Origin of the sequence: Flavobacterium tegetincola DSM 22377 (genome assembly GCF_000425485.1) — a bacterium.
GTDB lineage: Bacteria > Bacteroidota > Bacteroidia > Flavobacteriales > Flavobacteriaceae > Flavobacterium > Flavobacterium tegetincola.
Genome location: NZ_KE384388.1, coordinates 137,182 through 194,852, shown reverse-complemented (window position 1 = coordinate 194,852; position 57,671 = coordinate 137,182). Strand labels below are relative to the sequence as shown.

Sequence of the window (57,671 nt, the reverse complement as noted above, 5' to 3'; positions counted from 1 at the left end):
TTCGAGCCCATTGCCTGTCCCGAAAGCTTTCGGGAAGGGGGAGCAAATCAATCCTGATCAGAAATGGTTGGGATTTTTTGTTTTAAAAAATTAGGTTATTTAGCATGCATACCGTTTATATCTTGCACTCAGAAAAATTAAATCGGCATTACATCGGTTACACTTCCAATATCGATGTTAGACTAGATTTCCACTCCAACGACAGCCAAACAAGAAAGTTTACCTATAAAGCCGACGACTGGAAATTATATTTAAGCTTTAATTGCTCTTCTAAGCCTCAGGCATTGGCCATTGAAAAACACATTAAGGCAATGAAAAGCAAAACCTACATTGATAACCTTCAAAAATATCCTGAAATAATTTTAAAACTTTTAGAAAAATACAACTAGCATCTGACTGTGAATCGAGTTCCGATAGCTATCGGAATTGATTCGAGCCCATTGCCTGTCCCGAAAGCTTTCGGGAAGGGGGAGCAATTCAATCCTGATACATTTGTGTCAGACTTTTTTGTTTTATAACTACAAGAGAACCTTAATAGCTACACTTGTACCTTATCCATACTCTTGAAAACCTATTTTCAATCCATAACACATCTTTTAAAACTGCAGCATTTTTTTTAAAAGCATTTTGAATGCAATTAAGAAATACAAATTGCGCAAACAAATACCAAATTTGCTATTTTTACAAGGATAATGTAATTACTCCTTTATGAAATTTTCGCCAGACGTATTTGAATCTTTGCAAAGCAAATTGAAAGTAGGCAATCGCAGAGGCGTTCACCTCAACGCCATTCCAGGGAATTCTAGATATAAATTCGATATTTCAAGACTGTCGGCTATTAAAAAAAGTCTACCAGAATTATTTGTACTCGATTTACTTACGATGCGGGATGTCAAATTTACTTTTTCGACACAGTCCAAAGCAGAGCACGTTGCTGCTAAAGAAAGCATCTATTTGAATGATTATGATGATCACAAAGACGCACCTCCGGAAATTGACGAGGAACGAGAAGTCAGTTTAAAGAAGATTGTTACCAGTATTGAAAATTTGATTTTCCAAAATGAGGTAATAGAATCCGAAAAAGGAATGAATACGTTGGGTTTTGGATTCCCGATTTTAATCCGAAGGGACAGTAACGACAATCAGATTTCTGCTTCGCCCCTATTAATTTGGACCATTCGGATCAAAGCTACTGCTGCAATGAACACTTTTGAAGTGAGCCGTTCGGAAGACGATCCGATTTATTTAAACGAGGTTTTAGTGAATCATTTACAAAGTGATTCCGGCGTATTTTTAGATCCCATTTCCGCAGAAATGCTTGAGGATGGAAAGATTGACAAACCCGAACTACTTTTAATTTGCAAAAATATTTTGGAGCAATTGCAAACCAATCAAGATTTGGACTTCTTATTGGATAATTATGCACCAATTCCTGTCATAAAAACAAAAGCTACTTATGAGAAGTTACTGCCTAAAAAAGGCGATACTTTAATTGAAAAAAGCGGCATCTTCTCGCTTTTTGAAGTACAGAAACAAAATATCATAAATGATTATGCAGATTTAATTACTTCTTACAAATTAAATGAGACGGTTCCGGATGGTTTGTTTCAATCCATTACTTCCATAGAAACCGATCCTTCACAGCAAAATATTTTAGAATCGCTGAAAACCAATTCTAAAATTGTAATTCAAGGTCCTCCAGGAACGGGAAAAAGCCAAACCTTAACGGCGTTGCTCATAAACGCTTTAGAGAACCATCAGAAAACAATTGTAGTCTGTGAGAAACAAACGGCTTTAGAAGTCCTCCAAAATGCGCTACAGCAAAGAGGTTTGGGCGATTTCTGCACCATGATAAAAGATAGTGTTGCCGACAGACGCGGATTAGTGGATCGCGTGCGTACAAAAATTGACGCACCCACTTTTAAGCAGCACAAGGAAGTCTATCCCAGAAGCGTGGTCCAGGAATTATTGAACGGTATTCACCAAAATAAAAACAGCATCAATCAAGTCCACCATAAGCTGAATGAAGAAGTCATCAATGAGCAAGATTGGGCAGAAATTATTGGTCGAATTTTGGCTTTACAAGCGGAGAAACAAGAGCTAGATCTTGCAAATCTTTCGTTTCAATTTACGACTTCCGAACTGGATGCATTTCTTACAGTTATTGAAAAGGGCGAAACTCTATTTGAAAATTTCAAGCCTTTCAAGGAACAATCTTTCTTTACTGCTCAAAAAATTATTGCCTCCAATCGGTTTGAAATAGAACAAAATCTGAAAACGTCTTTTCAAGAATATGCCGATAAGCTGCATGGTATTGCGAATAAAGTTTTGGACTACCGCAGCTTTTATTTTACAAAAAGAAAAGAAGAGTTTGCCGCACAATTGACCGATTTAGAAAAAGCCATTCATGCAATCATCGTTACCACTTCAACCTTAGATAAAAATGCTGATGTTTTTAATAGTGAAAAAACAGATGGATTGCTGTACCGATTTCTAGCGTTCTTCTCTTCGGCAAAAAAGAAAGTTTTGAGTGCACAGCATAATTTACAATCCAATACTTCCACTATTAAAAGTATTTCGTTACATCCCAATTTTCCCGAAATTAGCTTGTCGACCGATTTATGGCAAAATGTGAAAAATGCTGAAAATTATGTTTCCCAAATCCATTTGGCGAAAGCCGAATTTGCAACTAAAATCGAAGAGGATTTTGCGCAACTCGATTTATTACATTTCTATGATGCCAATTATCAAACAGAGGATTTAAAAGTAATTGTTGAGCAAACACAAAACCTAAAACAGCAGATTAATCAAGAAAATTGGACTTCTAAAAATATAACTACCGACGGTTTTCCACAAATTATTCAGGAAGCCGATCAACTGATTTCTGAATTTAAAACGGCTTCGCAACAACCTTTTGTGGCAAGTTATGATTGGCATTTGTTCTATTATTCGCTTTCGGAAAAGGAACAAGAATTTGTCCAATTGTTGTATCCAATTTCCAAATGGCAAAGTTCCTTTTTATACAGTTATTACAATTTAATTCTGCTAAAAAACACCGATGGAACCTTGCACGTCAACGAGGAGAACTACGCAAATTTTGCAAAGAAAATAAAGAGTTTTGAATCGACTCAAAAAAGTTATATCGAAAGTTATTGGAACAACCAGCAATTGCTTTCGGCTCAAAAATTTGAAAAGAATCATCCTGAAATATCGGTTGCCAATTTATTCAACAAGCGAAAAAGCACCAAGTTCAATCGGTTGACCTTACGGCAAATTGCCAATAAAGACACTGATCTGTTTACAACTTTCTTCCCTATTTTATTGACCACACCGGATGCTTGCTCGAATTTATTTCAAGGTAAAAACTTCTATTTTGACAATGTGGTTTTTGACGAGGCCAGCCAACTAAAATTAGAAGACAATCTTCCTGCGATGTTAAAAGGAAAAAACATTATCATTGCCGGAGACGAACACCAGATGCCGCCTTCCAATTATTTTAGCAAAGTTTTTGACGGCGCTTTAGAAGAGGAAGACGAGTCGGAAGAAGAAAGTGAAAGCATCAATCAGAAGAATGCTATTTTGGGCATCGAATCACTGCTGGATTTTGCAATGGAATTTAAATTCGATAAAAATTACCTTGACTTTCATTACCGATCCAAACATCCGTACTTAATTGACTTTTCCAACCATGCCTTTTACGGTTCGCGATTAAAGCCGCTTCCATCGTCCAATCAGGCGAAACCTATTGAATTTTATGAAGTGGACGGTGTTTTTAATGACTACATCAACGAGGCAGAGGCTGATAAAATCATTGAAGTTTTAAACCAAATAGAAGCTTTGCCAAACGGAAAATATCCTTCTGTGGGAATTGCTACTTTCAACATTACGCAACGAAATTTCATTAAAAGAAAGATCATCCAAAAGCAAAATGATCCAGACCAAACCGCTTTTAATGAAAAAATACTAGCGCTTGAACAAGCCGGATTGTTCATCAAGAACTTGGAAAACATTCAGGGTGATGAACGCGACATGATTATTATTTCCACGACGTATGGCAAGAAAAAAGACGGTAAATTCATTCAAGCTTTTGGTCCCATAAATCAATCCAAAGGGTACAAGTTATTAAACGTAATTATTACAAGAGCCAAAGAAAAAATCGTGGTCATTACTTCCATCCCGACGGACTATTTTGGCAATTATAAAGAAGCTTTAGAAAAAGAAGGTGCTAATAATCGCCGTGCGGTTTTCTATGCCTATTTGAATTATTGCAAAGCCGTTAGTGACGAAAATGAGGCCAAAAGAAAAGAGATTTTGAGGGATTTAATCACCTTTAGCCATTCAAAACCAACGGAAGAAAAAGAGTCGAAAAAACTTTTTAAAGAACAGATTTTTAATCAATTTAAAGTTAAATTTCTAGACTATGATTTTGAATTGAATCATCCTTTTGGCGGCTATACGATTGACATTTTAATTAAGATACCGAACGGCAAATCCATCGCTTTAGAATGTTTGAGTAAGGAAACTTATCAAGGCGAATTGGCTTATTTAGAAGATTTGCACAAAGAGAAAATCCTCAAAAATTCTGGTTTTGAATATGCACGAATTTGGAGTCAGAATTGGTGGCAAAATTCGGAAAGAGAAATTAAAAAGTGGGAAGATACATATATCAGGTAATTTTTATATTTTAGTCTTTTTCCTTTTTGAAAATCGAATCAATAAACCTCAACCTTTTCCTCCTTATGAAGCATCACCTCAAGTTCATCGACGCTACTTCTGATAAATTTTGGCAAATTGAAGTTGTAGAAAATCAGTTTACCACGACGTATGGCAAAAACGGCACTTCAGGTGTTTCAAAAAGTAAGTCGTTTGATTCTGACGAAGAATGTTTAAAAGCCGCGGAAAAACTTTTGAATGAAAAAATTAAAAAAGGGTATTCAGAAAGTGGTGCCGTGACTCTACCAAATTTGGCGGAAGCCACTAAGGGAAAAAGCACAATTAGAAAGAAAGAAGTGTCTGACATGGTTGCAATTTTAGCTGAATACGATGCTATTATTAAGCAAAAAGATGCCACACTTGTACTTCCTTTTCTGCTCAAATATGCGAAAGGCAATTTAGCACCCATTCGGAAACATATTAAAAATAAGAAGAAGTATTGGATGGATTTTGTGGATTTATCTCTTGAATCGGATTATAAAAAACGGAACGACAGCAATTGGAGTTGGGGCACTCGAGGCGATACTAAAATTAGAGAAATTATTACGTTAAGTGCTTTGGCAACGTTTGACAAAACAGATATTCTTTCTATTGATGACGTAAGTGGATTATTAAAACACGCGGAAAAACCAGTTGTTTTTGACATTCTAAATTGGGCAAAACCCAAAGGGATTGAATTTTACTTCTTGGACAAATTTAGAAAACAAGACTGGTTTTACTTCGAATATAAAGCACTCCGATTTTTAGAGAAAAATGATTTTATAGCATTCAATCCAGAACTTATGGCCTTTGCCATCTCGAGATACCACAGTTGGAACGCAACCTTAAAACCTCGGGAATTTATAGCGTTTATTACGAACGATGAAGTAGCTTACAGTCGCGATATTCCGTTACTCTTTGAGTATGAAACCAATATTCAAGGCAGTAATTTTGTTGAAGCGAAAGACAAAGATGAGAAACATTTTCATATATGGACGTTGATTTTTAAGCAATTGATTGTTGAAGAAAAGTTGCTGCGAACTACATTTATAGAAAATGCATTATTGATTCAAACCAAAGAATGGAACAACAATCTGAAAGGCTTTTTCAGAAAATTTATAGCTACAATTGAACCTACGATTGATGAATTAATTGCAAATCAAGAATCGATTTTTGCTTATTTTAATTATTCAAATCCAACCGTTGTAAATTATGGTTCAGAGCTGATTAAGAAAATATACGTACATCCGAAATTTAAAAACCACTCGTATTTAGAATGGATTGAAGGTGTGATGATGCGAAGCGATTGCAAATTGGCCGTAAAAAACACGTTAATGTCTTTTGAAAAAATAGGCAAAACACAGCCGAAATTCAACGCTCAAATTGCCTTGTTGATTGCAGATGTTTACATTATTTCTGATTTAAATTTACAAGAAAGAGCAACCAAATTATTGCTAAAAATTGGCAATGAAAAGGACAATACTTTAGTTGAAAAACTAACTTCTTGTGTATCGTACATGCAAGGAACGATAAAGCCCAGTTTAAGTACTTTCTTGAGCGAAGAGGTTTTACTTTCGGAAGATTCCAATCTAGAAACCTACCACTTTAGTCCTCAAAAAGTGAAAGTTTTAATGGATAAAGTAGAAATTCCGAAGGATTGGAACGACATTGTATTTTTGATTGGAAGGTTTATCGCTTCTGAAGAAATTTTGGATGCCGAACTTATTTTAAATACCATAATCTCGCAACGTCATTTGTTTCCAGCGGATTACACGAGTCAGTTGCAGCCGTATTCAAAACAGTTGGAAAACACCTATTTTGACAGTGTAGTAAAGAATTTTATTAAGAATTTACTCATCAATAAAATTGAAGATAAAGATAGACATTACAAAGTAAACGACGCCGAATATGCCGCTTTAAGTACGTTGAAACTGATAAAGCCGCTTTCGCAAAAAGTGTTGCAAAAGAATACTGAAGGTTCTGTTTTGCCACTGCTTTCGTTTCCAACGCACAAGCCGTATTGGGTTGAACCCAAAGTTTTGTTGGAACGCATGATTGAATACCAAGATGCAAAAGAGGATATAGACAAAGTAGATTTAAGCATTGCCATCAGCCGCATGCCTCGTGAAAATTTGGAAGATGCGATTCCTCTTTTAAATGATTTGGAACCCGAGACGCAGGATTTGATGCGGTATTGTTTTGGCTTGACCAATGAACTAAAAATTACACCCACTTCCGTCCTATCCAAACTATTCCAGAAAGTTATTGGTCCGAATCAGAGTGCAGAAAAAATAGCTTTGTGGGCAACTGCCGCGCGAACGTTTCATCCACATGATCGGTTTGCTGATTTTGAAAAAACGAGCTTGAATGACATTCCATTTGTCACAGAACCTTTTGTTCCAAAATTGACATTCACCAAAAATTGGAACTCGTGGGAGAAAGATTTACCCATCGAAAAACGCACCACTTGGATGGAATTGCATTTTCCTTTGCCGGTTGATAAAAAAGTGCCGCAAAATTTAATTTACAGTTTGGATTTGCACCCCAAAAAAGAGAAATATACGTGGCATTCTGAATACCAGTTGCATAATGAAAATAATGTCTATTATTGGAACAGTTTGATGCCCCAAAACAACGAGCCGCTTGCGCTTTTGTTATTATCCAAAAATTGCAAAACCAGTGATGGAACCAATCATGAATTAAAAGGTTTTGCGACTGTTGTCAATCAACGTTGGTTTCAGTTTTCAGATACTTCTTTGCTTGTTTTTGCTTGTTGTTTCTTTCAAGAAAAGAAAGAAATTCGACTTTTAGCCTCCGAAGTTTTGATTAATTTAGTGGAAATCAAATCGATTGACATTTTAGGTTTTTCACAGCAATTGGCGTACTTAATTTCAAATAAATACGGCCCTTTATTGCGAATGGTAGAAAGCGTAGTTGTTTTAAAAGACATTTCGCCTTTGCATAATTCAGCATTATTTTTCTTGTTAGACGGTATCTTTGCCACTGTAAAATTAGACAAAAAGCTACCTACTAACTTCAAGAAGTTGGTTGAAAACTTCGTGGATGTTGGAACAAAGACGCATCACAAACCGTCTTCAAAAACGCTAGCACTTTTAGACAATTACAAAGATAATACGTCGCTAAAAACATTAATTAAACAAATAGCCAACCTGTAAAATGAACGATTTACTTTATAATTACCAAGACGTTTCAACGCTCAACAAGACCAAAGGAATCAATAATTTGGTTATGGCACATCAAACTGAAATTGCCGAAGTGAACAACATTCCGTGTTTTTTCTGGGGAAGTTTGACTGATCCATTTGTGACGGCTAAATGTTGGAGTACGATTGCCAAAGTTGTGCGTTCCAGTTTTGGACCAATTCCTCCGAGTTTACGCGACCCCATTGTTACTGCAGGTTCCGAACGAATGCGGTTTGAAGGATTCTCTTCTTGCAATGGCGTTTACGTACGATTGGACATGAAACCCGAATCCATTGACGGCGAATTTATCGCCAGCGGAACGACCAATGTGGACTTCAATGATCCGATGTTGAATGCGTTAAATGCCATTCAGAAAAATGAAAAAGTCACACTTGCAGTTGGTCAGCATGATGTGCAAGTCATTACCACAAAAGCGAAAGTCGTTGAGAAAAAAGTAACACTGCCGCCGCGTTGGATTAAAGGATTGACGAGCGTTCAACTGTATTTGGCTGATATGGAACAAAAGTTTGAACTCAACAAAATGCAAACGATTCAACTGTTTCAAAATTTGCCAAAAGGAAATGTGAAAGGCGAATTTTACATTACCAAACGCGTTGGGAAATTTATGTTTTCAACTTTGCAAACGGCAGATAGTGTCCGGATTGGCGGCATTCATCGGTTGCGGTTGTTGGAAGGAATTCTATCTTTGGTAGACAAAATGCAGATTTACGAATCGTCTGACAAAGAAACCTGTGCGATTGTGTGCGAATTTGGCAAAATGCAACTGCTGATGGCATTTTCTCCAGACGCGTACCGTGGTTTTTCGGGCGAAGGAAAAGCATTAGAAAACATGACTGAAAATGTGCCAATGGAATGGGTTTATGGATTGAACAGTTTGCTCAAAGCCAATGAATCCTTCGATCCAACGATGTTGTCCATTGAAAATGATATCGATTTTGGAACGATGGAACAATTAACGTCAAGCCTTTCATCAATGGGATTATTGGGTTTTGATTTGGAAAACAGAAGTCACTTTTACCGCAGATTACCCTTTAAAACCGAACGCATTTTAAGTTTAAATCCAAGGTTGAAAAATGCACAGAAATTAATTCAAAATGAGGAAATCCAAATTGTAACCCAAAGGCCAAACTACATTGAAGCCCAAGTTAAAGGAACGGGTGTAACCCATCGCGTAGTTATTGACGGCGAAAAGAATCACTGTACTTGCAATTGGTTCACAAATTACCAAGGTAAAAGAGGAATTTGCAAACACGTTTTAGGCGTGAAAATTTTGATGGAGAAGTAAAATCGATTGTTATTTTTTGCTGTACATACTTTCAGATTCTATTTTTAATATGCCCGATAAATTAACTTGAAACACTAACATCCCACGAGAGTTTAGTTGGCGTTGCATAGTATTGTGCTGAATTACAAAAAAAACATGTACTTACTAAATATTTAATTTGTGCAATAACAGTATCTATTTAACTTGGGGATTTTTAGATTGAAACCCTACAAAAAACCACGAACTCATAAAGTCCGTGGCTGTTTATTACTTCACAAATATTTCCTTCAATTGACTGATGACGTTTCCGCTTCCGGAGATGGTAATTTCACCAATCTTATCGGCAATTTTCTCCACATATTCCATCTCTTTCAACTTCCACAACATCTCGTTTTCCTCCATCAATTTGGCAGTATTCAACAAACTTCTCGTAGAAGCCGTTTCCTCTCGTCTCATAATACTGTTGGCTTGAGCCTTTTTCTCCGCCACCAAAACCTGGTTCATAATTTCTTTCATATCGCCAGGCAAAATGACATCTCTAATTCCCGCATCAGAAACGACCAAGCCCAAGGCACTGATTTTTGCTTGAACGTTTTCCAAAATCTCTTGTGCAATCGCGTCTTTTCTGTTCAATAATTCGTCCAAAGTCAAACCACCTACAAAAGCCCGTAAAGCCAATTGCATCAACACATACAACTGCTTTTCAAAATCTTTATTTTCAGTTAAGGCTTTGAAAATATCGGTAATTTGGTACCGTACAAAAAAGTTGATTCGCAAACCCGCTTTGTCCTTTGTCAATAATTCCTGACCTGAGATTTCCAATTGCTGTTGCCTCACGTCCACCGATTTTACCTCTACCGATGTCGCATTGTTCCAAAAGTAGTACGTACCAGCAGATAATTCCTTTTCAAAAACACCGTTGACAAACAACAAGCCTTTTTCAAAATTAGCCACTTGAAACCGTCTGACAAACATTTTTACTTTGGCATGTTCCAATAAAGCAGTCGGAACAGCCTCGGTGATAAACACCTTAGACAAATCGGCTTTTATAAAGGAGTTTTCAACATAACCTTTCCAAAAAGCATAGCGTCCCGTAGTCATTACTTCTTTGAAAATCCCGTTCACAAAGTACAAGGCCAACTCATTATCGGCAACTTCAACGACTTCCAACAAAGTGCCCAACTTTTCGTTTTGCAACAAGATATTCAATTCAATTGGCGTCACGAACGATTGTTTTTTCTCATAAACAAACACTTCTTTGTTGCCAAACAACCAGAAACTTCCCGCTTCTAAAACCTGTACCAATTCTTTATTCTCGAAAACCAAACCTACTTGGTAGGCATTAATGTGTACTTTTTTAATCATTATTTCTTTTTTTTTAAGTGTTATTTTTAATAAGAAATCGAAACGGATTCGTCCTTTTTCAAAAACGGAAGACGAGGTAGTGTCAAGTGTTGCGGTTCTTGTTTTTAACCATTTTCAGATGGAATTTGTAGTACATTACATCTGTCAAGTCAAAAAGAACAACCGTTCTTGCTCAATACGAATCCCAACTTTCAAGTCTTCTCAAAAGTGCGGTTTACAAACCTAAATCTGAAACCACTGACGGAGTCCGCTTCTTTTTCTCTGGTACATTGTTTTAAAGAGTTATGCTACTCTTGCACAGTAATTAAAGCTGTGAGACTGACGGCCACTGTCAAACCGAAATAAATCGGTGTAGGATTCGAACCTACGTTGAAAACCTATTGTTCTAACCAACTGAACTATCCGCCGAAACGGAGTGGGAATCGAACCCACGACCTATAGAGGAGAATGGTATTTTGGCAACCATCCAAACCTTCAAATCAAGTTGCACAGCCATACCTAATTCGCTTCCGCGAAAAGAGAGCTGCAATGGTGCCATTCAGAAACACGCAACAGGACTTGTTTGATATTTTTATAATGCAATACATCTGTTTATTTTTTCTACTGCAAATATTTGAGAGTTACTACGCAAGGATTTTACGCAGTAGAAATAAATTTTATAAAGAGATGTTATTTAGGGAAGTAGAGTTGGGGTAAAATAGAAAAAGCATCCTGAGTTAGGATGCTTTTTTGAAATGGGAACTTATTTTGTGCTCGTTTTCTTAATCTGGTGCTCGTTTGCAACGAGTACCTACTTATCAAGCGTTTGCAACGCGATTAAAATAAAACTACCGTAAAGGCTCTACATTTTACTATCAATTACTTTGTGTTTTTCAGATATTATTTTTCTATCACAAACATTGATTTTATGAGGAATAATAAAATCTACTCGTGGATGCTGCTTTAATTAGTTGCGTTGCAAACGCTATCATTTAAGTAGGTACTCGGTACAAACGAGCTCATTCTGGTGCTCGTTTGCAACGAGTACCTACTTGTAAAGCGTTTGCAACGCGATTAAAACAAAACTACCATAAAGGCTCTACATTTACATTGCAGAACACAGTATTATCTTCTTCATAATTTCGATAACTACTATTTACATAATCTCCCATCCTGGTGCTCGTTTGCAACGAGTACCTACTTATAAAGCGTTTGCAACGCGATTAAAATAAAACTACCATAAAGGCTCTACATTTACATTGCAGAACACAGTATTATCTTCTTCATAATTTCGATAACTACTATTTACATAATCTCCCATCCTGGTGCTCGTTTGCAACGAGTACCTACTTATAAAGCGTTTGCAACGCGATTAAAATAAAACTACCATAAAGGCTCTACATTTACATTGCAGAACACAGTATTATCTTCTTCATAATTTCGATAACTACTATTTACATAATCTCTTTCATGAAAAACAATTTCTGCAGCAACAGGGTTGTAATGTATGTATTTTACACGTTGCTCCATTTTTTCTAACGTATCCAATATAACAGGATGAAAACCATCTTGCCATAATTTATAATTCTTCGCCCGTCCCGATTTTTGAGCTTCAAAACTAAATTTCCTTAAAAGCCATTCTTTTCTACTTTCAGGATGTTCTTGGATAGCTTCGATTAATTTTTTAGAAGTAAATTTTTTAAAATCACGAATAACATTTTGCAATTCTCCATCAAATGCCGTTACTATTAAATGAATGTGACTGGTCATATAAACATACGCATGCACACTCAATCCCTTTTCTTTAATACAGTAATTTAAAGAATCATCTATAATCTTGCAATAAACGGGACGTATCAGCAAATCTACCCAGTCTACAACGGTTATTGTAATAAAAGTGGGCACGGTACTATCAATCACTTTGTATTTTTCAGACATAATTTTTCTATCAAATATATTGATTTTATGAATAATAATAAAATATACATCGTTGATGCTGATTTAATTAGCCGCGTTACAAACGCTATCGTTTTTCTTGTAATTTAAGTAGGTACTCGTTGCAAACGAGCACCAGGGAGAACTGCATTAAAATAGCGACAGGTGTTATATTTAAAAGAAGATTAAAACATAAACATTCTTACTCATCAAAGATTACGGTTTGCCGTAATATTGAAATTAAACCCCTCCAAATTTAACAAAAAAACCTCAACAAAAACACCACACAATTCCCACCTCCAAAAACCACCTTTTTTACGCACTTTGTTCGAGGTTTGTTCGAAGATTGTTCGTCGTTGTTCGAAGAAAAGGGCAATTCTTCGAACAACCTTCGAACAATGTCCGAACAATTGTAAAGGAAACAGGTATAAATCAACCTCAAAATAAGTCTAAAAAAAAGCTGAAATCCCATTTCATCAAATAGGATTTCAGCTTGTAAAAGTTGGAATTATTAATCTGTTATTCCCCCCCAATTCGATACAACCTTCCATTGTCCGTTACTGCATATAAAGCACCGTCTTTTCCTTGGGTAATATCTCTAAAACGTTGGTTTTCCTCTTTCAGTAAGCGTTCCTCGCCAACTACTTTATTGTTTTCAATAACCAGACGGGCAATGTGGGTGCTGCTCAATCCGCTAATGAATAAATTGTTTTTCCACTCCGGTACGGCAGATCCGGTATAAAAAGTCATACCACTTGGCGAAAGCACAGGGTCCCAATAATAAACAGGTTGTTCGAGACCTTCTTTTTGCCCGATGTGGGAGCCTATTTCGTCACCGCTGTATTCCATTCCGTAAGTAATTATGGGCCAACCGTAATTCTTACCGGCTTGAATCAGGTTCAACTCATCGCCACCAAGCGGGCCAAATTCGTTTTCCCACAAATCACCCGTTTCGGGATGAAAAGCCAAACCTTGCACATTTCGGTGGCCATAACTGTATAGTTCCGGACGTGCATTAGGTGTTTTTGCAAACGGATTTCCAGGTGCCGCTTTACCATCGGTCGTAATGCGAAGTATTTTCCCGTTAGCCGAATTCAGTTGTTGGGCTTGTGGTCGGGTTTCCATATCAGAACGCTCGCCGGTACTGAAAACCAAGTAACCGTTTTTATCAAAAAGAATTCTCCCTCCGTAATGCAAGTTGCCTTTGTGTCCGGGTGTCGCTCTGAAAATAACGGTAGTATTTTCAACTTTCGTCTCGTCAGTAGCCAAACGCCCTTTGGCAACAGCCGTAAGATTGCCTTCTTTTGTTTTGTCAGAAAAAGCCCAATACAGCATGCGATTATTGGCAAAATCAGGGTCGAGGGTTACACCCAATAACCCACCTTGACCGGAATCATTGACCTCCGGAAGTCCCGTTATTTTTTCAGAAACACTGCCTGTTGCAGCTACAATTCGCATCGTGCCTTCTTTCTCTGTAATCAAAAGCCGTCCATCCGGCAAGGCAACAACACCCCAAGGCCTGTCGAGCTTATCAGTCAGCACTTTAGTTTCGTAGGGCGTTTTGGTGGTCACTCCCGCAATTCGCGTTTGCCCCTCAAAAGCGGGTTTCAAGTCGCTGTTGGGTTTCTCGGTTTCCACCGGTGCATTGGTTTCCGCAGCAGTTTGACTCTCCACGACCTTAGTTTCAGTTTTCTTATTGCCACAAGCCGTAAGCACTGCCGTAGCCAGTAAAGTAGGAAGGATGTTTTTCATAATAGTTTTTTTAGTGGTGTTCTTTTTTAATAAAGATACTAATCTATTTGCTTCTAGCAAAATTCATAACCTATAACCTTTTAACCCATAACCTTATAACCTTTAAAATTTAATCCTCCCGACTCCCATCATCCGCCATTCGCACCATCTTAGGCGTAAACTTTGCCACAACATCCACCAAATCTTCCTGAGCAGCCATCACTTGGTGAATGTCTTTATACGCCATCGGTGCTTCGTCCAAACCTGCACCAATCAACGTAACGCCGTGGTGGTTTAGAATACTTTGCATCTCGTTTTTAGAAATCGACTTAATCGCTTTCGTCCTACTCATTTGTCGACCTGCTCCATGGGAAGCCGAGTTGATGGCGTTTTCTTCGCCTTTTCCGCGAACCAAAAATCCAGGTGCCGTCATACTTCCTGGAATAATTCCCATAACGCCTTTTCCGGCAGGAGTCGCCCCTTTTCGGTGTACGATGACTTCTTCGCCGTTCCAGATTTCTTTCCAAGCAAAGTTGTGGTGGTTTTCAACTTTCGCCAAAACCGTCGCACCCAAAGCCTTCTGCATTTTAGTATGGATAACCTCATGACAAGCTGAGGCATAATCACCAGCCAAGTTCATTGCAATCCAATATTCCTGACCCAAAGAAGTATTCAGGTCCAAATAAGCCAAGTTTCGAGCGATTTCAGGTAATTTACAAACGTCCTTTGCCAACTTGGTATAATGTCCCGCCACGGTTGCACCAAAACCTCGGGAACCCGAATGTGTCAACAACGCCACGTAATTTCCTTTCGGAATGTTTAACACTGTATCTTCTTTTTCAAAGGATATAATGCCAAATTCCACAAAGTGATTTCCACCACCTGAAGAACCCAATTGCGACCACGCTTTGTCTTTTAAGGATTTCGTCAAGGCATTGATTTGAAAATCGGCACTTTCCAATACGGAATGCTCCGATTTATATTGCCCTTGAAAACCATGTCCGGCTCCAAATTTAGTGTGTGCTACCAATTCCCGTTTAAATTTATCGTGGTGTTCGTTGTAAAACGCTTCGGGAATATCATAAATGGACAAAGCCATTCGACACCCAATGTCAACGCCCACTCCGTATGGAATAATAGCATTTTTGGTGGCCAAAACACCACCAATCGGCAATCCATAACCCTGATGTGCATCCGGCATCAAAGCACCTGCCACGGTAACGGGAAGTTGCATGGCAACACGCATTTGGTCACGTGCTCCTTCTTCAATGTGTTCCAATCCATAAGCCGAAAAAGCCGGTGGAGTAGGGTTTAAGGCAATAAAATCCTCCGGTTTTTCATTCGCTTTTTCAATTATTGCTACAGCGAGTTTGCTAAAGATGTTGTCTTCTATATAGTTTTCGGGTTGGGCTAAAACAGCTGCATAAGAAGCCATCATTTGTACTCTGTTCAAGCCGTGTCGTCCGCGATTGATTTTTAAGGCAATGCCAATTACGGAACCTTGCGGAAATCCAAGTTCCATTAATTCGAACCCGTTGATTTGTGTTTGCATAATTTCTATCTTTTTGAGGTTACAAAGATGCTTGAGGTAGTACGCAATTATTTTGCGTAGTTAATATTTTTTTATACATTTGAAAGAAAGAACGCCAAATGAGTCTTCAAAAAACACATACTGAATTACTTGAACGAATTGGTTTTCCAACAGAAACCATCAACAACCATTGGTTGAATCTAGAAAAAGCGTATTCGAAAAGTTCTCGAAAGTACCACAATTTAACGCATTTAGCTGAAATGATGGCTTGTTTTGAAACGTACAAAAGTCATCTGCAATTTCCTGATGAAGTGTTGTATGCTCTTTTTTACCATGATTATATTTATAGCAGCACTCGAAAAGACAATGAACTCAAAAGTGCCGAATTTGCCGTTCAATTGCTAACAGAAAATACAAAGGTGAACAAGCAAATCATTTTCGATATGATTCTAGCCACCAAAGAACACAAATGCATTGGAATGGAAGACGAGAAATGGCTGATTGATTTTGACTTAAAAGTACTCGCAAAAGAGCCCGAGGAATATGCAATGTATGCCAAACAAATCCGGAAAGAATTCAGTATTTATCCCGATATTTTATACAATCCCGGACGTAAGAAAGCCTTAACACATTTCCTAGAAAAAGAATTCATTTACCAAACTGAAACATTCAGAACCCTTTTTGAATCAAAAGCGAGAACTAACATCCAACAGGAAATTAATAACTTCTAACCCATAGTCACCACCAACGTTGTCACCCTGACAAAGGAAGGGTCACATCACGTTTCGACAACATACAACATACAACATACAACAAAAAAGATGTCTCTAAACAAAAACGCTCTAATCCGCTACAAAACCATCGACAAATGTTTGCAAAACCAATACCGACAATGGACTTTGGAGGATTTAATGCAAGCTTGTTCCGACGCTTTATTTGAATTTGAAGGCAAAGAAAACAGCGTAAGTAAACGAACTACCCAACTCGACATCCAATTGATGCGAAGCGAAAAGCTCGGATACAATGCGCCAATCGTGGTTTATGATAAAAAGTTTTACAAGTACGACGACGAAGACTATTCCATTACCGACATTCCACTAACGGAAACCGACATCAATGTATTGACGGAAACCGTTTCGATGCTCAAGCAGTTCAAGGACTTTTCGTTATTCAATGATGTTTCGGACATTTTGCAACGACTGGAAGACAAGATTTATGCGGAAAAGTCAAATACCCAACCGGTAATTCACTTGGATAAAAACGAAAGTCTAAAGGGATTGCATTTTCTGGAACCTCTGTACCAAGCCATTATTAAGAAGATGGTATTGAAAATAACGTACAAATCCTTCACGTCCCGCGACGAAAGTAGTTTTCTTTTTCATGCCTACATTTTAAAGGAATTCAATAACCGATGGTTTCTAGTAGGACGAAGAAAAAAAACAGCTCCAATAAGCAACTTGGCTTTAGACCGAATTATCGCAGTTGATTTTGATTTCCAAGCCGAGTATTTAGACCAAGATTTCGATGCCGAAAAATTCTATAAAAACGTAGTGGGTGTAACCGTAAATACCGGTCTTCAACCACGGAAAGTAGAATTAAAAATTGATCGAATCAACGCGCCGTATGTACTAACAAAACCACTTCACACCTCCCAACGACACATCAAAACCAACGAAGACGGCAGTATAATTATCCATCTGTTCCTACTGGAAAACTACGAACTACACCGCCTTTTACTAGGTTTCGGAAGTGGACTAGAAGTAATCACCCCCGAACGCCTGCGAAATGAAATGAAAGCAAACTTGAAAAAATGCCTAGAGCACTACGAATAAAGTGCAGAATCAGCAAGTCAAAAACCGCCAAATCTACACTCTATCCTCTATATTCTATGTTCTATCCTCTATGTTCTATCCTCTATATTCTCTTCTCCTCCTCAACCTCTAAACAAGCTCTCCTCTGGCCGGATACTTCTTGTCCAAGATAAAATCAATAGCTTCAAGGAACGAAGGTAAGTAAGGACGTCCCCACGGATTACTAGTAATAGAAGAATAATAAACCTCCGTTTTATTATCAATTAAAAACAGACCCGGTTCGCTAAATACATCTGGCTCCGCATCTTTGATACCCTCACTCATGAAAAGTCCCCAACTCTTTGCCGTTTCAGCGTCCAAGTCGTATCCTAACGTTAAGTTTTTCAACTCCCAATCTTTTCTTGACAGTCGAGCTCTCTTCTCAGTATCCATACTAACGGCCACTACGTTAACGCCTCTCTTCTCAAAATCAGGCAAAAGTTCTTCCAATTGTTGCAAATATTTTTTACAAACGGGACAATGCAATCCTCTATAAAAAACGATTAAAGTAAAATGTTCGGGAGCCTCTTTTCCGAGTTCAAAAGTGTTTCCATCAACAAATGGAAATTGCAATTTAGGTGCTTTATGTTTGGGTGTTGGTCTCATCATGCTATTTTTTTTAGTTTATAAATTATAGAAAGTGCTACTGTCGTAAAGGAAACGGTATTGTAATACGCCTGGCTTTCAAACAAAGTAGCGGAATGAATTACCACCATTTACGGCAACGGCTATTTACCGCTGCTGATTGTAACGCAATCAATAATCCAAAAGTAGCACTTTAGAAATCGGATTTATTTATGTGATTTCACTTAAAAGTTACAGCAATTCATTTACAGCGAATCCATTACAATTGGAGTTGATTAATAAATTGCTTTTAGAAAAACACATGCCTTCTATAAATTACCTTAAATAAATGCTTTCATCACTTGAATTTGTTTTTGCAATTTACTTGGACCACAAAAAGGTTATTTTATTCCTAAATCCATTTTCGTGTCGATAAATTATTCTTATTTTAGCTAAAAACCTACACTATGGAAAACTTAAACAAACCCGTTTTAGATCAGCTGATAAAAACAGCATTCCCACAACTTAGTACTTTAGACTATAATTTTTCGGAATATTCATTGAACACTAGTTTTAGCTTCAAGTTTGATAACTTGGATCACTTTGTGGAATTTTTAAAGCAACATCAAACAGTTGAAGATGAAGAAGTGTTGCTTATGGAAAACATGTTGAAGGATTTAAATTTGCAAACGCACTCTTACTTCTTCGTCAATTTTTATGAATAACTGACGAAGACCATTGGCAACGTTAAAAAGAAATGAATTATTTGAAAACTGAAAATCCTTAAAACCAAGGCTTCTTGTTCTTTTGGTACATTTCGTAAAATTCAGCATCAGTTTTGGTCAAGTATATAATACCTTCGATCAAGCCCACTAATGAAGTCAATACAAGTACGAAAATACCTATAAAAATACACAGCGTGGCATAACCAATAACCGTGGCAATTAAAATTAAAAAACCTTCGTTATTGTAGCCCAAAACAAATTTATGCACTCCAAGATGACCTAACAATATGGCTAAAACTCCGGTCAAAATGCGCTTATTATCCTGCGTATATTGAGGACGAGCCTCTTGAAAAGTTTGATTCCACGATTCTTGTTTTGGATTACTTTGTTCCATTTTTGGCGTTTTAAGTATTAATAGCGGTTATAAAAATATTAAAATTAAAGGAAAACATGATCAATTGGCTCCCAAAGTTCAATTTTATTTTGTTCGCAGTCCATTATCCATCCAAATTTACCATATTCAAAGGATTGCATTTCCCCTAAAACGGTAACGCCTTCCGCTTCTAAGTGCACTAAAAGTTGCTCCAAATGCTGCACTCTAAAGTTTTGCATGAACTCTTTTTTTGACGGTTCAAAGTAGGTTGTATCGTCCTTAAATGGCGACCATTGTGTGGAACAGTCGGCACCATTTTTATCTTTCCACCAAAAAGTGCAACCGTAATCATCCGTGTTTAGGCCCAAATGATTTCGGTACCATTCCTTTAATTCATTTGGATTTTTGGCCTTCAAAAAGAAACCGCCAATTCCCGTAACGCGTTCTTGTCTCTCTTCAACGATCTCAACTGGATTGTACAGCAAAAGGATTTTATCTACAATAGTTTGTGCCAGCTTCGCATGACTTTCAAAAGTCCAACCGGCAATATGCGGACTCAAAATTACATTGTCAGCATCCATTAAATACTGCAACGCTTCAGGAACTTCGGCATCTGCAAACGATTCAAACGATAATTTTTCGTATTCTAAAACATCTAATCCCGCACCTAAAACTTTCTTTTCTTGCAAGGCTTTCGCCAAATCTGAAGTCACCACGCTTTTTCCTCTTGCCGTATTGATCAACCAAAATGGCTTGGCAAACGCATTGATAAAGTGCTCATTAACCATCTTATCCGTTTCAGGCGTCCACGGAATATGCAAACTCAACACGTCGGATTGTTCTTGTAATTCGTGTAATGCAACTTGTTTGGCATTGGCATCGCCCACATTTGGCACAATATCATAACACAAAACCGTTACGTCAAAACCGCGTAGTTTTTTGGCGAAAGCCTTACCCATATTTCCGTAGCCAATGATCCCAACGGTTTTTCCGTCCAATTCATGTCCGCGATTGGATTCCCGATTCCATTTTCCCGACTTCACTTCCGCATTTGCACGATTCAAGTTGTTGAACAAACTTAAAATCATTCCCAAAGCATGTTCACCAACGGCATTTCGATTTCCTTCAGGAGCTGCAATTAACGCAATTCCTTTGGCAGAAGCATAATCACAATCGATGCTTTCCAAACCAGCGCCAACTCGTGCAATGAATTTTAGATTCACCGCTTTATCGATAAAAGTTTTATCTACTTTAAACCGACTCCGGATGACGATTCCGTCATAATCAGCGATTTTAGCTTCAATTTCTTGTTTGGTTGACGTAAAATCGTCTTCGTTGCGAAATCCAGCAGCTTCCAACTGGTTTTTTAATAAGGGATGGTTGCCGTCAATGTGGAGAATACGTTTCATTTGTAAAATTTTTGCACAACAAATTAACGAAATCTAACGGCTATATCCGCACAATAAAAAAGGTTTATTGTTGTTATACTTGTAATTTCACTTTTAAAAATACCGGTTATGAAAATCAAATTACTTTCTTTTATACTTCTGGCTTTTGCAATTTCCTCTTGCAATGAGAATAAAATTTACGCTGAATTAAACAAAGATTTTGCAGACAACCGCTGGCAAAAATCAGACGTAAAAGAGTTTGAATTTACCATTGAACAAGAAGCTCGTAATTACGATGTAAATGTGCATTTTGCCTATTTTTCCGATTTCCAAATCAATCCCGTTCCACTAATTGTAACAGTTATACATCCTGATGGTTCAGAGGAAAACAAAGCATTAAACATCGTAGTGAAAGACAAAGACAATAAAGAAACTGGCGATTGTAGTGGTGATTATTGCGACATTCGAGAAGTTATTGTTGAAAACAAACCCTTAAAAAAAGGTATTTATAAAGTGAGAATTGAACACGATTTCAACGGTCCTTATTTGCCAAATGTAAATGGTATTGGAATTGAAGTCATTGCACAAGCCGATTAAATCTTCCTAAAACCGCATAAAAAAAACCACTTGAAGTTTGATCTAATCAAGTGGTTTGAAGTTCAATTATTAATACTTCTGATTTATTTTAACGCTTGCGCTAAATCTTCAAGCAAGTCGTCTATATCCTCAATCCCAACACTCAACCGAATTAGATCGTCCGTAATGTCGACTTCCAAACGTTTGGCAACAGGAACAGAAGCATGTGACATGTTTATTGGATGATTGGCCAATGATTCCACACCACCCAAAGATTCTGCTAGAGTAAACAGTTGTAGCTTTTCTAAAAATGAAATAGCGTCCTTCAATTCGCCCGATTTGAAATTAAAAGTCACCATTCCTCCGAAATCTTTCATTTGCTTTTTGGCCAATTCATGTGAGGGATGCGAAGGCAATCCGGGATAATAAACGGTTTTTATTTTTGCATGCTTTTCCAAGAATTCGGCCACTTTCTGACCGTTTTCGCAATGTCTTTGCATACGCAAATGCAACGTTTTGATTCCCCTTAAAACCAAGAAACTGTCCATTGGTCCTAAAATAGCTCCTGTGGCAAATTGTTTAAAATGCAATTTTTTTCCAAGTTCCGGATCTTTTGTAACCAAAGCACCTGCAATCAAATCCGAATGTCCGCCTAAATATTTCGTTGCCGAATGCATCACCACATCAGCGCCTAAATCTAAAGGTTTTTGTAAATACGGCGTTGCAAACGTATTGTCAACAGCAAAAAGCAGATTGTGCTTTTTTGTGATTTTTGCAATTTTAGCAATGTCAACTAATTTCATCAATGGATTTGTGGGTGTTTCAATCCAAACCAATTTCGTGTTTTCATTGATTAATGATTCAAATGTATCCAAATCATTCATTTCCACGAAGTGAAATTTTATTCCAGAATCCTTAAATATATTGGTAAACATTCGGTATGTTCCGCCGTACAAATCATCCATTGTAATGATTTCATCACCCGACTTAAACATCCGAATCAAACAATCTGTTGCCGCTAAACCCGACGAAAATGCCAAACCTCGTTCTCCATTTTCAATACTCGCCAATGCGTTTTCTAAAGCCGTTCGCGTAGGATTTGTAGTTCTTGCATATTCATAATCCTCATGAAACGGTTTCCCAGGAGAGGTTTGAGCGTAAGTAGACGTCTGATAAATGGGCGTCATCACCGCTCCCGTTGTTGCTTCAGGATGCTGACCGCCATGGATTACTTTCGTGTTGAATTTCATTGTTTACAAGCTAAATGTTTGAAACAAATTTACTTTTAATTATAACCTTATCCCAATAAGTTGTACTTACCTTTGCATGAATTAACATTTCATTGAAACCAATTTTGCTTTATTAATGTTAATTTCACTTCAAAATTAAAACGCTTTACTTTTAATGTAAGTTAAGTTTAAATATCCGTATTCATGAAAAAAATCACCTTCTTATTCGCCGTCGCAATCCTTTTTATCAGTTGTAAAAATGACAAACAACTTGAATTCACCACCGAAACGTATACGGAAAAATCAACTTTGCCCTGCACTGAAAATTGTCCTGTGGTAGAAGTCAAGGTTCCCATTGCTAAAAATGTTCCGGTAGTGGCAGACAGCATCAACAAGCGTGTTTTTGCCGTGGTGAGCGGGATTATTTATTTTGGCGAAAAGCCGTACACATCCACCGAATATACAGGATTGTTACAATCGTTTATTTCGTCTTATGATGCATTGAAAAAAGAATTTCCAAAAGACACATTCGGTTGGGAAGGAAAAGTGGAAGGTTCCGTCGTTTATGAAACTGAAAATGTTTTAAATATTAAAATTGATCATTATACTTACACGGGTGGTGCACACGGATATCAAGGAGTTCGGTCTTTGATTTTCAATCCCAAGACGGGAAAAATAATTCCAAACGAAGAATTATTTAACGATGTGGACGCGTTTACCAAATTTGCAGAGCAAAAATTTAGAACTGCTTATAAAATTTCAGAGAGCGATGCCATTAATTCAACCGGATTAATGTTTGAAGACGAGAAATTTGCGTTGCCAATGACGATGCTTTTTAATGAAAAAGGACTTCTTTTATATTACAATTCGTACGAAGCCGCTTCTTATGCAGATGGACCTAAAGAAATTCAACTAACTTATAGCGAACTTGAGCCTTATTTGAAAGTGAAATAATCATAAGTTTCTACTGAAAATAGTGCGATTACGAAGCAAATTATTTTCCTTTGCAAATTAAATTCAATCATGGACAAAATATATTACCTCGCTTCCTGCGATACGTGTCGGAAAATCATCAAAAACCTTCCAAAGTCAATTGAAATGGAGTTTCAAGACATCCGTCAAGACCCAATGACACCCGAACAACTGGAAGAATTGTATCAAATGACAGGCAGTTACGAAGCGCTTTTCAGCAAAAAAGCACAGTTGTACAAGTCGATGGATTTGAAAAATAAAAATCTTACCGAAGCCGATTATAAAAAATACTTACTCGAACATTATACTTTCTTGAGTCGTCCTGTTTTTATCATAAAAGGAAAAGTGTACGCGGGAAACAGCCAACCTAACATTCATGCGGTAACGCAAGCCCTAAAATAATGTCCAAACGATATTTAGCATTAATCGCGGCCACATTTGTTTCGATTATTTACGGCGTCACTTTTACCATTGCCAAGGACGTCATGCCTACCTACATTTTGCCCTTCGGTTTCATCGTTTTACGCGTAGGTGGCTCAGTAATTTTATTTTGGCTCATCTGGCTTTTTCTTCCCAAAGAAAAGATAGACCGTAACGATTTCCCTAGAATAATTGCCGCTGCATTCTTTGGCGTCGCCTTCAATATGCTCACATTTTTCAAAGGATTAAGTTTAACATCGCCTATTTCTGCCTCGGTATTAATGGTGACTACACCTATAATTGTACTCATTCTTTCAGCAATAATTCTCAAAGAACGCATGCTGAAACGCAAAGTTTTCGGAATCATTTTAGGATTGGTCGGAACTGCATTTTTAATTCTGTATGGAAAATCAGTGGGTGATGCAACTAACGCTAATTTGGGTAACTTACTCGTTTTTGCAAACGCCATTTCCTACGGTTTCTACCTCATAGTCGTTAAGAAATTAATGGAAAAATACAGCGCTTTCACTTTCGTAAAATGGATTTACCTCTTCGGATTCCTCATGGTTTTGCCCTTTGGTTTTACCGAATTGCAAGCCGTAGAATTCAGTGCAATTCCCGTTGACATTGCTTGGAAAATCGGATTCGTAGTGGTTTTCTCAACGTTCCTAACCTATTTATTGAATTTACTTTCAATGAAAGAATTAAAACCCACAACCGTAGCCGTTTTCATTTACCTGCAACCGGTTTTCGCCACTATTTTTGCTATTGGATTGGGGAAAGACGAATTGAATTTAATCAAAATTGGTGCAGCAATCCTCATTTTTTCGGGCGTATTTTTGGTTACTCAAAAAAAGAAATAAGTTTTTTAGGAGCGAATGGCTTGGGCTTGTCAGGCTTCCATTTTCCCGCTATCCTTCCACATCTTTTTTATTGCCGTAGGCTTAAGCCAACGGCAATAAAAAAGGACGTTCCCTCCAATCGGGGCTATTATTTTTTCGTAAATACCTCTTCGATGATTAAAACGCACGAAGGGAAGAAACTCCAATTCATTTCCAATATCACTTACAACCACCTAAATTCTTTTCCTTATATTTGCTTTCTTTTTAAAATACTTATGATACAATCGATGACGGGTTTCGGAAAAGCAACAATGCAACTTCCAAACAAGAAAATTACAGTAGAAGTAAAATCGCTAAACAGTAAAGGTTTGGATTTAAACGTCCGAATTCCTTCTGTGTACCGCGAAATGGAACTGGGTTTACGCAACCAACTTTCAACAGTTTTAGGACGTGGAAAAGTAGATTTCTCTATTTTCATGGAAAACACCGCTGAACAAACTTCTGCTAAAGTCAACGTGCCTATCGTAAAAGCATACATCGCTCAATTGAAAGACGTTTATGCCGATGCTGATGTTACCGAATTGATGAAAATGGCAGTAAGAATGCCGGATGCCATGAAAACGGAACGCGAAGAAATTGACGAAAACGATTGGAATCTAATCCAAAACGTCATTGACGAAGCCTTGACAAACATGCAATCTTTTAGAGTTTCTGAAGGAAGTGCTTTAGAAAAAGAATTCGTTCAACGCATTGCCAACATTATGAATTTAATGAATGCAACAGTTGCCTTGGACGGTGAACGAATTGAGACCGTAAAAACAAGACTTCGCACAGCAATTGATGAACTAAAAGTAAACATTGACGACAACCGTTTTGAACAAGAATTAATTTTCTACCTCGAAAAATACGACATCACCGAAGAGAAAGTGCGTTTAGAAAATCACCTGAATTATTTCGTAGAAACGATGGCAGGAAGTGAAGCTAACGGTCGGAAATTAGGTTTTATCACCCAAGAAATTGGTCGCGAAATCAACACGATGGGTTCAAAATCGAATCATGCTCAAATGCAGAAATTAGTCGTTCAAATGAAAGACGAATTGGAGAAAATTAAGGAACAAGTTTTGAATGTACTGTAATGTATTAAGATTGGAGTAGTAAGTATTAAGACAGTTTAGCTTCAAGCAGTAAAGGATGCATCATTTAAGTGTTGCAAAACTTGAAACTTGATACATCAAACAAAATAAACATGAACAACGGAAAATTAATTGTTTTTTCAGCACCTTCGGGTTCAGGCAAGACAACGATTGTAAAACACCTTCTTGAACAAAAAGAACTGCATTTAGACTTTTCTATTTCGGCAACATCGCGTGAAAAACGTGGTGATGAAGCACATGGAAAAGATTATTACTTCTTATCTGCAGCAGAATTTCAAGCTAAAATTGCGGCAAACGAATTTGTAGAATACGAAGAAGTATACAAAGACAACTACTACGGAACGTTAAAAACCGAATTGGAACGCATCTGGGCTTTGGGCAAACACGTGATTTTTGACATTGATGTGATTGGCGGTTTGAACATTAAGAAACAATTCCCAAATAAAACGTTAGCTGTTTTTGTGAGTCCGCCTTCCGTGGAAGAATTAGAAAGACGCTTGCGTTTCCGCCAAACCGAAACCGACGAGAAAATCCAAATGCGATTGGCGAAAGCCGAACGTGAGATTGCCGAATCAAATAAATTTGACGTCATATTGAAGAATTATGATTTGGAAATTGCCAAAAATGATGCTTATACTTTGGTACACGATTATTTAAAAATGGTAGAATAGCATTTTTAAACTCTTACTAAATCCTAAATCTTAAACCCTAAATCTTAAATTTAAAATGAAAGTAGGACTGTATTTCGGAACATTTAACCCCATTCACGTTGGTCATTTAATTATTGCCAATCACTTTGCCGAGTTTACGGATTTGGAACAAATTTGGATGGTGGTGACGCCTCACAATCCGTTGAAAAAGAAAAGTACGTTGCTCGATGATTACCACCGTTTAGAAATGGTTCATCTTGCTACTGCGAATTATCCTAAAATTAAACCTTCGGATATTGAGTTCAAACTTTCGCAACCTAATTTTACGGTAAATACGTTGGTTCATTTAAAGGAGAAGTTTCCAACGCACGAATTTGCTTTAATTATGGGTGAGGATAATTTGAATTCTTTGCAAAAGTGGAAGAACTACGAGGTTATTTTACAAAATCACGAGCTGTATGTTTACCCTAGAATTTCTGCAGAACCTAAACCTGAACTTCCTTTTTTAGCTGAATTTCAGGCCAAAGTACATATTATTGAAGCACCCGTTGTGGAAATTTCCTCTACTTTTATTCGAAATTCCATTAAAAACAAGAAGAATATAAATCCGATGTTACCCGAAAAAGTAGCAGAATACATTGAGCATAACTTGTTTTACACGAAGTAACTTACTGCAACACTTGCTTCAGTTCATCTTCAATTAATTCAGCCGCTGAATTAAAGCTCGCATTTTTTCCCGACAATATATAAACGGACGTAATTGGCATTTGGTCGCTTTCCCAAAGTATTTGCAACCGCTGTTCTTCGATAAAAGATTTGGCATTAATGTTCCAAGTAACCGTTACACCTGTGTTTTTTGAAAGCACTTCTAACATTTCATATTCGGAAGGAATGATGTAATTGGGAATCATCGACGGACGCTTTTTATTGAACACATGCAACCAAAATAATTTTATATGCGGAATTCCAGCGTCATGACTGTACCATTTTTGTTCGTTGAGCCAAGTTTCAATCGCTGCATAATCAACTTTCTTGATGTTCTTCTTTAAGTCGACGGCGTCTAAATTAATAGAGCTTACTATGATTTGCTTTATTTCTCCCAACTTTTTTTGGACTGTATCGAATGTATCGTACTTATCCGTGACGATGGCAAAATCCAATTTCTTGGTATTGACCAACTCAAATAATACGTCATTTTCATGAAAATTGAAATCGATATAATCAAATTTGGAAAGCAGTTTACTTCCCAGACTTTGAAACAAATGCCTTGAAATACCAACAGAAATTAACCGGTTTGCATCCAAAGCTTTTGACCTGAATCCCTTTTCCACGTTCTCCAAGCGGTCTAATGCTTCGATAATTAGGTTGTTCAGAAGCTTTGCGTATTCCGTAGGCTCTACTCCTTTTGATTTTCGGTTGAATAATTTATAACCTACATGTGCTTCTAACATTGAAATCTGCTGACTAACAGCGGGCTGACTAATAAATAACTCCTTTGCCGCCAAGGAAAAGTTGCCATTTTTATACACTGATTTGAAAGTTCGGTACCATTCTAGATTTACCATGATATAAATATATTTATCACAAACATAATTTAAATTATTTTTACAAATAACATAACTGTTGTAAATTTGTAAAACAAAAATGAGATATGAACAAAAGAGGATTATTATTAATCGTAATTTTAACATTGAGTTGCATTACTGCAATTGCACAAAATAAAAAAAAGATGAAAAAAGTATTATTTGTAGTCACTAGTCATGACAAATTAGGAGACACAGGAGAAAAAACAGGATTTTGGATTGAAGAATTAGTCGCACCTTACTACGAATTGGCAGATAACGGTGTTCAAATTGACATCGCATCGCCACTTGGAGGACAGCCACCAATTGACCCAAAAAGTGCTGACCCATCTTCGGCAACAGAAGACACAAAAAGATTTGATAACGATACTGCTTTGCAATCTAAATTGAAACAAACGCTTAAATTAGCGGATGTGAAACAAGGCGATTACGACGCTGTTTTCTACCCAGGTGGACACGGACCATTATGGGATTTAGCAAACGATAAGAATTCGATTGCATTAATTGAATCATTTTATACGAATAACAAACCTGTTGCTTTTGTGTGTCACGCTCCTGGAGCATTGAAAGACGTGAAAGTAAATGGCGAATATTTAGTAAAAGGTAAAAAGGTAACTGGTTTTACAAATTCTGAAGAAGAAGCGGTTGGATTGACAAAAGTTGTTCCTTTCCTTTTAGAAGATGTATTGAAATCTAATGGCGGAATCTATTCTAAAGCAGCCGATTGGAATCCTTATGCTGTGGAAGATGGATTATTGATTACCGGTCAGAATCCTGCATCATCAAAACTAGTGGCAGAAAAATTATTAAAAAAATTAAATTAAGAAACATGTTAAACTTCGAATTATACAACCCGACCAACTATGTATTTGGGAAAGGACAAATAGAACAATTAGGCACATTAATACCAAAAAATGCTAAAGTATTATTAGCATACGGAGGAGGAAGTATCTTCAAAAACGGTATTTACGATTCAGTAATGAAAAATTTAAAGGATTTTGAAGTAACTGAATTTGGTGGTATTGAGCCAAATCCGCATTTTGAAACTTTGCAAAAAGCGATAGCAATTGTCAAAGAGAAAAAGATTGACTTTATTTTAGCTGTTGGTGGTGGAAGCGTTATTGATGGAGTAAAATTCATCTCTGGAGCGACTAATTATGAAGGAAATCCAATTGAAATTCTTCAAAAGAGGATTCTAATTAAGGAAAATGCAGTCCCTTTTGGAACAGTATTAACTTTGCCTGCTACAGGAAGTGAAATGAATTCAGGAGCTGTTGTTACAATTGAATCTACACAAGAAAAACTTGCTTTTGGAGGTTCTGCATTGTTTCCACAATTCTCTATTTGCGACCCAACAGTGATTGAATCTTTGCCAAAAAGACAAATTCAAAATGGAATTGTAGATGCTTTTACCCACGTAATGGAGCAATATTTAACGTATCCACACGATGCTTATTTGCAAGATAGAATTGCTGAAGGTGTTTTAACTACGTTGATTGAGATAGGTCCAAAAGTAGTAGAACATCCAACAGATTACGCATTGGCTTCAAATTATATGTGGTCTTGTACAATGGCTTTGAACGGTTTGTTGAACAAAGGTGTCCCAACTGATTGGGCTACACACATGATTGGTCATGAATTAACTGCTTTGTACGGAATTGACCATGCTAGAACTTTGGCAATCGTTGGACCGCATTTATACACCGTTCTTTTTGAAACTAAAAAAGAGAAACTGGCACAATATGGAAAACGCATATTTCATTTGACAGGAAGTGATGATGAAATTGCAAAAGAAGCGATAAATAAAACGGTTGAATTTTTCCACTTGATGGGAATGGATACTAAACTGTCTCAATACACGGATGATTATGAAAAAGCAGCTGCTTTTATTTCAAATCGTTTCCAAGAAAGAGGATGGATTGCAATGGGGGAAAAGCAAAATTTAACTCCAGAAAAAGTGAAACAAATCGTAGAAATGAGCTACTAAAACTCATCTTCTATCCAATCAAAAGGCACTGCTGAATCATTTTTCGGCAGTGCCTTTTTTTAAAACACCAAAAACAAAATTATAACTAACTCCTAAACCATAAAACTCATGTCTTTAAAACGCTTATGAAATAGTATAACGTAAGTTTAATTTTTTTAGTATGCTGAAAGTCATAATTTTAACTTTATTTTTTAAATAAAAATTTTATGCGCAGGAAACGCGCGCGTTCATTGGAAATATTTGTGGTTATTAATTATAAAATAAGTATTTTTGAATCCTAAATTTTAGTTTATAAAAGAAGATGATGACAGACCAGCCAAAATTTGCAGTAATAGGAGGAGGAAGTTGGGCAACTGCGATTGCCAAAATGTTGTGCGTAAATTTGCCTCAAATTGCTTGGTACATGCGGAATGAAGATGCCATTAGTCATTTAAAAGAGTTTCACCACAATCCAAACTATTTAAGTTCGGTTGAATTCCATACTGAACAATTGCGATTGACCAGCGACATCAATGAGGCTATTGAATATGCAGATTATATAATTTTTGCGATTCCATCGGCATTTCTGGACGGAGAATTAAAAAAATTGACCGCTAGTTTAAAAGATAAAGTCATTTTTTCAGCAATTAAAGGTATCGTACCTGAAACGAGTTTAATTGTAGGTGAGCACTTCCATAAAATGTACGACATAAGTTATGAGAATATCGGTGTGATTACCGGTCCTTGTCACGCGGAAGAAGTTGCTTTAGAACGTTTATCGTATTTAACAATTGCTTGTGGTGATGCAGAAAAAGCGACAGTTGTAGCAAATTGTCTAGCTGGAAACTACATCAAAACAAAAATTTCCGACGATATTATAGGTACTGAATATGCAGCAATGTTGAAAAATATTTATGCTATTGCAGCAGGAATTGCCCATGGTTTGGGTTATGGCGATAACTTCCAAGCGGTATTGATGAGCAATGGAATTCGCGAGATGAAACGTTTTATTCGTGAAGTACACAAAATGAAACGTAACATCAATAATTCCGCTTACTTGGGTGATTTATTGGTTACTGGATATTCTGTGTTCTCTAGAAATAGAACTTTTGGAAATATGATTGGAAAAGGATACACCGTAAAAAGTGCTATGATGGAAATGACCATGGTCTCTGAAGGCTATTATGCCACAAAAAGTGCGTATCACTTAAACCAAAAATACGGTGCTAAAACACCAATTATCGATGCAGTTTACAGCATTCTTTATGAAGGTAAAGAAGCAAAGAAAGTCTTTAAGAAATTGACTGACCGGTTAGATTAAATAAAAAAAGGAAGCGAAAGCTTCCTTTTTTTATACTTATTATTAGCGTTCGATAACGCCTTCTATAAATAATATTGGAACTTCTTCCGTAGCGTTTTCATTGATAGAATTGCTTTTAAAAATAAACACTTTATCATACATCTTATTATCGATAAAGTACGTTAGCATAAATTCATTATTTAAAGCCAGAACGCTATCTTCAAGCAGTTCAACTTTAACTACAGAAACCGCTGGTACGGCTGGAAAAGCATGACGCAATAGCGAAGTCTTTTTCATTTCGCCTTCTAAAGTTCCAAATGCTGATGAAACAATCATCACGCTGTCTAAATTAAAATCGCTATCGTTTACTAGATAAACGTACCATACTTTTTCATTAAACTCAACGCTAAATTCTTGCACTGCAGCAAGAAATACGTTTTCCACGGTTGGTATTTGAATGTCTTTTTTCATGTTGTTTTGGCACGAAGACACAAAGTCTCGAAGTTAATTTTTTAAATAATGAAAACCTAAATAACCCCGATTGCAGAGGAAATTATTTTTATTTTTTCTTTAAAAATAAAAATGATTGCAACGAAAAGCGGGAATATGGAAACCCAAAAAAGCCCGAGCGGTTCGTTCCCAATAAATCTAAATACTCGACTTAAATTGCTCCAAGAATCGAACGTCATTTTCATAAAACATACGAATATCGCCAATTTGATGTAGCAACATTGCAATACGCTCCACTCCCATTCCGAAAGCGAAACCAGTGTATTCTTCTGAATCGATTCCACAGTTTTTTAGCACATTAGGGTCAACCATTCCGCAACCACCAATTTCTAACCAACCGGTTCCTTTGGTAATTCGGTAATCGGTTTCGGTTTTTAAACCCCAATAAATATCGATTTCCGCACTTGGTTCGGTGAACGGGAAATACGACGGACGTAAACGGATTTTTGACTTTCCGAACATTTCTTTAGTGAAATATAATAGTGTTTGCTTCAAATCGGCAAACGAAACATCTTTATCGATGTACAAGCCTTCGATCTGGTGAAATATACAGTGAGAACGCGCTGAAACAGCTTCATTTCTAAAAACTCTTCCAGGAGAAATCGTTCGGATAGGCGGTTTATTTTCTTCCATGTAACGTACTTGAACCGATGAAGTATGGGTTCTTAACAACACGTCAGGATTGGTTTGGATGAAAAAAGTATCTTGCATGTCGCGAGCCGGATGGTATTCTGGCAAGTTTAACGCGGTAAAATTATGCCAATCGTCCTCAATTTCTGGACCTTCTGAAACATTGAATCCAATGGTCGAAAAGATGTCGATGATTTGATTTTTTACTAGTGAAATCGGGTGACGAGAACCTATTTTAAACGGTTCGCCTGGACGGGTCAAATCGCCATAAATTCCTTTGATTTCTTCTTTGCTTTCTAATGCTTCTTGAAGTTGTTTTACCTTCTCTTCCGCAGTAGTTTTTAATGCATTGATTACTTGTCCAAATTCTTTTTTCTGTTCGTTGGGAACATTTTTGAATTCGGCAAAAAGGGTTTTCAGTAAACCTTTTGTTCCAAGATATTGAATTCTGAATGCTTCTAATTCGCTCGTGTTATCGGTTGAAAAAGATTGGGCTTCGGCAATATATGCTTTGATTTTGTCTATCATCGTTTGTAGTAAAGGTGCAAATTTAAGGTTTTTAGTTGAAAGTTTTGGTGTGATAATCAGGCAATCTTTTATAGATTTTTCACCGCAAATTTACTTCGTCTGTTCGAGCAGAGCTCTCGGGTCACAAATTATCGCAAATTAGTTTCGAAAGATTTGTCATGCTAATATATTTCAGCATCTTGTTTGTGGTTGTAAGATTCAGAAACAAGTTCAGACCCGAGAGCTTTGCTCGAACTGGCGAAGCAATGACAAAATTCCACGCTGTTAATCAATATACTCTTTCTCTAAAAAATAACTCACAATCGCTTCTTTCATTAAAACTGTTTGTTCACCTGCTTTTAATGTAGGCAATTCTTCTTTGACGCTGTAATGAGGCCAACCTTCTTGATCGACGTGGTCAAATGTGTAGTAACCATAAGGTTCTAACAATCTGCAAATGGCAATGTGCATTAAATTTAATTTCTCGTCTTTAGGGAATTTATCATGTACTTTCCCCAATTCTTGAATACCTATAAGGTATATTATGGCATCTAAATCTAAATCTTCGCCTTGTGAAAATTGGTCTGAAAGTTTGGCGACTAAATTTTCCCAACGCTCTTTAAGTTGTATATCTCTTGACATTATAGTTTTATATTGAAAAGAAGCAGCTTTGCTTCTGTGAAATTGTAGCTACAAAGATACGTCGTTGCTTTTGGTTTTTCTACAAAAGTACCTATCTTGCCTAAAGATTTTTTACTATGCAAACTATCGACATCATTTTAGGCTGTTTTCTCTTATACGGATTGATTCGCGGCTTCAGGAACGGCTTTTTTATTGAGCTGGCTTCACTCTTTTCGTTAATTCTGGGAATTTACCTTGCATTGAAATTTTCCTCTGTTGCGCAAGTTTTTATAAGTTCACATGTTTCATGGTCGCCAAAAACGATTCAGATTTCTGCTTTTGCATTGACCTTTATAGCAGTAATTGTTGGACTCTCAATCCTAGCAAAATTTATGACAACGGTGGCAAAGTTTGTAGGAATGAGCTTGGTAAACAAATTTGCTGGAGCATTCTTTGGCTTATTGAAAACGATTCTCGTCATGAGTGTCGCACTACACTTTTTTAATAAAATGAATTCCAAAATGGACTTTGTTTCGAAGGATCAATTAATTGATTCTACTTTATATTATCCGACCTTAGAAGTTTCTGGGAAATTATATCCCGTTTTGGAAAGTTGGTTTGATGAGTTTTATCCTAGTAAAGAAGAGAGATAGAATATTTCTAATTATAAAATCTCACGGTTGAAACCGTGGGCGATATTTCAGCGTAATAACAAATTGTTATCTCTAATTTTTTTGCTAAATCATAAGTCCATTTCTTTCCAAACACTAAGATTGGCCACGGTTTTAACCGTGGTGTTATTTAGAATTAATTAAATCATAAACAAAATTCAGTTGTGTATCCGTTTGCGTTAAATAATCTTGATAGTTTTTTAGTTATAACACCCCACGTTTAAAACTGGGGGCGATATTCTAGCGTGATAATAAATAGTTAACCGTAAAGATTTTCCATTAAATCACTGTTCTATTTATATCCTTATTCATTACAAAATCCCACGGTTGAAACCGTGGGCGATATTTCAGCGTAATAACAAATTGTTATCTCTAATTTTTTTGCTAAATCATAAGTCCATTTCTTTCCAAACACTAAGATTGGCCACGGTTTTAACCGTGGTGTTATTTAGAATTAATTAAATCATAAACAAATTCCAGCTGTGTGTCTTCTTGTTTTAAATAATCTTCATACGTTTGAATCACTTTATAATCCGGAATAATGCCGCGATTTAGCAATTGATTGTCTTTTTTGGGCACATCTTGTTCCAAATTAACGACAGAAAATTGCGTAACAATTTTTGATTTTGGCAATTTATATTCCAAAGACGTGTGACCGTTATGACCGTGATAGCCACCCATTGTTTCTTCGCCAACGGTTATTGTGTTTTCATTTCCCGCTAGCATTGCTGCAAACAAACTTCCTGCTGAAGCAATTGCCGGACTCACTAATAAATAGACATTTCCATTAAAAGCATTTTTGTTTGGTGTCCAAATTTTACGGTCGTTGCTGTTTTCATCTTGATAAAAGCGATTGTCCACTTCTACCGGAAAAATCTCTTGAAACTCTTTGTTGTATTTCCCAACTCCAAAGGGACGAATGAATTTTGGAGCACCAATATTGTAATACTTCAACAACGGAATTTTCTTGAAACTAATCCACGCTTTCTTATTTTCCTGAAAATTTCTTTGGGTCAAATAAGAATAGGTGACGATGTCATTTGGGTCGGTTCCTCCTCCATTTTGCCGAACATCCACGATTAAATTTTTTATGTTTTCGTCTTTTAATCGAATGAAAATGCTGTCTAGAAATTTCACATAGTTTAAATGTTCTACCGCCTTTTCGTCTCCCATATCAAAAGTATAAATGGTCAACTTCCCAGTTTCCGAATCGATTTTCTTGAAATTATATTTTTGCTTTTCAGTCAAAGTAGCATAATAAATATCGTCAAAGCTCTTGGAATATCGGTTTTGAAGGTTCTTGTAGTAATTGCTATGACTTACACTTGCTATTGTTTTGGTCAGGATTTCCGATGATTTTTGCAATTTATAACGCACTATAAATTCCTCTTTCAAACCATAATTGAGTCGGAAATAGCGAGAAAAATGGGTTCGTATCCCAATTTTTTTTCCCGTAAGGTTTTCGCCATCCGTGGTGTAATATTTATATAAATTCAAAATCACCTCTTTGAATGGAATTTCATTGATGGATACAATTTCAGCACCTAAAGGAATCGCTCCGTTTTCATAATTTATAATCCATTTCTCTTCAATGCATTTTATAGGCAAAGGAAAATAGCCCGATTTTTCGCTGCGTAAATTCTGCCAAATTCTATCAGGAACAGAAGTATCGTTGTGCAAACTGCCTTCGAAATCAGTCAATGTTGAAATTAAATTATAGAAATCCCTGTAAGTAGAAAGTTGCTCAATTTCAGCATCAGCCCAAGAATAGATGCTGTCAATTTGTTGGGTTGTTCTGTATTTGTAAAGACCTGAATTGGCTTTTAGTCGAATTTCTTTGAAAACCGCCAAATCTTTACGCATTTTCTTCTGCGAAAAAGCGTCGTCAACGGATTGTGAAATTGCTAGGTTTGAAAATAGGATAAAGGAAACGAATAAGAGCGTTGTGATTTTCATTTGAGTCGAATTATTTTTCAAATGTAATCGTATAGCCAGAAAAGCACTTGTATAATGTTGACTATTAAATTTTAGAAGTAAGACTTTCCTTGTATTTCTTTGGCGAAACTCCAATAAATCGCTTAAAAGTTTTAGAAAAATGAGCTAAATCGGTAAAGTTGTATTGATAAGCAATGTCCGTAATGTCTGAATTAGAACCGATTAACTTTTTGCTTGAAAATATTTTCTTCATCAAAATATAATTCATCGGAGTCATTCCTGTTGATGATTTAAACTTTTTCGCAAAGCCAAATTTATTAATATGTGCCCTTTCGGCCAAGTCATCCAAACAGAATTTAGTAAAAATATGACGTTCTATGTAGGTATTAATTTCTTTAAAACTATCGAAATTCAAAGCACAATATTCATTTTTGTTTTCTTCAGCATATGCTTTTAAACTTTTTGCAAATTGCCTTAAGCAAAACTCAATACTGATTGCATTTTTTGTATCAATAGCATTTCTCAGTTCCACAAAAAGGAAATTTGCTTTTTTACTGTTTATTTTTCTATTGAGAAAGATGATGTTTTTTCCATCCAAAGCCGTTTTCATTACCTCATTTGAGATGTAAATCGTGTCAAATTTCAAAGGAAAATTGATGTCGGTTATTGGGTTCGAATGGACTTCAAATGGATTTGTAATCGAGATACTTCCCGCTTCGCTAAACAAACTTTGGTTTTCAAAATCGATTTGTTCCGTTCCTTGATGAATGAGCGAAATACAGAAGGTTTCATGAAAATGCTTTGGAAAAGCAATCGTTTGATTGTTTATTGAAATGTATTCTAAATCATCAAAGTTCATTTTCTGGAATTGAGGTTGGCGTAAAGTTACTTTAATTATCTTACACTGCTTATGCTAACGCGAGCGTCCCGCTCGTGACAACAACCAATATATAAATATTCAATCTAATAATTATGGGTACGAGCGAGACGCTCGCACTAGCTTGAATTTTCTATTTACAAAATCCCACGGTTCAAACCGTGGGCGATATTTTAGCGCGATAATAGATAATTATTGAAGTTAAAATTTCCCACCAATACTCGAAAATTGGCTACGGTCTCAACCGTGGTATGGCAAATAAAACTACTTCAATTCTTTTATAGAACTCGCCCTAATCCAACCATCCGATCCGTCAGGAAGCGCAATTCGTCTCCAATTGTCCAGGTTTTCTATAACCTCAACTTTTGTTCCTTCATGCAACGTAAAGGCGTCTGCACTATCCGTTTTAGGCTCCGCTTTTACAGCAACTATCTCATCAAAAACGATTGCAGGACGAAATAATTCATCATTGTTTTTTTCTGCAACGGCGGCAAATAGCGCTAATAGTAGTACAATTCCCGACAGAAACATTCCGCCAAAAAATATGCGCTTCAAAATAGTCTTGTAAGAAAAATAATACCCAATAAAGAACAACAGAATAAAAAACGACCCAAAAACCGCTACCCAAGCCCACGAATCATAGTGTCTGGACGAAGTTAAATTCGTTAAAGCTTTTTCAAAACCTACTTCAGAAACTTCTTTTACTTCATCAATCTGGAGTTTTTGTGCGAAAGCAAGATTGTTTAAAATTTCTTTGTCATTTGGTTTTAGCAACAGAGCTTTTTCAAAATTATAAATCGCTGGTGCAACCTTATTGAGTTTGTAATATGAATTCCCCAAGTTGAAATACAATTCTGCTGATTGCTTATTGGTTTTTAAAACTGCTTCATAGGCTTGAGCTGCCTCTTGAAATTGATTTTTACGGTACAGTTCATTTCCTTTTTCAAAACCGGTTTGGGCAAGAAATAGTTGCGGAAGCAATAGAAATATATAAAATAAATGTCTCATAGTCTTACACTATTTGTTTTTCTAATTCAGAAATCAATCCAACGGCTTTATCAAAATCGGATTCGATAGCACTACTTGATGACGGAGCATAACGTGCAAGTTCACAGTTTTCAACCAGTTTGATAAATTGAGAAACCGTTTCCTCATTTGCTTTTCGTTCCAATAAAAGGGTTCGAATCGTCTCTTTACTCATCTCTGAAGTTTCAATATGTAATTTGGCTTTCAAGAAATTATGCAATGCTTTTTCCAAGGCGATGTAAAACAATTCTTTATTTTGAATTTGCTGCTTCGCTTCGGACAAATATTTTTTAGCCAATTTATTTGAACGACGAATGCGATTTCCAGCTACGTCGCCGTCTCGTGCTTCTTTTTTACTTCTAAAAATCATTAAAACTGGAATGCACAAAAACGGAAATAATAGTAAACCATAAAATAGCGAACTACCAAAAAAGTCTTCTTGCTTATTTGACTTCAAATTTGTTTTTAACTTGATAAACTCAAATGTAGAATTTGCTGTAATCGCTTTTTTAGTGGAAGTATCCGTTGGATTTTGGGTTGCAACTGCTTCCGTACTTTCCGGACCATCCAATACTTTAACCATGATCTCTGGTGAAGAAATGGTCTTATACGTTTTTGAATTCAAGTCAAAATACGAAAAGGTCATTGGTTTGATTGGATATTCACCTTTAAACTGCGGTATAATGGTATAACTGTCCGAGATTGAACCTGTCATTCCACTCAAAGGTGAATTTACATTTTCTTTATGAACGGCATCATACATTTCCAATGCAGTGGGAACAACTGGTTTGGGTAAATCAAATAATTTTAAGTTTCCTGTTCCTGAAACCACCACTTTCAAATCTAAACTTTCACCGTGTTTCAACGTAGTTTTTGATGGAATTGCTTCAAACTTAAAATTCCCCACAGCACCTGTAAAATCTGCTGGTTTTCCATTTTCAGGTAACGGTTTTACGTTTATGATTTTGGCTCCAGCCGAAACCCGTTTATTAGATTGCGTTGTCAATACTTGTCCGAAGAAATTTCGGCGATTGGTAGGCAATTCTAAATCAACATCCATAGACAAAGGCTCAATGGATAATTTACCCGATTTTTGCGGATATAAAACCGTTTTTCGCAAGGTAACTACGCGAGCTCTCTCGCCGTTATAGGTTCCTTCCTCCACTTTCAACTGCTTCATGTCAATGTTTTGACTCCAGAAATCGTTGTATTTTGGTTTGTCCAGTTCGCGCCAATTAGTAATTCCAATATTATAACTGAAATACAACTTATACACCACCGTAATGGGTTCATTGATGTACGGATTTACTTTGGAAACTTCCGCAACAAGATGAATGGCGTCGTCTGCCGAAATTTGTGGCGCATCTTGTGGATTTTTTGGAATGTCTATTGCAGCACCTACATTAATTTTTACCGGAGAAGTTTTGTACGTCTGGCCATTGATCTCAATACTCGCTTGATTGATGGTTAAGTTTCCTTTTCGCGTAGGCAATAAAAAATACGAATAACTTTTGTTAAACGTCACTTTTCCGTTGACCCACGACTGACTCACTTGCTGCATTGGACCATTAACCACACGAAATCCGTCAAAATCAGGCGGTGTAAAATTATCGCCATCTGCATTCATCGTAAAATCAATACGCAAGCGCTCGTTCAATCCCAGCGCATTCTTGCTGACATTTGCCTCAAATTCTACTTGAGCAAAAGCAGTTATGCTAAAAAAGAATATATATAACAGAAGTAACTTCTTCATTTTCTGACTTATATTTTTGTAATTACAATTTGCTTACCAATCTTTATCGGTTTCTACGGGTTTTCCTTTTACCTTTTGTGCATTCACTTTTTCTTGCACTTTTTTCTCATCATTATTTACCGCGTCAAGCAAATTCTGGAGGCGTTGCTTGGAAATCTGACTTTCTTTTGGCTTTTTTCCGTCGCCTTTGTCGTCTTTCTCATTTTTACCTTCGTCTTTTTTATCTTTGTCTTTATCGCCTTTATTGTCGTTCTTATCTTTGTCGCCGTCTTTTTTGTCTTCTTTTTCTTTTTTGTCTTGCTCCTTCTTCTCGTCTTTTTCCTTATCGTTTTTCTTGTCGTCTTTTGGCGGATTTTCTTTCAACATCTTCTTTGCCAAAGCAAAATTATATCTCGTTTCTTCATCCGCAGGATTGTTGATCAATGCTTGTTTGTAAATTCCAACCGCTGCTTGATAATTTTTCTCCTTCATCAAAACATTACCAAGATTATGGAAAGCCTTATGTTTGGCCGTCCTTGTCGTAGCATTATTAATGGCATTTTCATAAGCAAATTTTGCTTCAGCAGGCTGATTTATGGTATAGATCGTGTTACCTAAATTGTAATACGCATCTGCTTTTTTTGGAAATTTAGACGCCGAAATACGGTAATTGGTTTCTGCATCCCCATAATTTTTTTCTGTAAAGGCGGTATTTCCTTCTGGCAAATTCTTATCCTTTTCCTGTGCTTTCACTACCAAAGAAAAAAGAACTACCACGACTACAACTATACTTTTATAAGTCATCATTTTAGTTTTTAGTTTTTAGTTTTTTCTTCGTTAAATAAATTCATCTTTCTCAACCAGCTTGTTTTCTTTTCCAACAAGAAAATATCTGCAAAAAGCAACAACATACCAAAACCTAAAAACCACTGAAATTGCGAATTAAAGTCGGTAAATTGCGTTGATTCAAATTCCGTTTTTTCAATGTTTTCCAACGCATTTTTAACAAAATCAACCACTTCTTTGGTACTTCTGCCATTGATGTATTTCCCTTTTGTTGCTTTGGCAATTTCTTGCAAATTGGCTGCATTTAGTTTGGTAATCACCACTTCATTTTGACGGTCGCGCTGAAAACGTTCCACAACGCCATTTCTTTTCAGCGGAATTGGACCTCCTTTTTCAGTTCCAACACCAATTGTTAGTATTTTCAAACCCGCTTTCACTGCTTCTTCTGCTGAAGTTTTGGCTCCTTCAGAATGATCTTCTCCATCTGAAATTAAAATGACCAATTTGCTCGTTTTACTGTCTTCATCAAAATAGCTTTCTGAAATTCTGATGGCATCTTCCAATGAAGTTCCTTGAGAGGAAACCATTCCTGGATTCATACTTTGCACAAACATTTTGGCTACACCATAATCGGTTGTCAAAGGCAAAACGGGAAAAGCACTTCCGGCATATGCCACAACGCCAATTCGATCCGCTCCCAATTCATTGATAATTTGCGAAATAATCTGCTTGGTTTTGTCCAAACGGTTCGGTGCGATGTCTTCTGCAAGCATACTTTTAGAAACGTCAACCGCAAAAACAATGTCAATTCCTTCCCTTTGTACCGTTTCCGATTTGGTTCCGATTTTCGGATTGACCAAAGCGATAATCAAACAAGCGAAAGCCAACAGTAAAATCACGAATTTCAAAACTGATTTGAACAATGATCGCTCTGGTGTCAATTGTTTGAATAACGCTATTTCGCCAAACTCGCGTTGTTTTTTCCTTTTCCAATACAAATTATACAAGAAAATTACTACCAAAATTGGTAGCATAATCAAAAGGTATAAATATTTTTTTTCGTCTAATTCCATTGTGTTTTTACTAATCGAAATTTTAAATAAAACTTCTGTAAACTGTATTTCTTAATCCTACTTCGAGCAACAATAATAGTCCTGCGAAAATCAAAAACGGTCGGTATTTTTCATCGTAATCGTAGAATTTCAATTCTTCGATTTCTGTGGTTTCCAATTTATTGATTTCGTTATAAATGGTTTCCAATTTTGAATTTGAACTTGCTCTAAAGTATTTTCCACCTGTATTTTTAGCAATGTTTTTCATCAATTGTTCGTCTATTTCCACTTTCATCATTCTGAAAATAAAATCGCCATTTGCCGCGATGGAATACGGATATTGAGCCATTCCATTACTTCCTAAACCGATGGTATAAACTTTTATCCCAAATTCTTTTGCAATATCTGAAGCCGTTTCTGGTTCAATGGTTCCCGAGTTATTCACACCATCAGTAAGCAAAATAATCACTTTACTTTTGGCTTTACTGTCTTTCAAACGGTTTATGGCCGTTGCCAATCCAGTTCCAATTGCCGTTCCGTCTTGCAACACATTATCAAATTTGATCCCTTTTAAACCATCCACTACTACCGATTTATCACTCGTTACAGGCACTTTAGTATAACTTTCACCTGCATATAAAACCAATCCTATACGGTCGTTTGGTCGGGATTCCACAAAATTGGAAGCCACTTCTTTCAACGCCTCCATTCGGTTTGGCTTTAAATCTTTAGCTAACATACTACTTGAAACGTCAATGGCCAAAACAATATCAATTCCTTTTGTGGTTTTAGTTTGACTGCTGATATCAACCGTTCTTGGTCGAGCCATCGCTACAATCAAAGCCGACAAAGCTAAAATTCGCATGACGAACAACATTGGCTTTAATTTTCCCAACATGGATTTAGAGTTTGAAAAACCTTTTAGCGAACTCATTTTCAACGTTGCCGATTGGTTGTTTCGCGTCCAAAAATACCAAGCAATCGCAATGGGAATTACTAAAAACAACCAAAAGAAACCGGGATTTAAAAAAGTTACATTTGTCATCATTTGTTATCTCTTTTAAGTTCAACCGAGTTTAAAACGCGTTCCGAAATTTCTTTTGCATATTTATCTCCTTGTTTCTGAACAATATTAATTTGCTGTAATCCGCCGTCTTGTGCAAAAACTATTGTTTCATAATACATTTCGTAGCTTTTCTTATCTATTGGATTTAGAATAGTGAAAGTTCCATATCCCTTAACACCACTAATTCCTTCAGGCGTTGTAAATTCGCCCTGGTCGCCAATAATATTTTTAGCTCCTTGAGATTCAAAGATCTGCACTACGGCTTCAACCGTTGTTTTCAAATCGATTTGCGTTTCTTTTTTGTATTGCAAAGTAGAAATGGATACCGAGAAATTACTCATCAAACTTCCATAACTAAAGGTTTGCATGTCCTTTATAATAGCAAATGCTTCTTTGGGCAATGTCTTTTTAACATCCACGCGCTGCAAAACTTTAGGTGTTTCAATGCGAATTCCTGGATCGCCATATTCACTTGTAACCCATTCGCCTTCTGCTAATTCTTTAGTCGGATGACCAAGAATATTGTCTTGTAAGTAAGCAAATCCTTTGGTAGCAATGAAGAAAACGGCTGTTCCAAAAAGCAATACAATAACCGCTACTATGGAAAGAATAATGCGCGTCATTTTTTTCTTGCGTAATTTCTGTTTGATTAATTTCTGACGTTGGGCTTCGTTTAAAATATCACCTTCGTCTTCTACCACTTCTGGAATAGCGTTGTCTAGCGTGAGAATCGTTTTTTCAATTTTCTTTTTATCTTCTGCAATTTCAAAATCCAGTGGCTTTGATTTGGCAAATTTTACTAAATCCGCTTGTTTCAGAACACGTTCTAGATTTTCCAAAATTTCAGGCGAAAGCTTCATTTTCTTTTTCATCGAAGCTTTGCGCAAAGCTTCGATTAATTCTGAAGTAGTGCTTTCCATCGCAGGAATTTCAATAGCTTCTTCAATATAATTTCTAGCAATGTCCGTTAATTCGCTGTAATATTCTTTAACCGCTCCTTTTTGCCACAATTCTCTTTGTTCCAAATTATTAAGCAAATTGGTTGCTTTCTCAATTGGAGATTTGTACACAACGGCTTCCATTTTCTTCTTCTGAAATTTTTTCATTAGAAAATAAATCAATGCAGCAATTCCAACAATCAGTAAGAATCCAAGAATCCATTTCCAAATCCATGACGAAGAACTTTCTGCTTTTGCAATCGGTTTGATTTCGTACATCTTCTGTTTCAACGTATCAACCGCAACATTTTGAACTGTAACTGATAAAGAATCAGAAAACAAAACGTTTTTGCCAAACAACACTTTCAAGGACGGAATGGTATATTTACCCGAATCAAACTGTGTCAATCCGTATTTTTTGATCAATTCGTATCGACCGCCATTTTTAATTGTATCAATCTGATACGACCGAATTACTTCCAAAAAACCGAAATTTTTTGCAGCAGGAAAAGTTACTTGTGTCGCTGTATCCACTTCGGCCTTCAACGTCAGATTGAATTGCGCTCCAATTTTGTTTTGAGTAGTATCAATGGAAGTTGTCACTTTTTGTGCAAAAAGCGCATTGGTACAAAGCAATAATAAAATATATAATTTGATTTTCATCTATTTAAAAATAGTGTTTCGCTGGATTAACGCGATTTAAAATATCCTAATAATTTAGTTACATAACTTTCATCCACCCTAGAACTTACTGCACCAGCACCACATTTACTAAAGGTTTCTTTGAAATATTTGACTTTCTCGTGGTAGTGCTTTTCATAATTCAGTCGGACTTGTTTTGAGCCGGTGTTTATTAATTCCACTTTTCCCGTTTCTACATCGAGCATGGGAACAACACCCAAATTTGGAATTGATTCTTCACGAACGTCGTATACGCGAATACCAATAATGTCGTGTTTTTTAGAAGCAATTTTCAACGTATGCTCATAATCTTCTGCCATAAAATCAGAAATCAAAAATACAATTGCCTTCTTTTTTTGTGTACTTGACAAAAACTTCAAGGCTTGAGCGACATCGGTTTTATTGCTTTTGGGTTGAAATTCAATTAATTCCCGAATGATTCGCAACACGTGTGATTTTCCTTTTTTCGGTGGAATGTAGAGTTCAATTTGGTCTGAAAATAAAATCAATCCAATCTTGTCGTTATTTTGCGTAGCAGAAAAAGCCATTGTTGCAGCAATTTCCGTTACAATATCTTCTTTTAACGCATTTTTCGTTCCAAATTCAGAAGAGCCACTAATATCCACCATCAACATCATGGTCAACTCGCGTTCTTCCTCAAAAACTTTGACGTGTGCTTCATTATAACGAGCCGTTACATTCCAATCAATGGCTCGAATGTCGTCGCCATATTGGTATTGTCGCACTTCCGAAAAAGTCATTCCTCGTCCTTTAAACGACGTATGGTATTCTCCCGAAAAGATGTGATTGCTCAATCTTCGGGTTTTGATTTCGATTTTTCGTACTTTTTTTAACAGGTCTTTTGTTTCCATCTTTTGATTTTCGATTTATGGTTTACGATTTATGATTTCAGAATGGTTCTAGAATCAAAAATCAGAAATCAAAAATTTTTAGGGAACTTCAATTTCGTTGATGATCTTATTAATGATATCCATTGAAGTGATGTTTTCAGCTTCTGCTTCATAGGTAATTCCTATTCTGTGACGTAAAACATCGTGAACTACCGCTCGAACATCTTCTGGAATTACATAACCTCGACGTTTGATGAATGCATAACATTTTGCGGCTGTAGCCAAATTGATACTTCCACGTGGCGAAGCTCCAAAACTGATTAAGGGTTTCAGGCTTTCCAATTTATATTGTTCTGGATAACGCGTTGCGAAAATAATATCCAGAATGTATTTCTCAATTTTTTCATCCATATACACCTCACGAACGGCTGCTTGAGCACGAACAATTTGTTCTACAGAAATTACCGCATTTACTTTTTCGAAAGCACCTTTTAAATTTTGACGCACCACCATTCTTTCGTCTTCCATTTTTGGATAATCGATTACCGTTTTCAACATAAAACGGTCGACTTGAGCTTCTGGCAACGGATAAGTTCCTTCTTGCTCGATTGGATTTTGCGTAGCCAAAACTAAAAACGGACGGTCTAACTTAAATGTTGTGTCGCCAATAGTGACTTGCTTTTCCTGCATCGCTTCTAATAAAGCGGATTGCACTTTTGCTGGAGCACGATTAATCTCATCTGCTAAAACGAAATTGGCAAAAATAGGTCCTTTCTTAATCGAAAATTCGTTGGCTTTTATATTGTAAATCATTGTTCCAACAACATCGGCTGGAAGTAAATCAGGTGTAAATTGGATTCTGCTGAATGAAGCGTCAATTGCTTGAGATAACGTGTTAATTGCTAACGTCTTTGCCAATCCCGGAACACCTTCAAGTAAGATATGTCCTTGACCTAAAAGTCCAATAAGTAATCGTTCAATCATGTGTTTTTGACCCACAATGACTTTGTTCATTTCCATGTTCAGCAAGTCGATAAATGCACTTTCGCGTTCTATCTTTTCATTAATTGCTCTAATGTCTAACGTAGTCGTATTTTCTTCCATCGTATCTATATTGTTAGGGTAACTTTCAGTGTATGAATATTACGACGCAAATTGAAAAAATTTTTAGGAGTTCGATGTTAATAATTGGTTAAAACTTGCAACAAACATCGGCCTTTAAGTGTGTATTGTGATTTTGTTTTTATAAATTTAAGAACTTTAAAAAAGATAGTGGGAAATCGCGATAAATTTCCTTTGAATATTGGAAAAACGTTGTAAATGAAGCGATAACCTGTACATGTAAAAAATAAAACAAATACTTATGAACTCAAGATTTTCACGCATTATTGCAGGAACTATGAATTGGGGAAGTTGGGACAAAAAACTTTCTACTTCTGAAATGGCAAACATCATCAACGTTTGTGTTGAAAATAAAATTACCACGTTTGACCACGCTGCGATTTATGGCGATTACACCACAGAAACCGACTTTGGAAAAGCATTCAAAACAAGTAAAATCAGCCGCGAAAAAATCCAACTGATTTCAAAATGCGGGATGATTAAGCCGGCTCCAAATTCGACGCAAGTCAAACAATACGAATCTTCAAAAGAAAGCATGATTCAATCGGTTGATGCTTCGTTGAAAAATTTACAAACTGATTATCTAGATGCGTTATTAATTCACCGACCAAATCCATTAATGCACGTTGACGGAGTGGCTGAAGCAGTAACTCAATTAAAAAAAGAGGGGAAAATTTTGGATTTTGGTGTTTCGAATTTTACTACTTCCCAAACGGAATTATTACGTTCTAAAGTTGAAGTAAATTACAATCAAATACAGTTTTCGGCTACTCATTTTGAAGCGATGACAGACGGAAGTTTGGATTATATGCAAATTCAAGGCATTCAACCGATGGCCTGGAATCCATTGGGAACTGTTTTTAGAGAAGACACAAAACAGACTCGAGATTTGAAAAAATTGTTGGCCCGTTTGGTAGAGAAATATGAAGTGGGAAGCGACATGATTTTGTTAGCTTGGATTTTAAAACATCCAGCGAATATTATTCCGCTTGCTGGAACAGTAAACACAGGTCGTTTGCAGAATATTCATAAAGCAACAGAAATGGTTTTGGAACAAGAAGATTGGTTTGCGATTTGGAGTGAAAGTATGGGACATCGGATTGCTTAATTAGATTTTTTACACAGATTATCACGAATTTTCGCAGATTAAAATTATTCCTGCAAGGTCTTTTTTCGACCTTGTAGGTATGATTTAATAAATATACTTTTTAATCGAAATAGTCTTAAATTTTAAATGAGTAAATTTTATAAAATTTTATCAATACTACTAATTATCATTTTTTCTGGTTGTAGAAAAAATATAGATGATATGGGGCTAAATGAAAAGGTTTTATCTGAAATTTTGCCCGCTATTGTTGATTCGTATTGTGTTGATATACGAGTATATCACAATCCTCCTCCAAAGTATGGACAACTTATTTTTGACAAGAATGGGAATTATGTAAGAACGGATACAACAAAAGCAACACTTGTGGAAATTCAAAAATTTAAAGATTGGAAAAGCAAACTTAAAGAAATAGAAAAAGATACTTCAGAAATTATTATTGCTTTTGACCCTAAAATTTTACCTTTTGAATTAGAAGATGCGATAATAAAAGACAGTTATTTCACCAAAGACACTTTACAGGAAAGGCTAACAGTCGACAAAAGAAAACCCTATGTTTTAAAATTTGAACAAATAACGTTGAATGGAAAATTTAAACTCAAAAACATAAATGAATTTGATAAAAAAAACATTTTTGAAGTAAAATATAATTTTAACTTTTCAGGAATATTGACTGTTTCAGGAATAAAATTTGATAAAAAAAGAGAAAATGGAGTTTTAGATGTTGCTTTTCTTTGCGGTAGATTATGTGGATATGGAGGTAAAGTATTCATCAAGAATGTAAACAGAAAATGGAGAATTATTAAAATGGAAGAAACTTGGATTTCGTAGTTGATTACAGAAAGCCTATTTCATAAAAAATTCTTTTTAAGACTTATAACAAAAAATAAAAACACCTACAAGGTTTTGAAAACCTTGCAGGAGAAAAACAATAAATATTTAAAATGAAAACAGTTTTAATTACCGGTGCGACAAGTGGAATTGGTCGTGCAACTGCCCGAATTTTAGCACAAAATAACTATAGAATTATTCTTTGCGGAAGACGGCACGACCGTTTGCAGGAATTAGAAAAAGAGTTGAGTGCATTTACGGAAGTGCATTCGTTGCAGTTTGACGTCAGAAATCAGAATATGCTTTTGGAAAGTATGAAATCCTTACCAGAAACTTTTTCGCAAATTGATATTTTAATCAATAATGCGGGAAATGCTCATGGAATGGATACGATTCAGGACGGTTCGACGGAAGATTGGGATGCGATGATTGATATTAATATTAAAGGATTGTTATATGTTTCCAAAGCGGTAATTCCGCAAATGTTGGAGCGAAAAAGTGGACATATTATCAATATTGGCTCGACGGCTGCGAAAGAAGTATATCCAAAAGGCAATGTGTATTGTGCCACAAAACATGCTGTTGATGCTATAAATCAAGGTATGCGAATGGATTTGAATGGCACTGGAATTCGTGTGGGTGCGATTCATCCGGGAATGGTGGAAACGGAATTTTCAGAAGTTCGCTTTAAAGGCGATTCTGAACGAGCAGGTCAAGTTTACAAAGGTTTCAAACCTTTGCAACCGGAAGATATTGCAGATATCATTCACTTTGTGATTTCACGACCTTATCATGTGAATATTGCTGATTTAGTGGTTATGAGTGTGGACCAAGCTTCTTCTACTATTGTGAATAAGCAATTTTAAAAATGAATTTTACATAGATTGTACAGATTTTAATCGTTAGAGCATCTCAATCCTACAGGGTTTTAGAAACCTTACAGGACTTAAATAAGAATAAATTTCAACCACAAATTACGCAAATTATCACAAATTAATTAGTGGAAATTTGTGGTAAAACCATCTCCAAAACAATGATTAACAAACGTCTTTTGATTAAAAATTTGCTTGCTCATAATGACGAGAATAGTTTTTATGACAAAAAACGACAGTTGAATTTGCATACACATGAGGGGAAAGCCAAGTTTTTGAAACACATTTGTGCTTTGTCGAATTCGAATCCCACGAACAATTCTTACATTGTTGTGGGAGTTGAAGACCATGATAATGAGATTGTAGGCGATGATTTTTTTGACGACAGTCGGATTCAGAATTTGGTCAATGCTTTTTTAGAACATCCACCGAAAATTCAATATGAAAACATTCAATTTCCTAATCTTTCGAAAGACAAAGTGATTGGATTGGTGACGATTCAACCAAATGCTTTAGTTTCTTTTTTCAAAAAAGGAATTCATACAATTCCGGCTCAATCGGTTTTCATTAGAATTGGAAGTAATACAAAACCGACTGAATTTGGATTTACGAAAAACAGTCAGAACGAAGCAACGGTTTTAAGTATTGAAAATAATTCTAGAAATAGCATTGGCGACACTTTGGATGGAGTCATGGATTTTATGAACCATCGGCATAAAAACATGCACCCGAAGTACAAAGTTTTCAAAGAATTATTTGTGCTTTGTTGGGCTGGAATTCCGAAGAAAGTCAAAGGGCAAACTTTTTATTCTCGTGTCGACATTGAATTGATTAACGAACAGATTAAATTGTTTTACTCCGTTTTAGACGATGTTCAAATTGAATTTGACGACGACCAATTTACGATTACCGAATATGTTTCTTTGGGATTGAATGACAAAACCAGTTTTTATCCTTTGGAACGCGTATCGATACAATTTCAGGAAAACGGGTATTATAAAATTGACCGAGAAATGCTTTTTGCACCACCAGAATTCAATAAGAAAATGCTTTTTCACATTTATAATTCGAATTTGGCTTTGCTTGCCAAAATGCAGAAAGGTTTTGCATTATCGCATCGCGAATTAAAGGATTTAGAAAATGTTCCAGCAACATTAATGATCTGTTACCTAAACGGATTTGAAGACGCAAAAGAGCAATTGATTGCAGCAAAACCATTGTTGAAAGCTGCTGAAAATAAAATAGTTTACGTTGCTTTTAAGGAAGTGATGCGGATTTTAAGGAAAATGAAATATGATGTGGGGTGAGAAACTTCAAATTTATCTCGTTTTTTCATCGAACTGCACTTTTAGAAAACCTCTTATTTTGAAACAACTTCTTGATATCCCATTTCTAGCAATCCTTCTGTGATGCCTTTTAAATGTCCTTTGCCATAAATAATTGCTATTTTTTGTCTTTTTTCTTTTGAAAGATTTTCAAGCACATGATTGTTTCTAAAATTTAAGATAATATCATCACGGATTTCTTTCTTTAATGTTGAGGGACATTTTGGCACTTCATATAGAGAAACTTCATAATCACACGCTTCGAGAATTATAGGTTGATATTTAATTTCATAATAATTAATAATATCATTTAAAGACCCATCAACATTTGCACTATTAGTATCAGTTAAACCTTGCGTAGCATATTTTGGCTGACTAATTAACTCCTTTTTTAGTTTAATTCCTTTCGATGTAAAAATTGAATCTAAAGACCCCATGTATCCCTCTTTTTGAAAGGCTATGCCTGTTATCTTTATAAATTTTCTTCGAATTGAATCACTGCTTTCAGCTCCTTTGATTAATTCCAAATAAAAATAAAAATTTTGTTTATCCAATGAATCAATTTTTAATTTAACATCTTCATAGTATAAACTAGTGCCAATATGAGCCATTTCAAAAAATACGATTTTAGCACTATCTCTCGTGAATTCACGCATTTTTAACTTGTCATCATACATCCCTTTTTTTTCTAAAGCATAGTTCATTAACGATGATTTGCAGCCAAAAAAGCTGACGATAATTAGTAATAAAAATATTTTTTTCATGATATTTAATCAATTTAAAACCTTGTTGATAATAAGAAATTATTTATTCTGCATTAAATTTTTGATTTTAATCGTAGTGTCGTCGTAATTCCCTTTTTTATAACCCGACCACCGCTCTATTAATTTACCTTGAGGACTGAATAATAAGTAAGTTGGGGTTGCATTTACTCGGTAACGTACATAAGGAAATCCTTCATTTCCCTTTTCTGTCCATAGCATTTGCCATGATTGGCTTTGCATTGTGGTTAAATAAGTAAAGTGCTCTGGATTATTTTGTGTGTAAAAGGTTACCGTATTTAACTGATTTGTCATTTCTTGGTCTAATTCCTTAATCGCTGGAAGTGCTTCACGAGTATTGGGACAGGTAGGTGTGGAAAAGTCCAAAAGAACAAATTTTTTCCCATCAAAAGATGCTGAAAACTTTTGAGATTTACCGTCTTTATTTATCGCTTCAAAATCAACAAAGCGATCTCCCACTTCAATTGCTGGATTATCTAAATACGTTTGAATGGCTTTACCATTAGCCGTAGCTTGAATATTTTTTTCAAATTTTGAAAAAAGCTTTTTAAGCTCTTTATCGCTGTATTCACTTTTCTTGTATTTTAATACTTCTAACGCGTAATAGGTGTCAAGGTTATTTTTAACAAACAATTTTTCGGCTTGAATTCGGTTTTGACTAATGGTATGCAAAATTCCTCCTTCATCAAAGTAAGCTTTTTGTAAACTATCGTTCCAATTATTATTTTTTTTAAGTTCGTTAATTTCAATATTTTTGGCATTCATTTGTTTGTCAAAACTTACCAAACTTTTGTCGTAATCTTGTTTTAACTTGTGATGAACAGATCCTTCAACCTTTAAGTTATTTGGGAAATCAGCCATGTCGGCTTTTACAGTAACTGTTTCATTTGCCATAAAAATATAGGCATATTTAACGCCACTTTCTAGCGGAATGTAAATTATAAAGCTTTTTGGTGCCTGTGTTGTAGAACCACTAAATATAAAACTATTGTTAATGATTGATGTAGAATCGATGATGCCATTATTGGAAGCATCTAAAATCATAACGGGAGTTTCATTTTCAAAACCGGTAATTTCAGCATTGATTCGGAACTCGTCCTTTTGCAATTTATTTTCTTTTAATTTACCTATACTTGTCTTGGTTTCTTTTGTGGTTTTAATTTCTTGACCTACAACTAAAAAGGTGCTTAAACTTAAAAAAGCAAGCAAATAAAATGATAATTTACGCATAAAAATTTTGATTTAAAGGATGAATTGACTTTGTAAAAATTACAATAATCTTATTTAATACGTAAGATTTTCGCTGTTTTAAATTACTGTATTACATTTTGTATGAAAGACATTGCTGTAAGCACGAAATATACTATTATTTGAGTCATGGTATAATTTTTTAATTTGTGTTTTTGTGATATTAGTTTTTTTATCATTCGTTTTCTTCTGCTGAAATTTGTACCCGATATAAGAAAAAAGTAAAGCGAGAAATATCATTATTGCAATTACAATTAGATGCTTCATAATGTCCGAATATTTTTCATAATTGATTAATTTATAAACACGCCCGTTAACTGCCGCACCCATTAAAAAATAAATAATTGCGCTTTTTATAACTTTTTTTTTCATAGGTTTTTTATTTAAAATTTATTTATCTACAATCTTTCAAATAGAGCGTTTCCGTTCTCTAATCATCAAAATGATTACATAAATTCTAATTACTATCGCTAAAGATTTTTTTTCGGAAAGCGATAACCGAAATAACAAATGGCCCTATTGCATAAATAAAAGAATTGAATAAATCATTGGTTAAATGTTCCCCGGAATAATTGTTGTTTTCTTGAATGGAGAAATAGACTTTTAAGGAAAAAAACCCAAGAGTTATTAAAATCAAAACAAGTATTAGTAATACATATTTCATAGAAGTGCTTTTCATGTTATATTTGTGTAAATTGATTAGTGTTTTATTGTTTATAACCTCATTGAAGAGGTGAATTCCCATAATTATTAAAATTTTTACGTACAACTGGTTTTTCGAAATAGCTTCAAGCTCAATCCCAAAATAGGTATAAACAATAAAAATGATAGAGGATTAAGCTTTTCAGGCATAATAAAAAGACCAAAAACTCCTATTGATAGTGCGATTATAGAAAGTATTTTCCATTTGTAATTTAAGAGTGATTTCATTGCTTATGGTTTTTAATGATTTAAATTGTGATATTTTTTTTAAGTTTAATTTTCGAGTTAAATTAACTCCAATGCACTTTTAATAATATCCTTTATTCGTTGCTAATTTTATTGATGTAAAGATATTATGATTTTTTAAGCTCATTTTACACTAAAAGTGTAAAAAACGCTAAAAATATAACTATTTTAAAATTACTCAAAAAAAAACGACAGCTTTAAACTGTCGTTTTTCATAGTACTTTATATCATTTAATTTAGAGAAGTCCCAATAATTTACACTCTTTAAGGATGGCTTCGTCACTTCCTTTTTCAGTACCAAGCAAATCCTTAATTTTGCTTTTTCTTTTTTTAACAGTGTCGTCAGAAATATTGATTTTAGTAGCAATAGATTTAATTTGCAATCCATCATTAATCAACTTAATAATTTCTCGGTCGGTGTCGTCTAATAATCCTTTTTCAAAAAGACGCTCTTTTGTTTTTTCATGAACAATTGGACTGTAATAAGTCCCGCCGTTAAGAACGGATTCAAAAGCTTCTAGTAATTGAGGCGGTTGAAAATCACTTTTCACTAGCAATCCTTCTGGAGCAATTTTTTTGACAATAGTAAATAATTTAATGGAGTCAAAATGAGCGGTTAACATGATGATTTTAATAATTGGCCAGTTTTTCCTGATCAATACGGCGATATCTTCACCATTAAAGAGTTTTTGCTCTGGGAAAGCGGGCAAACTGTAGTCTAAAAAAACAATATCAAAAGCATCTTCATTTCCTGGATTGGTAATAACCTGAAATGCTTGTTCGCAAGTATTGACATCTGTAGTTTGAATCATGTATTTATTTTTATTGATGGATAACGTAGCTTTATATCCTTCAATCATCATTTGATGATCATCAATCATAAGTATTTTCACCAGCATAAAAATAAATTTTAAGACTGTGAAAATACTAATTTACACGGGAATAATCAAACTTATTTTGGTTCCTGCTCCAAGTTTAGATTGAATAGCAAACGTGCCATTAATTTCGTCCATTCTTGTTTTCATGTTTTGAAGCCCGATTCCTTCTTTTTTAGCATTGGTATCAAACCCAATTCCATCATCGAGAATAACAATATAAACTTGATTCTCAATTTGCGACATCGTTACAGAAACGTTTTTCGCTTCTGCGTATTTTTCAATATTTTGCAAGGCTTCTTGAATGATGCGATAGATATTAATTTTTACCGTAGAACTAATCGATTCCCAAGCAATGGTTTCTCCTATTTGCAAATCAAAATTGATGTCAGTATGCTGTTTTATTTTTATAAAAAATTCTTTTACTACTGCTATAAAACTAACATCTTCTGCAAATAAGTTGGCATTCAAATCATGAGCCACGCCTCTTATTTCTTTTTCGACTTGTTGAATGTCGTTCAGTTGATCATAAAAAACATCCTTATTCTCAAGTTCTGAAGTCATTATTATTGGATACAAGTTCATCCGAATAGCCGACAATTTTCCCATAACATTGTCATGTAAATCTAACGAAATACGTTGTTTTTCAATCGTTTTACCTTCCTCGATTTTTTGCTGTTGGTCCAGCATCAATTGGTAAATTTCTTCATCGGCTTGCTGCTGTTTTTGTTCCAATAGCAGTTGACGCGTTTTAGACTTTTGAGATTTCATCCTAAACCAAAGCACTATTACAAGTAATCCTAAAAAACCAAACCCAGAAATAACCCAAATTCTATTTTCTAAAAAAGTGTTTTTCTCTTCGGCGGTATTCTTTGCAGCAGTTATTTCTTCGGTTTCAAATTCAATTCGGGCAAATTTATTTCGGCTGGCACGTTCTACATTGTGCAAACTGTCGCTTAACGCAATATACCTTCTCGTATAAGAAGTGCTATTTGCAACATCAATTTCCGATAAGAGTAACAGTAATTTTAATTCCTCGTCAAAAAAAGTGGTTTGATGTGCTTGGCTTCTAGCTTCTGAACCGTATTGTAAAGCCCTCGAAAGATTTTTGTTTTTTAAATGGTATTCTGCCAAATGCATTTTAGTAAAAATTTGGAGTGGAATGCTGTTGATGCTGTCTGCTGTTTTTAAGATTTTTAAAAATTCATTATCGGAAGTTAATTTGTTTGATTTGAAGTTTGCGTAGATCAGGTTGTTTTTCAAATAGCAATAAATTTCAAAGTTATTCTGTTTTAGATTCTTAAGTTTTAATGCTTCAGTTGCATACTTTACAGCATTTTGATATTCTTCTTTTTCTATATATGTACTTGCAAGATAATTATTAGCTTGCGCTTTTAATAATAAATACTGCAGATCACTTTTTAAATAATCAACTTCTTTTGCCGCCTTGCTAAAATAAATTATCGCCTTATTTTTATCGTTCAAGCCCAAAAGCGAGTTTCCCAAACTAACATAACATTTGTATGCTAGTAAATTATCTCTTTCTGCGAAGCTTATTTTTAAGGCTCTAATGGAATTACTTTCAGCATTTACATAATCTTTTTTTGCATTGAGAATATTAGCTTTTGAATTTAAAATAACTCCTAATAAAAACTTATACTCTAGCGTAAAACTTGCTTTTTCAGACTTTGCATAATAGTAATAGGAACTATCATACTCCGTTTTAGTATAATAATAATTTGCTTTTAAGTATGTTGCCCATGCTGTTGCTTCTAAATCATTTTTTGCGTCAGATTTCCTGTAAAGTAGATCAGCTACATACAAACTTTTTTCCTTTTCGCCAATATTGAAAAATGCATTTGCTAACATTACGTAGTTAGATGTAGCTACTTCATAATCGCTATTTTCGATTATACTTTTCAAAGCCAAATTTGCGTATTCAAGTCTGCTTTTTTGATTTTTATTTGTATTAGATGCCCAAACCAAAAGAGAATCGATATTTTGATTTTGATTTATCGCAAAACTATTTGCTGTAGTTACTAAACTTTGCAAAAAGAATAAATTGAAAAAAAGAATATACTTGCAAATTTTCATTAAAGTTGAATCATTTTTTTTCAAAAATACAATTTTAAATAAGATTTTATTATTTTTTGGGGGGCTGATAAGTTGAACCACCTAAAATTGGCGGAACACTCTCAACATCACCATCTGCCTCAACTCCATCAACGGGTACTATAATTTCCGCTTCTTCATTTAAAGGTAATTCTTCTGCTGTACATGAACTCATAAAAGTCAGTACGGATATAACAGCAAGAGTAAAGATTGCTTTTTTAAACTGAATACGTACAATTTTTGCAGAAACATTTCTAATAGCTTTCATAATTTTCTATTTTAAGGTGGATTTGTGTTTGAATCATTGCTAGTTATTTCAACGATTTCATAAGACAAAGAAATAGTTATGTATGAAGCTCTTTTTATCTTAAAAGTGTAAAAAATGTTAATAAAAAACGATTGATTTAAACAATTTCTAAAAAAACAAGGCGAAGGAGAAAAATAACATTTGTGCTTCCTTCAAGTTTTTACAAATTTGTAACTTTACAAAAAAAGCAATGAAGCGAACTCTTGTCATCGGCGACATTCACGGCGGATTAAAAGCATTAAAGCAAGTTTTAAAACGTGCAGAAGTAACTACGAATGATACTTTAATATTTCTTGGCGATTATGTAGACGGCTGGAGTGAATCGCCACAAGTGCTGGATTTCTTGATGGAATTGAGAAAAACACACAATTGCATTTTGCTTCGGGGAAATCACGATGAATTACTGCAACGTTATCTGGAAACAAATTCTTATAATGAATTATGGAAAATTCACGGTGGTGGCGCCACAATTGATGCTTACGCTAAATTGAGTGAGGAAAAAAAGCAGGAACACATCGCATTTCTAAAAACATTAGAGAACTACTATCTCGACAAACAAAACCGACTTTTTGTGCATGCGGGATTCACGAACTTAAAAGGCGTTTTGCACGAATATTTCCCGAAATCTTTTTATTGGGACAGAACTTTATGGGAAATGGCTTTATCATTTGATGATCGAATTCCAAAAGATTCGCATTTTTATCCCGCTCGATTTTTATTGTACAAAGAAGTTTTTATTGGACACACGCCTGTTACTAGAATTTGCGAAGAAGTGCCGATTCAGAAAGCTAATATTTGGAATGTCGATACTGGTGCTGCATTTAGAGGACCAATTACCGTCTTAAATATCGATACGAAAGAATTTTGGCAAAGCGATAATGTCGCTGATTTATATTCAGATGAAATTGGGAGAAATTAGATTTTACACGCATTGCAACAAAAAAAATT

General features: G+C 35.6%; 50 protein-coding genes and 1 pseudogene. 23 read left to right on the top strand and 28 right to left on the bottom strand.

The window, feature by feature from the left end:
* Positions 1-104: 104 nt before the first annotated feature.
* The 4 genes from H602_RS0116880 (at position 105) to H602_RS0116865 (ending at position 9,201) form a co-directional block, all read left to right on the top strand.
* Positions 105-389 carry a GIY-YIG nuclease family protein gene (locus H602_RS0116880; protein WP_026979080.1) on the top strand — a complete coding sequence of 95 codons (285 nt, stop codon included), beginning with the start codon at positions 105-107 and terminating at the stop codon, positions 387-389.
* A gap of 319 nt (positions 390-708) precedes the next feature.
* Positions 709-4,674, top strand: a complete 3,966-nt coding sequence (locus H602_RS0116875; protein ID WP_026979079.1) for an AAA domain-containing protein — start codon at positions 709-711, stop codon at positions 4,672-4,674.
* Positions 4,675-4,739: 65 nt separating this feature from the next.
* A complete protein-coding gene (locus H602_RS0116870) occupies positions 4,740-7,868 on the top strand; it encodes a DUF6493 family protein (RefSeq protein ID WP_026979078.1) in 3,129 nt (1,042 codons plus the stop codon).
* Position 7,869: 1 nt separating this feature from the next.
* Complete coding sequence (locus tag H602_RS0116865) at positions 7,870-9,201, top strand: SWIM zinc finger family protein (RefSeq protein WP_026979077.1); 1,332 nt, start codon at positions 7,870-7,872, stop codon at positions 9,199-9,201.
* A 246-nt stretch (positions 9,202-9,447) separates the two neighbouring features.
* On the opposite strand, the gene H602_RS0116860 is transcribed toward H602_RS0116865, so the two are convergent.
* The 4 genes from H602_RS0116860 to H602_RS0116840 all read right to left on the bottom strand — a co-directional run bounded on the left by H602_RS0116860 (position 9,448) and on the right by H602_RS0116840 (position 15,742).
* On the bottom strand, positions 9,448-10,545 hold the full coding sequence (locus H602_RS0116860; protein WP_026979076.1) for a slipin family protein: 1,098 nt from the start codon (positions 10,543-10,545) through the stop codon (positions 9,448-9,450).
* Positions 10,546-11,907: 1,362 nt separating this feature from the next.
* Complete coding sequence (locus H602_RS0116850; protein WP_026979074.1) at positions 11,908-12,462, bottom strand: REP-associated tyrosine transposase; 555 nt, start codon at positions 12,460-12,462, stop codon at positions 11,908-11,910.
* A gap of 516 nt (positions 12,463-12,978) precedes the next feature.
* On the bottom strand, positions 12,979-14,211 hold the full coding sequence (locus H602_RS0116845; RefSeq protein WP_026979073.1) for a PQQ-dependent sugar dehydrogenase: 1,233 nt from the start codon (positions 14,209-14,211) through the stop codon (positions 12,979-12,981).
* 109 nt (positions 14,212-14,320) lie between these two features.
* Positions 14,321-15,742, bottom strand: a complete 1,422-nt coding sequence (locus H602_RS0116840; protein ID WP_026979072.1) for an RtcB family protein — start codon at positions 15,740-15,742, stop codon at positions 14,321-14,323.
* Between the two features lie 98 nt (positions 15,743-15,840).
* Between H602_RS0116840 and H602_RS0116835 the strand changes: the two genes are divergently transcribed.
* The gene (locus H602_RS0116835) at positions 15,841-16,452 is read left to right on the top strand and encodes an HD domain-containing protein (RefSeq protein WP_026979071.1); all 612 of its coding nucleotides are present in this window, start codon (positions 15,841-15,843) and stop codon (positions 16,450-16,452) included.
* 90 nt (positions 16,453-16,542) lie between these two features.
* Complete coding sequence (locus H602_RS0116830) at positions 16,543-17,553, top strand: helix-turn-helix transcriptional regulator (RefSeq protein WP_026979070.1); 1,011 nt, start codon at positions 16,543-16,545, stop codon at positions 17,551-17,553.
* Between the two features lie 108 nt (positions 17,554-17,661).
* Here the strand turns inward: H602_RS0116830 and H602_RS0116825 are convergent, their stop codons facing one another.
* Positions 17,662-18,180 (bottom strand): peroxiredoxin-like family protein, encoded by a 519-nt coding sequence (locus tag H602_RS0116825; protein ID WP_026979069.1) that lies wholly within the window; start codon positions 18,178-18,180, stop codon positions 17,662-17,664.
* Between the two features lie 422 nt (positions 18,181-18,602).
* Between H602_RS0116825 and H602_RS0116820 the strand changes: the two genes are divergently transcribed.
* The gene (locus H602_RS0116820; RefSeq protein ID WP_026979068.1) at positions 18,603-18,860 is read left to right on the top strand and encodes a hypothetical protein; all 258 of its coding nucleotides are present in this window, start codon (positions 18,603-18,605) and stop codon (positions 18,858-18,860) included.
* A 58-nt stretch (positions 18,861-18,918) separates the two neighbouring features.
* On the opposite strand, the gene H602_RS19085 is transcribed toward H602_RS0116820, so the two are convergent.
* Positions 18,919-19,254 (bottom strand): TM2 domain-containing protein, encoded by a 336-nt coding sequence (locus H602_RS19085; protein ID WP_084404282.1) that lies wholly within the window; start codon positions 19,252-19,254, stop codon positions 18,919-18,921.
* A gap of 455 nt (positions 19,255-19,709) precedes the next feature.
* Positions 19,710-20,642 (bottom strand): annotated as a pseudogene (locus tag H602_RS19080) (2-hydroxyacid dehydrogenase); the annotation flags it as partial.
* Between the two features lie 108 nt (positions 20,643-20,750).
* Between H602_RS19080 and H602_RS0116805 the strand changes: the two are divergent.
* Positions 20,751-21,218 carry a gliding motility lipoprotein GldH family protein gene (locus H602_RS0116805; protein ID WP_026979067.1) on the top strand — a complete coding sequence of 156 codons (468 nt, stop codon included), beginning with the start codon at positions 20,751-20,753 and terminating at the stop codon, positions 21,216-21,218.
* Positions 21,219-21,301: 83 nt separating this feature from the next.
* On the opposite strand, the gene H602_RS0116800 is transcribed toward H602_RS0116805, so the two are convergent.
* Positions 21,302-22,447 carry a cystathionine gamma-synthase gene (locus H602_RS0116800; RefSeq protein WP_026979066.1) on the bottom strand — a complete coding sequence of 382 codons (1,146 nt, stop codon included), beginning with the start codon at positions 22,445-22,447 and terminating at the stop codon, positions 21,302-21,304.
* Between the two features lie 183 nt (positions 22,448-22,630).
* Here H602_RS0116800 and H602_RS0116795 point away from each other — a divergent pair, with 183 nt between their 5' ends.
* The 6 genes from H602_RS0116795 to nadD all read left to right on the top strand — a co-directional run bounded on the left by H602_RS0116795 (position 22,631) and on the right by nadD (position 27,131).
* The gene (locus H602_RS0116795; RefSeq protein ID WP_026979065.1) at positions 22,631-23,380 is read left to right on the top strand and encodes a DUF3298 and DUF4163 domain-containing protein; all 750 of its coding nucleotides are present in this window, start codon (positions 22,631-22,633) and stop codon (positions 23,378-23,380) included.
* Positions 23,381-23,449: 69 nt separating this feature from the next.
* Complete coding sequence (locus H602_RS0116790; protein ID WP_026979064.1) at positions 23,450-23,800, top strand: arsenate reductase family protein; 351 nt, start codon at positions 23,450-23,452, stop codon at positions 23,798-23,800.
* Entirely contained in the window at positions 23,800-24,681 is an 882-nt protein-coding gene (locus H602_RS0116785; protein ID WP_026979063.1) for a DMT family transporter, read from the top strand. Before H602_RS0116790 ends, H602_RS0116785 begins: the two co-directional genes overlap by 1 nt.
* 254 nt (positions 24,682-24,935) lie before the next feature.
* Entirely contained in the window at positions 24,936-25,796 is an 861-nt protein-coding gene (locus H602_RS0116775) for a YicC/YloC family endoribonuclease (protein ID WP_035759900.1), read from the top strand.
* A 110-nt stretch (positions 25,797-25,906) separates the two neighbouring features.
* Positions 25,907-26,485, top strand: coding sequence for a guanylate kinase (gene gmk, locus H602_RS0116770; RefSeq protein WP_026979060.1), 579 nt, complete (start codon positions 25,907-25,909; stop codon positions 26,483-26,485).
* 55 nt (positions 26,486-26,540) lie between these two features.
* A complete protein-coding gene (gene nadD, locus H602_RS0116765; RefSeq protein ID WP_026979059.1) occupies positions 26,541-27,131 on the top strand; it encodes a nicotinate (nicotinamide) nucleotide adenylyltransferase in 591 nt (196 codons plus the stop codon).
* A 1-nt stretch (position 27,132) separates the two neighbouring features.
* Here nadD and H602_RS0116760 read toward each other — a convergent pair whose 3' ends face one another.
* Positions 27,133-28,029: a LysR family transcriptional regulator gene (locus H602_RS0116760; protein WP_026979058.1), complete on the bottom strand. Its 897-nt coding sequence runs from the start codon at positions 28,027-28,029 to the stop codon at positions 27,133-27,135.
* 164 nt (positions 28,030-28,193) lie between these two features.
* Here H602_RS0116760 and H602_RS0116755 point away from each other — a divergent pair, with 164 nt between their 5' ends.
* The 3 genes from H602_RS0116755 to H602_RS0116745 all read left to right on the top strand — a co-directional run bounded on the left by H602_RS0116755 (position 28,194) and on the right by H602_RS0116745 (position 31,334).
* A complete protein-coding gene (locus tag H602_RS0116755; protein WP_157505144.1) occupies positions 28,194-28,871 on the top strand; it encodes a DJ-1/PfpI family protein in 678 nt (225 codons plus the stop codon).
* A gap of 5 nt (positions 28,872-28,876) precedes the next feature.
* Positions 28,877-30,034 carry an iron-containing alcohol dehydrogenase gene (locus H602_RS0116750; RefSeq protein WP_026979056.1) on the top strand — a complete coding sequence of 386 codons (1,158 nt, stop codon included), beginning with the start codon at positions 28,877-28,879 and terminating at the stop codon, positions 30,032-30,034.
* Between the two features lie 304 nt (positions 30,035-30,338).
* A complete protein-coding gene (locus tag H602_RS0116745; RefSeq protein WP_026979055.1) occupies positions 30,339-31,334 on the top strand; it encodes an NAD(P)H-dependent glycerol-3-phosphate dehydrogenase in 996 nt (331 codons plus the stop codon).
* Between the two features lie 42 nt (positions 31,335-31,376).
* Here the strand turns inward: H602_RS0116745 and H602_RS0116740 are convergent, their stop codons facing one another.
* The 3 genes from H602_RS0116740 to H602_RS0116730 form a co-directional block, all read right to left on the bottom strand.
* Positions 31,377-31,784 carry a hypothetical protein gene (locus H602_RS0116740; RefSeq protein ID WP_026979054.1) on the bottom strand — a complete coding sequence of 136 codons (408 nt, stop codon included), beginning with the start codon at positions 31,782-31,784 and terminating at the stop codon, positions 31,377-31,379.
* Between the two features lie 177 nt (positions 31,785-31,961).
* Positions 31,962-32,981, bottom strand: coding sequence for a phenylalanine--tRNA ligase subunit alpha (pheS, locus tag H602_RS0116735; protein ID WP_022827647.1), 1,020 nt, complete (start codon positions 32,979-32,981; stop codon positions 31,962-31,964).
* A gap of 264 nt (positions 32,982-33,245) precedes the next feature.
* Positions 33,246-33,602, bottom strand: coding sequence for a hypothetical protein (locus H602_RS0116730; protein ID WP_026979053.1), 357 nt, complete (start codon positions 33,600-33,602; stop codon positions 33,246-33,248).
* A 116-nt stretch (positions 33,603-33,718) separates the two neighbouring features.
* On the opposite strand from H602_RS0116730, the gene H602_RS0116725 reads away from it, so the two are divergent.
* Positions 33,719-34,234, top strand: a complete 516-nt coding sequence (locus tag H602_RS0116725) for a CvpA family protein (RefSeq protein ID WP_026979052.1) — start codon at positions 33,719-33,721, stop codon at positions 34,232-34,234.
* Between the two features lie 462 nt (positions 34,235-34,696).
* On the opposite strand, the gene H602_RS0116720 is transcribed toward H602_RS0116725, so the two are convergent.
* The 10 genes from H602_RS0116720 to H602_RS0116675 form a co-directional block, all read right to left on the bottom strand.
* Complete coding sequence (locus H602_RS0116720; protein ID WP_026979051.1) at positions 34,697-36,208, bottom strand: S41 family peptidase; 1,512 nt, start codon at positions 36,206-36,208, stop codon at positions 34,697-34,699.
* A 64-nt stretch (positions 36,209-36,272) separates the two neighbouring features.
* A complete protein-coding gene (locus H602_RS0116715; protein ID WP_026979050.1) occupies positions 36,273-37,046 on the bottom strand; it encodes an AraC family transcriptional regulator in 774 nt (257 codons plus the stop codon).
* Between the two features lie 282 nt (positions 37,047-37,328).
* Positions 37,329-38,072 (bottom strand): tetratricopeptide repeat protein, encoded by a 744-nt coding sequence (locus H602_RS0116710; protein WP_026979049.1) that lies wholly within the window; start codon positions 38,070-38,072, stop codon positions 37,329-37,331.
* Between the two features lie 4 nt (positions 38,073-38,076).
* Positions 38,077-39,843: a BatD family protein gene (locus H602_RS0116705; RefSeq protein WP_026979048.1), complete on the bottom strand. Its 1,767-nt coding sequence runs from the start codon at positions 39,841-39,843 to the stop codon at positions 38,077-38,079.
* Positions 39,844-39,876: 33 nt separating this feature from the next.
* Entirely contained in the window at positions 39,877-40,629 is a 753-nt protein-coding gene (locus H602_RS0116700) for a tetratricopeptide repeat protein (protein ID WP_026979047.1), read from the bottom strand.
* A gap of 8 nt (positions 40,630-40,637) precedes the next feature.
* The gene (locus H602_RS0116695) at positions 40,638-41,681 is read right to left on the bottom strand and encodes a vWA domain-containing protein (RefSeq protein ID WP_026979046.1); all 1,044 of its coding nucleotides are present in this window, start codon (positions 41,679-41,681) and stop codon (positions 40,638-40,640) included.
* 22 nt (positions 41,682-41,703) lie between these two features.
* The gene (locus H602_RS0116690; protein WP_026979045.1) at positions 41,704-42,705 is read right to left on the bottom strand and encodes a vWA domain-containing protein; all 1,002 of its coding nucleotides are present in this window, start codon (positions 42,703-42,705) and stop codon (positions 41,704-41,706) included.
* Positions 42,705-44,327 carry a BatD family protein gene (locus H602_RS0116685; protein ID WP_026979044.1) on the bottom strand — a complete coding sequence of 541 codons (1,623 nt, stop codon included), beginning with the start codon at positions 44,325-44,327 and terminating at the stop codon, positions 42,705-42,707. Before H602_RS0116685 ends, H602_RS0116690 begins: the two co-directional genes overlap by 1 nt.
* 26 nt (positions 44,328-44,353) lie before the next feature.
* Positions 44,354-45,217, bottom strand: coding sequence for a DUF58 domain-containing protein (locus H602_RS0116680; protein WP_026979043.1), 864 nt, complete (start codon positions 45,215-45,217; stop codon positions 44,354-44,356).
* A 78-nt stretch (positions 45,218-45,295) separates the two neighbouring features.
* Entirely contained in the window at positions 45,296-46,300 is a 1,005-nt protein-coding gene (locus H602_RS0116675) for an AAA family ATPase (protein ID WP_026979042.1), read from the bottom strand.
* 259 nt (positions 46,301-46,559) lie between these two features.
* Between H602_RS0116675 and H602_RS0116670 the strand changes: the two genes are divergently transcribed.
* From H602_RS0116670 to H602_RS0116655, 4 genes are all read left to right on the top strand, one after another.
* Entirely contained in the window at positions 46,560-47,426 is an 867-nt protein-coding gene (locus H602_RS0116670) for an aldo/keto reductase (RefSeq protein ID WP_026979041.1), read from the top strand.
* Between the two features lie 126 nt (positions 47,427-47,552).
* Positions 47,553-48,254 carry a hypothetical protein gene (locus H602_RS0116665; protein ID WP_026979040.1) on the top strand — a complete coding sequence of 234 codons (702 nt, stop codon included), beginning with the start codon at positions 47,553-47,555 and terminating at the stop codon, positions 48,252-48,254.
* A gap of 113 nt (positions 48,255-48,367) precedes the next feature.
* Positions 48,368-49,120 carry an SDR family NAD(P)-dependent oxidoreductase gene (locus H602_RS0116660; protein ID WP_026979039.1) on the top strand — a complete coding sequence of 251 codons (753 nt, stop codon included), beginning with the start codon at positions 48,368-48,370 and terminating at the stop codon, positions 49,118-49,120.
* Positions 49,121-49,287: 167 nt separating this feature from the next.
* Positions 49,288-50,433, top strand: coding sequence for an ATP-binding protein (locus tag H602_RS0116655; RefSeq protein ID WP_026979038.1), 1,146 nt, complete (start codon positions 49,288-49,290; stop codon positions 50,431-50,433).
* 53 nt (positions 50,434-50,486) lie between these two features.
* Here the strand turns inward: H602_RS0116655 and H602_RS0116650 are convergent, their stop codons facing one another.
* The 6 genes from H602_RS0116650 to H602_RS0116620 all read right to left on the bottom strand — a co-directional run bounded on the left by H602_RS0116650 (position 50,487) and on the right by H602_RS0116620 (position 56,684).
* Entirely contained in the window at positions 50,487-51,215 is a 729-nt protein-coding gene (locus H602_RS0116650; RefSeq protein WP_157505142.1) for a hypothetical protein, read from the bottom strand.
* Between the two features lie 39 nt (positions 51,216-51,254).
* The gene (locus H602_RS0116645) at positions 51,255-52,463 is read right to left on the bottom strand and encodes a DUF4369 domain-containing protein (protein ID WP_026979036.1); all 1,209 of its coding nucleotides are present in this window, start codon (positions 52,461-52,463) and stop codon (positions 51,255-51,257) included.
* A 78-nt stretch (positions 52,464-52,541) separates the two neighbouring features.
* Positions 52,542-52,853, bottom strand: a complete 312-nt coding sequence (locus H602_RS0116640) for a hypothetical protein (RefSeq protein WP_026979035.1) — start codon at positions 52,851-52,853, stop codon at positions 52,542-52,544.
* Between the two features lie 812 nt (positions 52,854-53,665).
* Positions 53,666-54,328: a response regulator gene (locus H602_RS0116630; RefSeq protein ID WP_026979033.1), complete on the bottom strand. Its 663-nt coding sequence runs from the start codon at positions 54,326-54,328 to the stop codon at positions 53,666-53,668.
* 33 nt (positions 54,329-54,361) lie between these two features.
* Entirely contained in the window at positions 54,362-56,422 is a 2,061-nt protein-coding gene (locus H602_RS0116625) for a tetratricopeptide repeat-containing sensor histidine kinase (RefSeq protein WP_157505140.1), read from the bottom strand.
* Between the two features lie 25 nt (positions 56,423-56,447).
* Positions 56,448-56,684, bottom strand: a complete 237-nt coding sequence (locus H602_RS0116620; RefSeq protein WP_026979031.1) for a hypothetical protein — start codon at positions 56,682-56,684, stop codon at positions 56,448-56,450.
* 229 nt (positions 56,685-56,913) lie between these two features.
* Between H602_RS0116620 and H602_RS0116615 the strand changes: the two genes are divergently transcribed.
* Positions 56,914-57,642, top strand: a complete 729-nt coding sequence (locus tag H602_RS0116615) for a metallophosphoesterase family protein (protein ID WP_026979030.1) — start codon at positions 56,914-56,916, stop codon at positions 57,640-57,642.
* Positions 57,643-57,671: the final 29 nt, after the last annotated feature.

What these genes read in the sequence shown, in the direction of transcription:
- nadD (WP_026979059.1), top strand. Translation starts at nt 26,541, where the DNA reads ATGAAAGTAGGACTGTATTTCGGAACATTTAACCCCATTCACGTTGGT.
- H602_RS0116750 (WP_026979056.1), top strand. Translation starts at nt 28,877, where the DNA reads ATGTTAAACTTCGAATTATACAACCCGACCAACTATGTATTTGGGAAA.
- H602_RS0116835 (WP_026979071.1), top strand. Translation starts at nt 15,841, where the DNA reads ATGAGTCTTCAAAAAACACATACTGAATTACTTGAACGAATTGGTTTT.
- H602_RS0116705 (WP_026979048.1), bottom strand. Translation starts at nt 39,843, where the DNA reads ATGAAGAAGTTACTTCTGTTATATATATTCTTTTTTAGCATAACTGCT.
- H602_RS0116715 (WP_026979050.1), bottom strand. Translation starts at nt 37,046, where the DNA reads ATGAACTTTGATGATTTAGAATACATTTCAATAAACAATCAAACGATT.
- H602_RS0116670 (WP_026979041.1), top strand. Translation starts at nt 46,560, where the DNA reads ATGAACTCAAGATTTTCACGCATTATTGCAGGAACTATGAATTGGGGA.
- H602_RS0116690 (WP_026979045.1), bottom strand. Translation starts at nt 42,705, where the DNA reads ATGACAAATGTAACTTTTTTAAATCCCGGTTTCTTTTGGTTGTTTTTA.
- H602_RS0116775 (WP_035759900.1), top strand. Translation starts at nt 24,936, where the DNA reads ATGATACAATCGATGACGGGTTTCGGAAAAGCAACAATGCAACTTCCA.
- H602_RS0116680 (WP_026979043.1), bottom strand. Translation starts at nt 45,217, where the DNA reads ATGGAAACAAAAGACCTGTTAAAAAAAGTACGAAAAATCGAAATCAAA.
- H602_RS0116640 (WP_026979035.1), bottom strand. Translation starts at nt 52,853, where the DNA reads ATGAAAAAAAAAGTTATAAAAAGCGCAATTATTTATTTTTTAATGGGT.
- H602_RS0116880 (WP_026979080.1), top strand. Translation starts at nt 105, where the DNA reads ATGCATACCGTTTATATCTTGCACTCAGAAAAATTAAATCGGCATTAC.
- H602_RS0116825 (WP_026979069.1), bottom strand. Translation starts at nt 18,180, where the DNA reads ATGATGAGACCAACACCCAAACATAAAGCACCTAAATTGCAATTTCCA.
- H602_RS19085 (WP_084404282.1), bottom strand. Translation starts at nt 19,254, where the DNA reads ATGGAACAAAGTAATCCAAAACAAGAATCGTGGAATCAAACTTTTCAA.
- H602_RS0116620 (WP_026979031.1), bottom strand. Translation starts at nt 56,684, where the DNA reads ATGAAAGCTATTAGAAATGTTTCTGCAAAAATTGTACGTATTCAGTTT.
- H602_RS0116695 (WP_026979046.1), bottom strand. Translation starts at nt 41,681, where the DNA reads ATGGAATTAGACGAAAAAAAATATTTATACCTTTTGATTATGCTACCA.
- H602_RS0116700 (WP_026979047.1), bottom strand. Translation starts at nt 40,629, where the DNA reads ATGATGACTTATAAAAGTATAGTTGTAGTCGTGGTAGTTCTTTTTTCT.
- H602_RS0116740 (WP_026979054.1), bottom strand. Translation starts at nt 31,784, where the DNA reads ATGAAAAAAGACATTCAAATACCAACCGTGGAAAACGTATTTCTTGCT.
- H602_RS0116645 (WP_026979036.1), bottom strand. Translation starts at nt 52,463, where the DNA reads ATGCGTAAATTATCATTTTATTTGCTTGCTTTTTTAAGTTTAAGCACC.
- H602_RS0116865 (WP_026979077.1), top strand. Translation starts at nt 7,870, where the DNA reads ATGAACGATTTACTTTATAATTACCAAGACGTTTCAACGCTCAACAAG.
- H602_RS0116840 (WP_026979072.1), bottom strand. Translation starts at nt 15,742, where the DNA reads ATGCAAACACAAATCAACGGGTTCGAATTAATGGAACTTGGATTTCCG.
- H602_RS0116790 (WP_026979064.1), top strand. Translation starts at nt 23,450, where the DNA reads ATGGACAAAATATATTACCTCGCTTCCTGCGATACGTGTCGGAAAATC.
- gmk (WP_026979060.1), top strand. Translation starts at nt 25,907, where the DNA reads ATGAACAACGGAAAATTAATTGTTTTTTCAGCACCTTCGGGTTCAGGC.
- H602_RS0116615 (WP_026979030.1), top strand. Translation starts at nt 56,914, where the DNA reads ATGAAGCGAACTCTTGTCATCGGCGACATTCACGGCGGATTAAAAGCA.
- H602_RS0116875 (WP_026979079.1), top strand. Translation starts at nt 709, where the DNA reads ATGAAATTTTCGCCAGACGTATTTGAATCTTTGCAAAGCAAATTGAAA.
- H602_RS0116820 (WP_026979068.1), top strand. Translation starts at nt 18,603, where the DNA reads ATGGAAAACTTAAACAAACCCGTTTTAGATCAGCTGATAAAAACAGCA.
- H602_RS0116805 (WP_026979067.1), top strand. Translation starts at nt 20,751, where the DNA reads ATGAAAATCAAATTACTTTCTTTTATACTTCTGGCTTTTGCAATTTCC.
- H602_RS0116665 (WP_026979040.1), top strand. Translation starts at nt 47,553, where the DNA reads ATGAGTAAATTTTATAAAATTTTATCAATACTACTAATTATCATTTTT.
- H602_RS0116650 (WP_157505142.1), bottom strand. Translation starts at nt 51,215, where the DNA reads ATGAAAAAAATATTTTTATTACTAATTATCGTCAGCTTTTTTGGCTGC.
- H602_RS0116655 (WP_026979038.1), top strand. Translation starts at nt 49,288, where the DNA reads ATGATTAACAAACGTCTTTTGATTAAAAATTTGCTTGCTCATAATGAC.
- pheS (WP_022827647.1), bottom strand. Translation starts at nt 32,981, where the DNA reads ATGATAGACAAAATCAAAGCATATATTGCCGAAGCCCAATCTTTTTCA.
- H602_RS0116860 (WP_026979076.1), bottom strand. Translation starts at nt 10,545, where the DNA reads ATGATTAAAAAAGTACACATTAATGCCTACCAAGTAGGTTTGGTTTTC.
- H602_RS0116675 (WP_026979042.1), bottom strand. Translation starts at nt 46,300, where the DNA reads ATGGAAGAAAATACGACTACGTTAGACATTAGAGCAATTAATGAAAAG.
- H602_RS0116850 (WP_026979074.1), bottom strand. Translation starts at nt 12,462, where the DNA reads ATGTCTGAAAAATACAAAGTGATTGATAGTACCGTGCCCACTTTTATT.
- H602_RS0116795 (WP_026979065.1), top strand. Translation starts at nt 22,631, where the DNA reads ATGAAAAAAATCACCTTCTTATTCGCCGTCGCAATCCTTTTTATCAGT.
- H602_RS0116760 (WP_026979058.1), bottom strand. Translation starts at nt 28,029, where the DNA reads ATGGTAAATCTAGAATGGTACCGAACTTTCAAATCAGTGTATAAAAAT.
- H602_RS0116710 (WP_026979049.1), bottom strand. Translation starts at nt 38,072, where the DNA reads ATGAGACATTTATTTTATATATTTCTATTGCTTCCGCAACTATTTCTT.
- H602_RS0116845 (WP_026979073.1), bottom strand. Translation starts at nt 14,211, where the DNA reads ATGAAAAACATCCTTCCTACTTTACTGGCTACGGCAGTGCTTACGGCT.
- H602_RS0116660 (WP_026979039.1), top strand. Translation starts at nt 48,368, where the DNA reads ATGAAAACAGTTTTAATTACCGGTGCGACAAGTGGAATTGGTCGTGCA.
- H602_RS0116730 (WP_026979053.1), bottom strand. Translation starts at nt 33,602, where the DNA reads ATGTCAAGAGATATACAACTTAAAGAGCGTTGGGAAAATTTAGTCGCC.
- H602_RS0116755 (WP_157505144.1), top strand. Translation starts at nt 28,194, where the DNA reads ATGAAAAAAGTATTATTTGTAGTCACTAGTCATGACAAATTAGGAGAC.
- H602_RS0116720 (WP_026979051.1), bottom strand. Translation starts at nt 36,208, where the DNA reads ATGAAAATCACAACGCTCTTATTCGTTTCCTTTATCCTATTTTCAAAC.
- H602_RS0116630 (WP_026979033.1), bottom strand. Translation starts at nt 54,328, where the DNA reads ATGCTGGTGAAAATACTTATGATTGATGATCATCAAATGATGATTGAA.
- H602_RS0116725 (WP_026979052.1), top strand. Translation starts at nt 33,719, where the DNA reads ATGCAAACTATCGACATCATTTTAGGCTGTTTTCTCTTATACGGATTG.
- H602_RS0116745 (WP_026979055.1), top strand. Translation starts at nt 30,339, where the DNA reads ATGACAGACCAGCCAAAATTTGCAGTAATAGGAGGAGGAAGTTGGGCA.
- H602_RS0116800 (WP_026979066.1), bottom strand. Translation starts at nt 22,447, where the DNA reads ATGAAATTCAACACGAAAGTAATCCATGGCGGTCAGCATCCTGAAGCA.
- H602_RS0116870 (WP_026979078.1), top strand. Translation starts at nt 4,740, where the DNA reads ATGAAGCATCACCTCAAGTTCATCGACGCTACTTCTGATAAATTTTGG.
- H602_RS0116830 (WP_026979070.1), top strand. Translation starts at nt 16,543, where the DNA reads ATGTCTCTAAACAAAAACGCTCTAATCCGCTACAAAACCATCGACAAA.
- H602_RS0116685 (WP_026979044.1), bottom strand. Translation starts at nt 44,327, where the DNA reads ATGAAAATCAAATTATATATTTTATTATTGCTTTGTACCAATGCGCTT.
- H602_RS0116785 (WP_026979063.1), top strand. Translation starts at nt 23,800, where the DNA reads ATGTCCAAACGATATTTAGCATTAATCGCGGCCACATTTGTTTCGATT.